Below are 56,255 nucleotides of genomic sequence, written 5' to 3'. Positions count from 1 at the left end.
ACCTCCTTCGGGTTTGCCAGATAGCCAGTGGTATCCCCGGTTGGGCGGCTATTGGCGTTAGGTTTAATCACAATATTCGGTTTGGTGAAGTGCGCACGCGGCAACGGCGCAACAGCCGCCAGATCGCCGTGTTTTTTACGCAGCTCGTCGATAGGTCCGAAATCCAGCGCCCGTAGCGGGCAAGATTCGACGCAGATCGGTTTTTTACCTTCTGCGACGCGGTCATAGCAACCATCACATTTGGTCATATGACCTTTGGTTGCGTTGTACTGCGGTGCGCCATACGGGCAGGCCATATGGCAGTAACGACAGCCAATACACACATCTTCATCGACAACGACAAAACCATCTTCACGTTTATGCATCGCACCGCTTGGGCAGACTTTGGTACAAGCCGGATCTTCGCAGTGGTTGCATGAAATCGACAAATAGTAGGCAAATACGTTTTGATGCCAGACGCCGTTATCTTCCTGCCAGTCTCCACCAGCATATTCATAAATGCGGCGGAAACTAACTTCCGGCGTCAGATCTTTGTAGTCTTTACAGGCCAGCTCGCAGGTTTTGCAACCGGTGCAACGGCTGGAATCAATAAAAAATCCATACTGGGTTGTCATCGGTTACTCCTTACACCTTTTCAACCTGAACAAGGTTCGTATGTGATGGATTCCCCTTGGCAAGAGGAGACGGACGTTGAGTGGTCAGTACGTTAATACAACCGCCCTTATCGACACGTTTCGCATCCGGGTCATACCAGGCACCTTCGCCCAATGCGACCACGCCTGGCATCATTCGTGGCGTCACTTTCGCCTCAATATGGACTTCACCACGATCGTTAAAGATCCGCACCTTATCGCCGTTGCTGATACCACGTTTTTGCGCATCAAGTGGGTTGATCCACATTTCCTGACGGCAAGCTGCTTTCAGCACGTCTACGTTACCGTAAGTCGAGTGAACACGAGATTTGTAATGGAACCCCGTAAGCTGCAGCGGATACTGTTTGTTGAGCGGATCCTGATAACTTTCAAAGCCCGGTGTATAGATCGGCAGCGGATCGATCACATCGCCTTCCGGCAATTCCCAGGTGGCGGCAATATCAGCCAGCGCCTGTGAATAGATCTCAATTTTGCCCGATGGCGTGGTCAATGGATTAGCCTGCGGATCTTCACGGAAGGCTTTGTAAGCAACGTGATGCCCTTGCGGATCGCGCTTTTTAAAGATCCCCTGTTTGCGGAACTCTTCAAAGGTTGGCAGTTCCGGAATCGCTTCGCGCGACTGGGCATACAGGTGGCGCATCCACTCTTCCTGGGTACGACCTTCTGTAAACTGTTGCTCGACGCCAAGACGTTTTGCCAGTTCGCTGGTCATCTCATAGATAGTCTTACATTCAAAGCGCGGTTTAATGACCTGGTCGTTGAAAATGACGTAAGACATATTCCCGCAGGAGGCATCCAGCGCAAAGTCCATCTGTTCGGAGGCAGTGCAGTCCGGCAGCAGGATGTCAGCATATTTTGCCGATGAGGTCATGTGGCAGTCGATAACCACAATCAGCTCACACTTCTTATCATCCTGGAGGATTTCATGGGTACGGTTGATTTCCGAATGCTGGTTAATCAGGCAGTTACCGGCATAGTTCCAGATCATCTTGATCGGAACATCCAGCTTATCTTTCCCGCGCACACCATCACGCAGTGCCGTCATTTCCGGGCCACGTTCAATGGCATCGGTCCACATAAACATGGAAATGCTGGTCTGAATCGGGTTTTCCAGAGTAGGCATCCGCACAAACGGTAAGCTGTATGAACCTTCTCGCGCACCGCTGTTACCACCGTTAATACCGACGTTCCCGGTGAGGATTGCCAGCATCGAAATGGCACGCGTGGCGATTTCGCCGTTGGCATGGCGCTGCGGCCCCCACCCCTGGCTGATAAATGCCGGTTTGGTGCTACCGATTTTACGAGCAAGTTTGATGATTTTATCTGCCGGGATACCGGTAATTTGCGAGGCCCATTCCGGTGTTTTAGCAACACCGTCTGGCCCATCACCCAGAATATACGCTTTGTAGTGACCATTTTTCGGCGCGCTGGCAGGCAACGTTTTTTCGTCGTAGCCGACACAATATTTGTCGAGGAATTCCTGATCAACCAGGTTTTCGGTGATCATGACATACGCCAGACCGTTAACCAGTGCCGCATCTGTTCCCGGACGAATCGGGATCCATTCATCTTCGCGTCCGGCGCCCGTATCGGTATAGCGCGGATCGATAATGATCATACGTGCATTTGATTTTTGCCGCGCCTGCTCCAGGTAATAGGTCACCCCGCCGCCGCTCATACGCGTCTCGCCAGGGTTGTTACCAAACAGCACCACCAGTTTACTGTTTTCGATATCTGACGGACTGTTGCCATCGGCCCAGCCGCCATAGGTATAGTTCAAACCTTCGGCTATTTGCGCCGAGGAGTAGTCACCATAATGGTTCAGATAACCGCCGCAGCAGTTCATCAAACGCGCAACCAGAGTATTTCCCGGCGGCCAGGAACGGGTCATGGTGCCGCCCAGCGTACCGGTACCATAGTTCAGATAGATGGATTCGTTACCGTACTCTTTTATCAGGCGCTGCATATTCGTGGCGATGATATCGTAGGCTTCTTCCCAACTAATACGCTCAAACTTACCTTCACCGCGAGCACCTACTCGTTTCATCGGATATTTCAGGCGGTCGGGATTGTAAACGCGGCGACGCATAGAACGCCCACGCAGGCACGCGCGCACCTGGTGCAGTCCTTCATAATTGTCATCCCCGGTATTATCCGTTTCGACATATTTGATTTCGCCGTCCACTACATGCATACGCAGCGGACAGCGGCTGCCACAGTTAACTGTACAGGCGCTCCATATCACCTTTTCGTCTGAATTTGCCGGAGCAACACTATTAGCTGCGTGCGCAATCCGGCTAAAGGGTAATGTTAACGCGCTGCTGGCCATCGCCAGGCCGCCGATCGCTGTCGTTTTTACCAAACCACGGCGACTCACCTCAGCAGCCAATACCGCATCAGGAATTTTCGTTTTCATAATGGCTCACTCAAGCTTGCTTACGATTGATTCCAGTAACAAACCGTCTTGTGTAATTATTTTCATAGCGGTGCGCTATATAGGTTTGTATACATCGAATAATTTGAAAATCAACGGGATAGGTAGATTTTCACTCGAAAGTAGTATTGCGCTTAAGTGACGAGTAATTATTGTTTGGTATCAAAGGGAGATAAAAAAAGCGCCTGCGGGCGCTTTAAGAAGAATTTTAACTGTTTGAAAATAAATGGATTTTATTTTTAAGTGTCCATATAACGTCCATCTTTGAATGTAAAAAGCCCACAGATTCTATGCTGTGGGCTTTGTTTTTGGTGTCCTCATGAGTGAGGGAGCCAAAAAGAAAACCCGCAGTTTTTACGCTGCGGGTTTCTGCTTTGGGATGTGTATAGGGTGCCTTATCGGCCTTACCCTGGCAACCGATTGACGGGGAAGTTGCCTTCCCCGTCGCGGTTTTCTTACTGTCTACATTGTAAGAACGCCGCAAACTCCGCTCCCCAGAAGCTCATCCGTATCTCGCAGAGCGAACCCTGCAACATCCAGATGATGAGGATTGCCGTCACGCATAGTGTGGTGATGGCGATTAGCGATTTTTGCGACATAGCACTTGCTCCTTTTTCGGAGAGGCGCTAACCTACGACTTGCGAAGGTTGTATGGCTAGGGCCTCGGGTTAACGTTAAAGTTGACTCGGGGCCTTTCCACATCCGGCCTTCAGGTATTCCCTCCAGCCATCAGCCGAAAGGCACCCGCGCGAATTCTAGCCTGGTTTTTTCCCTTGTTTCAATCCGTTGAGACTTATCAGCCTTCTGATGTAAAATTCCCGACCGCAGACATTATTCAGTCACGCATTTGATACATGCTTCCGCCGGCGTTCGCGCCGGTTTTTTTTCGTCCTGTTGCTGCGTAGATCGTCATGTGCGATCGAGGCGCGGTATTGATCCTTTTTTCAGTTTAATTCTGGCTCTTGATTTTGTGCAGGCCGCGCCGCGTCTGGCTTCTTTGTTTGATGGTTGTTTGATGTGATCCCTTCGCGATCGTGTCCTGTCTCACGTAAAGTATGAAAACTCTTTTAATATCAGCCTGTTTTCTTTCTCCTGCCATTTATGGGATCGTAAAAACCTCTCTGAAAACTGCAAAAAATTTCAAAGCGTGAAATTTCAGATCCTCGCTTTTCCCTCAGTCGCTGCGCGGGCTGGCGGTCATTTTTGCACGGCAGAAAACTGAAAAAGTGTTTCGACACGAAACCCGCGGGTTGGAGGGGGTAGCGCGGTTTACGTCACCTCACGCTTTACGTCACACCGTTTACGCGGTATGTGCATACAGCGCCAGAATGGTATGCAGAACGCATTAATCAGGTGGTGGATATGAAAACGCACGGTCGAAGCCGTGCGTTGTGTGGTGGGGCGTTTATGTGGCTTTTATGTCGGGTTATCAGGCGATAAGGTCGCCGTATTTTTCACGCAGACTCGTGGCCTGTTGGGCATCTGCGGCAAGTTCGCCGCTGTTCATCGGTGCGCCAGTGTTGCTGTGGGTGTGGTTTGCTGTATGTGTGGCCAGCAATTGAATCAGGTCCAGAATATCAGTCAGCAACGTCAGCAGGTTAAGCCCGGACTTTTCCCGCGAGCCGCTGCGACCAATAAACACTGTCGGGGCGGTAAACTCCAGACCGCCGTCCGCCCTGCATGTTCTGCGGCCTCCCACGTTTTCAGTCAGGTCGTGCTCAATCGTTGACGTTGCGCCTTTAAGTTTAGTCAGCAAATCCTGCGCCACCATCTGGATGTGTTCGCCGGCTGCGATCGCGTAATTGCCGGTAGTAAGGTGTTCTGTCTGGCCTGTCATCAGCTTGCTGGTACCAAGAACACTGGTTATGTCGTTTGCCTGGACTGTTGTTGTTCTGGTTGTTGTTGTGCGTTCTTCCTGGTCGCTGTTAATGGTTCGCCTGGCAGAATGCTCCCTGATTTGCTGGTCGGTTTCCCTGTGCCAGCTTCCGTCAGTCGTGACACGCTGAAACACTTCTGCGCGCTGTTGCTGCAACTGTTCGCCGGGCTTTACATCAGGCAGGTTATGTCCGGCAGGTAAGATTTGCCTGATGACAGGTTTATCCGGGCGGCCTTCAATACTGGATATTTCCACGATGGTGCCTGCCGGTGGGTAGGCAAAACATCCCGCCTCGCTACCAGCCATCGGGACAGGGAGCGGTACTGCCGGGTAAACAGGCGTATCGCTTTTGTCGTTGCCGTTCTCATCAAGCAGCTGCACGTCCACGGCGTAGCGTGGGCGGAAACTGTCGGCTACATCGCCCAGGGTGGCGGATTCCGTTGGTGCGACGACCCGCGCCAGTCTGGTGTGTAGTGTACCGCTGGCCAGTTCCGGAAACTGCGTTTCCATCTGTCTGCGCAATGGTGATTTGGAAACAGGGCTACCCGTGGCGGTGAGGCGCTCCCATGTCAGTGTCATTTTCTCGTTGTTGAGGGCTACACGGGTAATACGCCCGGCCGGAAGATTCACACCCGGCCGCACGGTTTCCATGAACATGATGTCGATGCTGTTTCCGCCGCTTTGCCCGAGTGTGTACTGTTGCGGAATATCGGGCATGGTAATGCTGGCAAACCGTGAATCAGCTGCGTTTCCCACAAATACAGAACCGTCCGGCATGGGGTGCCAGACGTAATCGCTGATACTGAATGAGCGCCCCAGCTGGCTGAGTAACTGCGTCCCGCTGCCGCTGTGGGTGATGTAGGGAGTTGGTGTGCTGACATAATCCGCATCTGGCGTGATAAAAACGATACCGCTTTGTCGCCCCAGATTATCGAGCACATCCCGCAACGTCGGGTGTTGCATGGAGCAGGGGAAATCAAAATCCAGCACAGCAGCTGCTTCACGGATAAAAAGGCGACGTGAGCCATTTTCGGCCGGTTGATCGCGTTCTATGTAGCCAGAGAAATAGCGCCAGGCCTCACCATTACGGCCGAGATCGATTTGCACCATTGCGCCGGCAAGGCTTTTTTCTGGTGACAGATTGTTAACAGAAACGAAGCCGCGACCGGCAGCATTCAGGGTGAGAGCAAGGCTGATATCGGCAATTTCCACCTGTTCGCCATTGATCATGCAGCGTTGTATCAATTTCATGTTTTCCCTTCCTCTTTCGCGCTTCCGATGCCAACAGCATCCAGACCAGAGCCAACGGCATCATTGATTTTTTTCCAGAATGAACTTTGCGTATTCATGCCTTTGTCTGGCACCTGTTCGCTGCCGTTCTGTGTTTGCTGTTTTGCAATTGTTTTCTGTGAGCCGCTACGTGCAGATGCTTTCTCTGGTACGCTTAATTTTTCTCTGAGGGTAAAGGTGACCTGCCAGTGCATCTTGCCCTGTTGTTCCGTGGCATCGATGCCGCCGGAAAAAACACCCTGTCGCATATTAATCGCCTTAGCGGTAGCGTTGGCGATGCGGTATGTTTTTTTGGCCCCGTTACCTTCAGTTGCTTCGGCAAGCTGAAAAATACGGGTCAGAATGGCCTCATCGTTAAAATCAATGACACCTGACACGCGCAGTTCTTTTGCCTTGTTTCCCTGCTGAGCGCTTGTGGTGCTGGTTGACTGCCCGGACATGTCTTTATCCGGTAGTTGCATGGTGGCACTGACGGTGATGTTGCGCAGCAGAATGGCCTCTCCGTCAAGCGCAAGAACAATTATCTGGGTCATGTAGTGCTTCCCTTAGTGATGAGAGTTCATCGCCGACAAACAGCATCACGGCGGTAAAAACCCACTCCGGGTGTGGAATGTTTTTTTGTATCAGTGCCGCAGTCTGATTAAGTGTTCCCTTGTTGCAAAAACGCCACACCGGACAGAATTGTTGTCTGAGTGCTGTCTCTCGCCCGGCAATTTCCTGCAAAATTTTATCTCTCGCTTCCCTGAACTGATGAAGTGACGATGACAATGTTTCCGGTGATGTGGCTGCTGGGGTGGCTGCCTGCGCAATGGTTGCCGCCAGTGTCATGCCACGGGTTGTCTGTGTTGACAGCGTTATCGGCTCCGGAAGTGATGTTGCCGGCCTGGCGGGGAGTTGCATTCTGCTGATGGCCAGCGAAAGCTGGCTGGAGATCATGCGGGACATTCGCCCCACCTCCGGCAACGGAAATGCACCTGAAAATTGCCTGGCGAGTGATAAAAATTCGTCAGCGGACGGGGCGCAGAGTAACAGCGCCACAACGTCCTTTTCTGTGCTTTCTGTCAGGTACGGTAAAAGTGCGGATACCGCATTGTCCGGACTGAGATAACGCCCGGATGGTGTAATGTTTCCCGTATTTTCTGACCACGGATGAAGGCAGACCACTGAACAGCTGATGTTCATGGCTGCCGGGCGCAGAATGGCCTTTTCCCATTTCATTCTGCCTTGCCCACCTGAAATGCGCGAATTTCTGCGAGATTATTCAGTTTAGTCAGTGTGTTTTTCATCTCCCGCTGGCGCAGATAAATCTCATTGTTGCGGGTAACCTGTGCCTGAACCATTGCCGTCAGCAGTTCGTCCAGTTGCTGCACGGAGAGTTTCACCTGGCGGTTGTTCGCGTCGTTCCATGTCATAACGCTTCGTGCCGTGTCAGATTTTGCCAGCATCACCACCGGAGACAATCTGTCCACTGAAACAGGGCCGGCATCCCAGATTCGCTTTTTCCATTCGAATGTGAACGACCGCGCTTCCTGTTCTGTGCGCCATGCTTCAATTTCCCGACGCTTGGCTGTTTTTGCTGCTTCCAGTATTTCCGGTGTCACAGTGAACGGAGCTATCTCCCCCCATTTACCGCTTTGCAGTTCCTGCCAGATTTTCTGGCCTGTTGGCGCCGTATCATCTGCCGTCGCTGTATACGGCAGTGCTTCGCCCATTCCCTCGAGCAGTACGTCACAGTCAATTGCACCACTTTCGATATAACGGGCGTTTTCGATTTTTTTTATTTTCATAAATCACCTATGCTGTACGTATAAACAAACCAATCATGACACCGAACGTATCAGCCGATCCCATCATGTCGCCAGACAATGCCCGGTACGTTCCCGGCAAACCTGCTCCTGAATCACGAAAATAAGCAGATACGTTGCCGTCGTATACGCCGGCCACGTTACTGGTGAAATGGCCCTTAAATTCAACCGCGCTAAGACGCGAGCCAGGGTAATAATAACCCCGCATTATCCGGCGATTCTGGTCTGAAGAGTCACTTCCTCTGTATGCGGCCAGCACCAGACTGCCTGTGCCGTACCAGGCGTCTGTGGCTCCCGGAGCAATGCCTGACAGAAGATCGATAACGTTCTGAGTGGTAAATTTCAGTGATTCCCAGCCGATGAGATAGCCATTTCCACTTGTCCAGTAGCGGTTGTGATAAATATTGCCGTTAATGCCATAGAAAGTAATGACCTTTACTGTATGACGCGGGTTCGGCACTCCATACTCTGACTCAACCCAGCGAATACGAACCATTCCTTTGAACAGCACGTCCGGTATAATTTTATTGCTGCCGTCAACAAGATATTCTCCCGGTTCTGCCTTCCTTACCCACGCAAGAAAATCATTTTCTGAGTTAAACCTGATGACCTCGTCAGGGAGAAAGATATGACCAAAGCCGAACGCGCCAGGTATAGCCAGGCGGTCTGCCGTGCGGTCATGAATGTCACCCTGCGGCTCCAGTGTGGCAGCTTTTCCAAGCTCAAGGATCGTGTGCATGTCTGCCAGTGTTTCCTGCATCAGCAGAGTGCGCGCCATTTCTGACAGTGTGGAAAGCGAAGCATTCCCTTCCGTATCAAAGCACAATAATTTGTCTGCCCGCGCTTTCAAATTGCTGATGGCGGTTAACACGTCACTGAGAGGTTGCTTGCCTGCCAGCGCGTTGGTGACTGTTGTTGCAAAGTTCGGGTCATTGCCCAGCGCCGCCGCCAGTTCGTTCAGCGTGTCCAGGGCTTCGGGAGATGAATCCACCAGTGCAGCGAGCAGTTTGCGGACAAACGCCGCATTTGCGATTTCTGTCCCCGTGGCATCATCAGGCGGTGTCGGGGTTTTCGGAGCGCCGGTAAAGACCGGACTGTACAGGGTGGCTCTGGCGTTGATTAACGTTAAGAAGTACGCCTCATTTGTCTTCAGGTTATCCCAGCCAGTCAGATAACCACCGCTGAGAGGCCAGTAACGGTTGTAATAAACATCTCCGTTAACGGTGTATAAAATAATGGCTTTTGCCATATGTTGCGGTTCTGGTGGATTGCGGTTCGCCTCCAGAAACCGGATATTAATTACACCACAGTAGCCACCGGGTAACACACCATTGGCCCCCTGTACAGAATACTCTCCGGGCGTTGCCTGCTTGACCCATGCTAGGAGGTCTTTTTCTGTATCAAACCGGATAAGCTCGCCTGGCAGAAACATGTGACCAAAACCAAATGCGCCCGGTATCGCCAGCCGGCCTTCCGTGCGGTCGTAAATATCACTCTGCGGCTCCATTGTGGCGGCATTTTTCAGTCCCAGATTATCACGGGATTCCTGTTGCGCCTCTTCACCTTCTGCCGCAATTTCTGACAGGTGGTTAGCCGTTTTCAGCATTGTTTTCAGTTCCGGATAAATATCCATCTGCCAGCTCTGTGGGGGAACCGTGATTTGTGCAGCCTGAGCCATACCACTGTAAGTGATTGCAAAATTACGAAGAAGAGTTTCCCCCACATGTTTGTGGTGAACAGGAGTTTTTATTACACCGCATAGCGTGCCACTTGCCTGGTGAACAAGACAAATCCAGTCATAACTGAATTCGGCGTCTTCAGTGACTGCACCGCTACATACAATGCTGTTTGGGGTCAGTTGTCCGTAGGTGAGTTTGTTTACGGTATAAGTAATTTTTTCCGGTGGAATAATATTATCTTCCGGGCTGGGGTCGCGATTCATTAGTGCAAATACGATGGCATCCGGCCGGGCAGGTAAATTGCCGGCAATGCATTTTGCAATCCATTTTTCAAATGCTTTCGTTAATAATGCGCTCATTATTCTTTATTCTCATTAATAGTTTGCGACAGCTCCGGCCACGCGATCGCGGCATACGCTGTTTTATCCGTAATCAGGCTAAAATCCATCACCTGCAATTCCTTTGCGTAAATACGATATGCTCTCAGCTTTTCTTTATCTTCGTCGCTGATTAACCCCAGCAACAGGTCTTTTTCCCAGTCAGCAGTTAACCGGCTTACATCCTTGAGCTTCCTCACTCGCTCATCTTCTGCCTTTTTACCGTAATCAAATATGAATTTACCATCCCGGTAAAACCAGTAACCCGATATATCAATTCGTCGGTTAGCTGTGTTATCTGTCACTTCAATCACGCTCCTGTTTCTGGGGTTAATTGACGCAACATCTTTGCCAACCCAGGTAACTTTTCCTGTATCCAGATATTCGACTTTTAATGTGTCAGGTGAAAAATCTTTCTGAATCTCATACCAGTTTTCACCAGATTCTGCATACAACCACTCGACGCCATATCTTTTAGTTAACTCATATTGTTCGGCTGTTTTCGGATTGCCCGACGTAATATTTTTTAAGTGCAACATAATTACATACTCGCTACGTTATACCAGGTTCCATTAATCAGTTTCTGAAGGGGGCGGATAAACCACCCGTCGGCAGAGTTATCCCAGTCTCCGTAGCAGTAGCCACCCACACTGACATAACCCGGGGGAGCCAGGTTTGAGCCTGTACTGCCCATCTGTTGATAACCGCCAAGACGCATATCCTGTACTCCCATTTTATTTTGCAGGTAAGATGACAGCCATCCTCCCCATGTGCTGCCGTACACGTTACCGTCAGCCGCAAGCCTTGCAGAGCCGTTGCCTGACTGTAATTCACCTGTTGCGACACTATTTCCATGCACCAGTGAACCGCCACCGGTGGTCACTTTGTGTGACATGGCAATATCACCAGTCCGCAGGTTAATTGAGAAAGGACGCAGAGGGCCAATATTGCCATTTTCACCCTGTCCTTCCGTGGTGGGGATAAGATGAAGGCTGTCTTCTGAGCGACGAAAAATCAGACCAAAGGCGCCATCGAAAATCCTCAGCGCATTAACGTCACGAATTTTCAGTTCCCCGGTCATGGTATCGCCACCTCGCTGAACGGCGCCTTCTGCCTTATCAACGGTGGGCTTTAGTCCGACGTTTTCAATAAACAGTGGTTTGTCGGGGATGTCGCTGCCGTTGCGATTTTTCGCAAGGCGGGCATTTGCGTTATCCATTGCGATTTTTACCGCTTTTGACGTGGCGGCACGGTCTTCTGCATCACTGTCAGTGGCGTTACTGTACTGAGCGAATCCTTTTTCGTTCAGTGTGGCATCCGGGTGCCTGCGGGATTTTTCGTGTTCTGCCAGTGCATTGCTTTGTTCTTCGTCGGGTGTCTCCGGACGTAAATCCTGTGAGCCGTCTGCTGTCAGTTTTGCAAGCGGTGCAACAAAATGCCGAAAGCCATTCCCGTCTGTGTAGGATGCATGTTCCGGGCGGGCGCTGAATGTGAAAACCGTATTCCATTCGCCAGTAACAAATCCCTGCCAGCTTGCATCAATCCAGATGGTGTCCCCGACCGTTGCGCGCAGGCTGTAAGGTTCGCGCAGACTGACGCGCAAACCTCCCACATAACCAATCCCCGCGGCAACAATGGCGGTGCCGTTCTGATAGCTCACCTGAAAACCGTCCTCCAGAAAAGCGGCTTCACCGTAGTGATCAAACGCCAGCAGTCTGCGGGCTTCATCCATTCCCGCCAGGCGGGCAGTGAAATCAATCTGCCAGACATCAGCACTGACATCGATATGCATCGCTGCTGCCGCACCGTCAAACTCCATGGAAAACGTGCGGATCAGATTGTTTCCCTGTACACCGTTCGCGGTTTTAATTTTTTGCTGGCAGGGGGTGTGCGCAATCATACAGAGCACGCCGCTTTCTTCGTTCAGCAGGCCAATCCAGTTGTATTCGAAGTCGCCGATTGTGGTATCCAGAATGATGGAAAATGCGGTTGCATTCGGTGACAGGAGACCGTACTGGGTGACCGGTGCGCGATACTGGATCAGGGTTTCATCAGGGAGCGTTTCGTCGCGGGGGATCTCTGCAGACTCATCCAGTCCCGGAATATATGCAAAAACAAATGTATCCGGGCGCGCAGGTTTCCCGCTGATGATCTGATTTGCGCACCAGTGTTCGTATTGTTCAGTAATAATCGTACTCATGCGTTATTTGCCTGTAATGTGTAATGCTCCACGGACAGGCCGTAATGTCCTGCCTGTAGTGAAGCGGTTAACCAGATGGTGTCCTTTCTCACCGTTGCTTCTGCTGTGTGGTACCGGTAGTGACCATCAAACGTGCCGGCTGTCAGTCGGGCGGTGGTTGCATTGATCACCTGAAAGAAATAGCGCCTGCAGGTACGGCCATACTGGCGCACGAGCTGCATCATCAGCGCGTTGCTTTCACTCAGCTGGGTGTCATTAATGCGCAGTAAAATAACGTCCCAGTCATGTTGCAGTTGTCGCTCCAGTGTTTTAACGTCTCCCACGCCAAGACGTTTAAAGATGCGCTCGAAGCCGGCGCGTTCGCCTGAGTCCTGAGCGTTGATAAATGCGTGTTTTACCCTCAGGCGAAATAACGAAACCGGCTCCCCCTTAAATCGGGTGATGTTGCGCTGGTATGCCAGCAGGTTAAGTAAAGGCTCTGCGCAGGTGTCGACATCAATCTGCTGTAGTGGCCACGTCAGCCAGCTCCAGACCTTTTCCCAGTAGCGATGCGATGAATGTGCAAGCGTCAACGGCTCACCTTTATTCATCCAGGTGGGAAGTGGAAATTCGGGTATCTCCGGAAGTTTCACGCGCCCACCTCCACAGCAAGCGATTCCAGACGGGGAACGGCCAGATCGCTGAGAATATCCGGAAGGGAAAACGTAACCGACTCCACCTGTGGAAAGACCTGGTGGATCTCTTCGCCCAGTCTGGACATGCTGAAACGGCTGTACGGCCATGTTTTCTGAACGTCATAATCGCTGTTTTCGCGAAATGCACAGCGAACCAGATTTTCCACATTGTGCAATAGTGTCTGAATCTCCTCATCGCTGAGGTTCAGCGTTGCATACAACCAGAGTGTCACGGTCAGGGTGTGGCGTGTTTCAGGCATGGAAAAACAGCGCAGATCGTCACCGTGTCCGTGATGACCTTCATCGTTAATGAATGCGTTTACTGCATCAACGAACGGTTCGGATGCGATGCCGGTATCCAGCAGAATGTAAGCATTCGCTGTGCCGGGGCCGCGTGGTGCATCATGCAGAAAATAGATGCGGTCGGCACTGATGCCGGCAACACCGGCAATTAATCCACGGTAAACAGCATCGGTGTGATAAGCGCCGGCAAGATTAAACTGATTGCGCACACGATCACGCAGCTCGTCGTCGCTTTCTTCGTTGGCCCCCGGCGAGGTCAGCCAGTTTTCATCGTTCTCAACGCCGGCAATGCCGTCAATTGCCACCGGAAGGATGCGGTAATACCCCGGTGCGAGGTTAAAGCCGGCCCCGGCCTGTTCCGCAGAAACATCGATGTTCATGCTGAGTGTTCCTGCCGGAATAACCGTATCCCTGACAACGGTCAGCGTATAAATCACGCCGTTAATACGCTCTGTCTGGATCTGTGTACCTGCCGGCACAGTAACTGTGCGATCAATATCGTCTTTTGTGAAACGAATAACGCCGGATGCGTGCGTGGCGGCCTTGCGCTGCAGGTTCACTGCCCAGGCAAAAACATCAACGAATACACCACTGGCATCGGCCAGAAACAGGTTTTTCATCACCACATTAACCAGCGCGTCTTTCAGCCACATCACGGGCTTTGAGGTGATGGCTGTAATCAGTCGCCAGAACGGCGACATGCGGGATGTGTTGGTGATAAGCCCTTCGTTTTTAACGATGGCTTCAAATTCAGCGCGTACCTGTTCTTCGGTTACCGGCATGCCGTTATCAGCCAGAATGCGCTCGTAATCTGCGGTGGGTTTACCGTTAATCATCAAGGGATACCGTAAAAGTCAGGGGTTCAAAAAAATCTTCTGTATGGGCGTTAATCAGCAGGCGACCGGAAAGAGGTGATTCCTCCGTTACACTGACGGTGCCCGGCGTGATGCGTTCATCATCCTCAATCAACAGTGTCATCTGCATCATGATGTCGGCGCGAAGTGTCTGGCTTTTTTCTGCCAGCAGACGTGTGGCCAGTCCGCTTTCAATGATGGCGTGCTGGCAGTCCTGGGCGATACTTTCCCTGTTGTTGCACAGCACTGGTTCGGCGGCGCTGTTCAGCGTGAAGTTGCGACCGGTGATGAGCAAATCGATGTAAAGAGGCTGGTCAGTAAGCATGTAGCTCCATCCATTCGTTAAGACGGGCAGGGGATGCGTCCTGCACGTTGACATTGACCACGCGGCGGGAGTTGTCGATTGTGGTCTGGTTTTCGCTGTTGTTCCGCATCTCTGCCGCAATGCCGCCCGGTCCTGCACTGATGGCTTTTCCGCCGGTTAATACGGAGCCTTCGCCGCTCCCTGCGCTTTCTGGCGTGTCGATGTTAACGCCGGGGATCATGTTGAGTTTGTCCACAATCCAGCCCCATGAATCACTGAAGGACTGTTTCACCAGCTCCCAGAGGTTGCTGAAAATCTTCAGTATGCCGCCGGCGATATTCTTCAGGGCGTCCAGTGGTGAATGCGTGGAAAAATAGTTAACCAGTGCATTCCAGCCATCCCGGATTGCGCCCCATGCCTTGTCGAAGCATGTCCCCATACTGCCAACCATTCCCGCCACCCACTGAAAGGCGGCGGTGTCCATCAGTGCGGCCTTGATTTCATCCCAGCGGGTGATCAGGAAATAAATGCCCACACCCAGCGCAGCCAGTGCCAGGATGATTAACGTAATTGGGCTGAAAAGTAGTTGAGTGGCAACAGCTGCACCGCTGGTAACGGCGGTATAAATTTTCATGGCCACCGCAGTGGCCCCCAGAGCAATGGAGTAAAGCCAGAGTCCGGCACGCTGTAGTTTCAGCAGCGCCAGCTGAATTTTTGCTTTGATGTTGTATGTTCCCATTACAAGGGTCATGGCCAGATACAGCGCCCTGACCGTTCGGGCGACGGCACAGAATGCCCACATGGTGGCAGTCAGCATGCGTTTCAGCAGAATAAGGATTTTCAGAGGCGCAGTAGCTGCCAGCCAGACCAGCCGGAGCCCGGTCCAGACAAACTTTGCTGCGCCCACCACAATGTTTGTCACGGCCCCCACGGCAGCAATGCCCAGCAGTGCACCGGTCAACAGGCCAATGGCGCGGGTGATATTGGGGTACAGGCGTAACCAGGCAACAAAGGATTTACCGCCTTCGTTGCTTTTCTGGATGAACGGGTACAGAACGGGCAACAGCTGTGTGCCGATTTCAATACGAATGCCGTTAATAATTGCGGCGGCCTGTTCCCACGGGTCGGCCATGGCCTGCGCCATTTCGACAGCCTTATCCATGCCTTTGATATTGCCCAGCGTGGCGATATTCTTTTCCAGTCCGCCAATGTCTGCATTGAGCAATTTAATCATGGCCACGGCCTCATCAGAGCCAAATGCGCTTTTCAGCAAATCGGAGTCAGCCACTTTTGACAGATCACCAAATTTGCCTCTGATAAGTTTCATGATCTCGACAACACTTTTCATCGTGCCGTCTTTATTCACGAAATTAAGCCCCAGCTTTTTCTGGGCGCTGCCTACAGCGGCCAGAAATGATTTGTACTTTGTCCCGGCCTCACTGCCGCTCATGGTAGCCTGCAACTGCCCCAGCACGGCGAACTGTTCAGCCGCATCAATACCGGCTGCTTTTGCACTGGCACCCAGCGTGGTGAACGCTGCCGACATGTTATCGCCGGTTGTTTTAAACATCTGCACGGCGGTGGCGGTTTGTCCGGCAACCTGCTCAACCCATTTGCTTTTTCCCATGGCATCAGCCTGGTCTTTAAAAATGCCGTACATGGTGCCCATGTAGGCGGTAATTGTCTGGCTGCTGGATTTGGTTGCCGCAGCCACTGTTGCTGATGCGGTGGTGAAACGGGAGAGTTCATCGTCAGTTAATCCGGCGATGGCTGACTGGATATCATAAGAAGCACGTACAAAATCCTGCGCCGCGCCGCCGTATTCCATAGTGAAATCAACGGCGGCCCGACTGAGTTTACGCAACCCGGATTCCGCGACGCCCAGTGACTTCACCTCACCGAGCGCCCGGTCCATTTCAATAGCCGGCATCAGTGCGCCTTTCACGGCGGCACCCACGCCCCAGAGTGCAGCGCCACCGGTGGCGATATTGCGGAAGGCTCCCCGGCTTGTTGCGGCGAATCCCTGAACCTGTCGGCCCGCCGCACGTAACGGTCTTGTCAGGCGGTCTGTCAGTTCAAGAAGTAATTCAAGACGCTGCTGTGACATTACGATCCTTTAAAAGCGCGAATAATGCCGTTATTGACGGCGATACCCATATTTCCCCAGTAGTGGTTATCCAGCCAGACGGCGGCAGCCAGTGACTGCGGCGAATCATCTTCGCCGGGCAGCCAGTGGCGGCGCAGGATTAGCATCCGGGTCAGGTCATTGCGATCAATGGCCCCCAGATGGCTTTTTATTTTTTTACGGTGATTTCCACTTCCGGTACGAACTCGTTATTCACGGCCGTTGCCAGGCTTGCCGGCATTCCTGGCTTTTCCAGCAACTGATTCAGCAGATCGCGGTGGTCTTTAATCACGATGCGGCGCAGGTAGTTTTTCAGTGGCGCGATTTTGTTATCCGGCATGAAGTCGTTCTGCAGGTCGTTGTAGGCTTTAACTGTCGGGATAAACGTCAGTTCATGCTCGCCCACCTGTAAAGTGATGGTGTTTTCTGCAGTGGTTTGGGTGTTTTTATCGTTCATCATCATTTCCTGTTAATGTCAAGAATAAGAGGGCTTAATAAGACCATCAGGAGGCTTATTAAGACTGTCGGTGGCCTTATCCCGTATCGGAATCAGCGCACGCCGTTGTGCTCAAGGCTGAAATGATTGCCATCCGGGCGGTTTTTAAAACGACCGCCCCATGCACCGCCAAGGGATTCCCAGTACTCGCCCAGTTCGCGGTAGGCCTCTGTGCGGGTCTGATATTCACCGTTAATAAACAGATTAAAATCCACTGCCAGCCGCTGGCAGTGCAGGCTGTTGGCAGTGCCGGATCCCTTTTGCGCATTGAGTTTTGCCTGCTCCGGCGTGCGGTACGCTTCACCGAATGTCAGGCCATAACCGCGCTGATGGGCAAACTGGATGAGTTTGCCGACCATGACGGTAAATTGTTGTTGCTTATCGGAGAGTTTCATTTTTGCTCCTTACGGGGTTGCTGAGGTTTGCGCAGCCAGTGCCACAGCACCCGGATAATTTTCCAGGCGGCAGCGGCTTTTTGTTCCCTGCGGGACAGCATCGCTGTTACTCCTCTTTGTTTTCTTTCTCGCCCAGCTTCCGGCGCATATGGCGCAGGAAAATTTCAACAATCTGGTAGCCGGCTACGCCCATTGCGGTGCCAGCGCCGGCAATAGCCAGCGGGTCAAGATTCGGATAACGAACCAGCAGGGCTGCAGCAGAAACACCCAATGCGCTACCCAGCAGGGTTCGCCCCACAAACAACCGCAATGTAATCGGCTCCGCGCCAGCCAGCACCCGGCTGGCGGCGGCAATGCCGCCAAGAATGCCCAGGGTGATGATGGTGCGTTCATGCTCCTGCATGGTTCACCCCATCAGCCCGCGCACGTCGTTCTCTGAGAGAACGGGCACGCCGTTGATACGCACAAAATCGGGGCTGGCCACCACGTACTTGATTTTGTGCGTGGTCAGGTCTGCACTCCCGGTGTCAATGCTTAACAACCCGGAGAGCATCAGCTCGCAACCGAAGGCTTCGACGCGGATTTCCTCGGTACCGGTGTTGGCGTAGAACACAAAATCCATTGGCGGCAGATCGCGCCATGATCCTGCCTGAGCGGCCACTTCCCCTAGCTGGTTAAAACTGCGGGTGCTCATTTCAATTTCACCTTCGGCACTGACGGGGCCGCGCAGTTTGCCGTCAGGGATGCCACGGGTTTTGGCAACGGCGCTTTCATCACTGATGTCCAGCGAGATGTTATTCACATGGATATCCGTTCCACCGATAAAGGTGTCAAACGCCATGCCGTTAATGCGGGTGGTCATGCACTTTCCTCCAGAGATTTATCCAGCTGAATGCCCACCTTGATGGTTTTGGGGCAAGCGTAAGGGCGAACAACAATGCTGATACTGACCGTCTTTTCGTCCTGCCAGGTGATGGCCACATCGCCTTTTTGTGGCGATTTCACTTCGCCCGGAAAGGTGACACCGTTAATCTGCTTGGATTTCGCCATGGTACGCAGCGGGCGGGCAAACAACGTTTCATGTGCGGCAATGCTGCCCGGTGTGCTGTTCAGTGAACGATCGGCAATTTTGGGGATGGCCATCAGTCGCACGCGGCGCGCCACCTTATCTGCAATGCGGACATGCTCAATGACGTTGTAGTCCCCGCCTTCCACCTCAAGTGTCACACCATCAGCCCAGTAAAGGCCGTCATAGTCGGCATACCACATGGGCACGCTGTAGCGGGCGGTAGCCAGTGCCTGCAGGGTGGCGAGATCAATTGCCTGTCCTGCGCTGTCCTTCGGACGTTCTGTGGTTTTCAGTGCAGACAGAGCCCCGGTTGCCACGCGTGCGGGACTGTCAGCAATGGTGACGGCGTTGTTACACAGGCGACCGGCAAGAACGCCCGGTTCAAATCCAAAAATCTCCGGAACCAGCATGACCTGCGGGGCTGCAATACCTTTCTGTAGCGTGGTCAGTTCGGCGACGTATTCCGCCCAGGTTTTACTGCCGTCGTTGGCGGTGATGGTCAGGATGAACCAGATGCGGCGCTGATATTTATTAATGATGGTCTGACGTAACGCCTGTATGGCGTTGATGTCATCCTTCGTGCTGACCGGTTCAGTGATCACCACGCCTTCAACTGAAATGGTTTCCTGAGCGGCCAGCACGGCGTTTTGCCATGCCTGGCAGGCCGGCGTTGCTTCTTTGCCTTTGCCTGCGTCCGGCAGAACGGCGACATAAAAAAAGGCATTCTGTCCAGCATTGGTCAGAGCGGACTGAAGGAAATTTTTCAACGGGCTCGCGTTCGTTCCCAGCAACTCATCCAGATCGCTGTTGGCGTTAACCGGCAGAACTTTGCCTTTGTTGTTTTGTGCGCTACCCACAAACAACAGTGTATTTTCCACGCCGTCCGGCGAGCTACTGAACGTGTTGTACTGTTCAATCGTGACAGATGGCCAGGTCATAATTTGTCTCCTGATTTTGTTATCTCGTGCCGCCGTAATGCAGGCTACGCAACTGCGCTTCCAGAATGCGGGTAAATTCAGCATCGCTGGCTCCCAGAAATGCGCGGGAGGGGATTTTTATTTCCCATACACGTTTTTTCTGCTCGCCTTTCAGAATGCTGATCACCAGTCCGGCCTGCGCCATACTCATGTTTTCCATAATCCATTTCAGGGAGGGCTTTCTGCGTCCCCTGCGTCCGGTTTTTTTGCTGACTGCGCCGACGGGGGCGCGAAAGCCCAGAGAAAGAAGCCGCTCCGCCTGCCGTCGTGTGGCGGGTCGGGTGCGCATGGTTTCGTTGTTCCGGCGTTTTGTGGCGCGACCTTTGATGGTTGCACCGTGCTGTTGCACCCACGCGACCGCCCCGCCATGAGAGCCGGTGTTGTAGCCCCCTTTTTTGAAGAAAAGGCGGACACTTTTCCCGTTACTGTCAACCCTGATGGCCAGCAGTTTTGGCAGTCCCAGCAGCATTTTGTTTTTATACTTACCGCTGGCTTTATCTGGTCTTTTTCGTGGTGCCCAGGCTGCCCCTTCCGGTGTTCTCTGTGCTTTCACATTGCGTCGTGCAGCTGGCATCAGGCCGTATTTCGCAATACGAACCAGCAGCTTTCTGGCCTTTACCGGCGGAAGTTCTGCCGCTCTGATGGCGCGATGAACCTGCCGGAGCTGTGATTCATTAATCGCAGGGCGCGTCATGGCATCACCTGACAGTGAAGCTGATGTGCCTGAGCCACCCAGATTTCAGGTTTTTCCAGCCGGTAACGTTTTCCGCCTCTGGGGATGGGGCCGTTTTCATCCTCAATCAGGGTGATGGGATCAACCAGCGGCAGACTGATTTCCAGCCATGCCACTTCATTTTCATCATCCACTTCGACGTCCACGGCTGGCGCATCCGGTGTCAGGCGCTGTCGCAGGTCGCCGCCGTTGTCTGCCAGCCAGGCTTCAACCAGAGAAAACACCAAATCCGGATCGAGCTGACGATAGGGCCATGCGTCCCATCGCAGAAAAGCCGTATATTTTCTGGCCTGCGTACATAACTGCCCGTGCCCCAGCGACTTTGTGAGCGGAACGAGCGTGATATCATCCATGTCACTGGTGAACGGAATGCGTGCGCGTGCCGGCAGATTGTTTTCAATGAATGCCGTCAGGCTTGCGAGTTGCGTCATACCGTTTCCTTAATCAATCAGCGCGACAGAGGCGCGCGGTCTGCCCAGCAGCGCACGCACCGCCATGGCCGCTTCAGCCAGCAACGTCCGGCGGCTCTCGCTGGCTTCTGATGATGGCTGCGCTTCGCGCCGCCCCACACTGGCAGATTCCGGCAAAAGATCGGCCTTTGCGCGCGCATACACAGCCTTGGTGTACAGTGCTGTAATGTGGTTCTGCATCCGTTCTGATTGTGCATCCGTATTGCGCGGCTCTGGTTGCAACACGGTGTAACCCGGAATATCAGCAGCCCGGATGTGGCCCTGTTCCTGCCAGTATTCACGGCGCGCAGCCAGTTCAGTGTTAATCTCTGTTACCGCGCAAAGCAGCGCCGTCAGCACCGTTTCGTGTGACGTGACGGCGGGGATGCTGCGGCTCTTTTCAAAATCGCCGGCATTAATATCCGGCCAGAATCCATCGTTCTGAATAATGGCCTGCTGATAGTGAATGCTTTTCCCGTCAAACATGCTCACTCCGAGGAAAGGCGGGCTGACCGGTTTCCGCAGTGTGCTGATGGCTTTTGCCGGCACACCTCCACCGCGCCCGCCCGGTTGTTGGGAGTCGTTTACGTTCCCTGCAATGCGCGCAGTCTTGCGGCAATGCGCTGGCGCAGGGTTTTCACCTGAATTTTTGGATGCAGCCAGGCAGCCTGCTCCAGATACTGGTCGGCCTGTTGCAGTATCCCCGGATCACTAATTGCACTGGCCAGTGGTTTGCCGTCATCGCTACGCAGCAGCTGGACGCCTGCAAAGCGCCAGTAGCGGGCAGCAAGGCGTTCATTCACACGCCATTTGTCGCGGATTTTTTCAAACACCTGCTGAAAATACGGTGCGATACTGTTCCCGCGTTCGGCTTCTGTTTCTGCCCATTCGAGAATGAAATGGGCCACAAACGTTGGCAGCTCACTTTTGAAGTTCTCCGGCGTTTTCTGCCCCTGCTCAATGGCAATGTCAGCCCACTGCAGCGCCAGCTCAAACTGCCCGGTATCAAACAGCCAGATGATGCAGTACACCAGAACGGGATTCTGATAGACGCGTTCCCCCTCCAGATAAGCCTGTGCGTGTGGCAGCCAGCGGGGCAGCAGCGTGTTCCGTTTGAATTCCAGCTTGTCAGACAGCAGCTCCATGTTGTGCAGTTGTCTGATGTCGTTATCCAGTGCCAGCAGCTTAATGTGCTGACTTTCTGTGCTGACGGTGCGCCCGTCTGTTCTGGTCATGAGCGCCGCACGGCGCTCATCCATCTGTCGGGCTCGTTGTCGCTGCATTGGCGTTGGCATACCGCGCACTCCGTTTATCAGGCGATGGTGACCGCAGACTCATCCACGGCAGCATATAAATCCGGATCGCCCAGGGCGTACCCCTCATAACGCCAGTATGAGTTTTCGAACTGTTTGCGATCGCCCACATCTTCCGCTTTACGACGGCGGGAACCCTTCAGCGTCAGGATCTGCAGATTTGGCAGCACGGTCACCACCATACGCTTGCCCGGCATAAACGGCGGAATGATGGCCTTGCGGCCCGCAATGTTCTTCGTCAGCAACTGTGCGGCCACTTTTTCGGTAGGCTTGTCCTCTTTGTTGTAGAGGCGCAGCTCCTCGGCGGCCACAAGGTCAGCGCCGACCAGCACGGTGAGGCGTGGATCGTTGTGATACTGCGCCGGGATGTAAGTGCGGATCAGGTCAGATGCCATGGCATCCAGTCCCACGTAATCGCCGCCTTCACCCAGGGTAACGGCGTCTGTCAGAATACGGGAGGTATTTCCAGGCTGTTCTCCCCACTCACGGGCGATTTCATGCCAGCCGATGTTGACGTCCTCGCCGTTCGGATGGCTTTCAGGATCGGAGTTTTCCGCTGCTGTTTTACCGTTAAAGCCAATGCGCAGCATATCCAGCGCAAAGTTGGTAACGGCGGCGGAGTTCATCAGGTTGAAAAATTCCTGCGGGCTGCCGGCATTCGCCCAGATGGCGAGTTGTTCCCAGGTGATCACGCAGCAGGAATCAGTTTCAACGAGTTTAAATTCGTTGCCTTTGATGCCTGAACCTTTGGCGAAACGACCGCTTTTCACGCGACCGGTGCGCAGCGTGGATTCGCCAACGGTGACGACCTGTCCCTGCGGGTGCGGAACGTCCATGCAGGTGATGAAACTCAGAAACTCGGTGCTTTCCAGTAGTGCTTTACGCAGGGCAATGCTGCGCGGTTCGGTCAGGGAAAAAGTGCGATCACCTGAGACAGCGCAGTCACTGAATGTTTTTTGCAGTTCGCTGAGGTACTGATTAACCAGCTTTTGTGCTTCTGGTGTCATGTTCATTGCGTTCTCTCCGGTTACACCAGGTTAAAAGTTTCGCCACCGGCCGGATTGTTACCCGGCAGCTTTGTGGCATCCTTGCTGAGTTCAGCAAATGCGGTTTCCATACTGGTGACTTTCTCCGCGATGGCGTTCACCGTGGAGAACAGCTTTTCACCCTGCTCGGTGGTCAGCGTGAAGGTTTTGTCGTCCTTGTTGTTCTGTTCTGCGTTGTCCTGCCCCTGATCGCCAGTGCTGCCTTCCGGCTTGTTATCACCGGTATTTTTCGGGGCATCCTTCGCGCTGAACTGCGCGACGTTTTCTTCCAGTTTGTCCAGGCGTTCGCCGGTTTTGTTGATGGCGTCCATCAACTGACCGAACTGCTTTTCGTTCATATCGTTTTCCTGTTTGTTGCGTCCCATGGAGAAAAGGTCGGAAAAGAAACTGCGTTTGGCCTGCTCGTCGTCAGACTGCAGCGTGAAATTCAGTTCTTCTGCATTCCCCATGTGAATGGAATCTCCCTGCGAAAATTGCAGGCGGGTGGTGTTGATGCTGGCCGGTGTGTCAGTCACAGCGATACCGGATACAAAGAATTTGCCCGTGCCCAGATAGTTTTCCCGCACCTCAATAGAGGTAAAAAGCTTCTGCCCGGCCTTATTGGCTTCAATCAGGAAGCGATTTGGGATCAGGCGTGCTTTAAGCTGCACCTTGTCACCAAATTTTTCGACTTTCAGGGCATCAACAAGGCCGTAGTTATTGGTGAAGGCACGCCATCCGGAATCAGCGTGATATGGCCAGAGCATGGCGGCTCGCTCGTCCGGGTTATAAACCTCGGCGGCATCTGTCAGCCACTTCGGATCAATTTCCCGACCGTCGATGGTGGGGCCTGATGTGGCAACCACAACCCAGTCTGTTTTCTGCTTCGTCATCTGAATTAATCCGCTGATAAAAATTAAACTGGCGTTATTTAACGGAGAAATAAAAACGTCGTCATCTGATTAATTTCCGGTACTTTCGGATATGCGCATATATCCGAAAAATACCGAAAACAGATAATCGTTAAAAAAATGCCTGCGGCAAATAATGGGATATTACGGAACGTTACGGAACGAACCGGAAAAAGATGAAAACCCATTAAAATAAATTCCACAGGTAGTTTATGGCTTATTCTGATGAAGTTATTGCCGCAGCAAAATCACTCTATCTGAAAAGGCACACCCCAAAAGAAATACAAAAGAAGCTCGGACTGAACAGTCCGCGAATTGTTTATTATTGGGCGACAAAGTTTGAGTGGTACACACAGCTTAATACTGAAGGCGTGGAGGATGTTATCGCCCGTCGTCTCGCTGTACTGGCGGAGCGTGACCATAAAACGCCGGAAGAACACGATGAACTCGATCGCCTGATTGGCCACCACGTCAAACTGATGTCGGTCAGAAACAAGCACACGGAGCGAATGGCTGAGATTGCACGAATGGGTGCGGACATTCCCCAGCCTGGTCGTTATGGAAAAGAAGAACGCGGAGAAAAAGGTGCAGGTAAGAAAGAGCGCCCCCGTAAAGCTAATGACGTTTCCGGACTGACTGCTGAAAGTTTTGAGCCGTTTACCAAAAAACTGTTCGCTTATCAGTTGCGCCTGCGTGAAAACAAATTCCGCCGTGTACGCAACCTGCTTAAATCCCGCCAGATTGGGGCGACGTATTACTTCGCGTTTGAGGCGTTTGAAGATGCGGCATTAACCGGCGACACACAGATATTTTTATCGGCATCAAAACGTCAGGCCGAAGTGTTCCGCACCTATATCGTTAAGATTGCACAAACAGAGTTTGGCATTCCCATTAAAGGCAATCCGGTTAAGTTAAGTAATCTGGCTGAACTGTATTTTCTGGCGACCAACAGTAACACAGCGCAGTCAAACAGCGGCCACCTGTATATTGATGAATACCTGTGGATCCCCGGTTTTCGCCGTCTCAATGAAGTGGCATCAGGGATGGCCACCCATAAACACTGGCGCATTACCTATTTCTCCACGCCGTCATCCAAAACACACCAGGGTTACCCGTTCTGGTCTGGCGATGAATGGCGCAAAGGCGATCCGAAACGAAAAGGGGTTGAGTTTCCGTCCTTTGATGAGCTGCGCGATGGTGGGCGTGAATGTCCGGATGGTCAGTGGCGCTATGTGGTTACGCTGGAAGATGCCATTGCCGGCGGCTTTAACCTTGCTGACATCAACGAGCTGCGCGAGCGATACAACGAAACAGCGTTCAATATGCTGTTTATGTGTGTGTTTGTGGATGACAAAGAGAGCGTCTTTAAATTCGATGATCTTGTGCGTTGTGGTGTTGATGTCAGTACGTGGGAGGATTTTCACCCGGAAGATCCCATGCCATTTGGTAACCGTGAGGTTTGGGGCGGCTTTGACCCTGCGCGCTCCGGCGATAACGCCACATTTGTTGTGCTGGCACCGCCGCTGGTTGCGGCAGAACGATTCCGCGTGCTGGAAAAACACCACTGGCGCAGCATGTCATTCCAGTTTATGGCAGAGCGTATCCGCAGCATTAAGGCACGCTATAACATGACGTTTATCGGCATTGACGTCACCGGTCTTGGCTACGGTGTCTTTGAACTGGTTCAGGGATTTGCCCGCCGTGAAACAGTGGCCATTCATTACAGCGTGGAATCCAAAAACCGTCTGGTGATGAAGATGCTGGATCTGATTTACGCCAACCGTATTGAGTGGGATGAGGAAGCCACGGATATTCCGGCATCGTTCCTGGCCATTCGTCAGGAATCCACCAACAGCGGCAATAAAGTCACTTTCACCGCCGAACGTAGCGAAGAAACCGGGCACTCTGACATCTTCTTTGCCATAGCTCATGCCGCAAGTAATGAACCCCTGAACTATAAGCACAAGCGCAAATCAACATGGATCCTGTCAGATGAGTAAAAAGAAAAAATCCCCCGTGTTACACGATGGCGTGGCAAAAAAAACAGCCAGCAAAATGACGTTTATTGAATTTGGTGACCCGGAACCGGTCGCTGCATGGGGCTGTTATTACGGCTCGCTCTGGGATGGTTATAACGGCTGGTACACGCCGCCCATTGAGCGCATGGATCTCGCCATGTTGGCCAATATCGCACCGTATCACGGCGCGGTACTGCGTGCGCGCGTCAATATGATTATGCAGGGTTTTCGTGGGGGTGGTGGTATGACACACGCCGCCATGGCGGCAGCGGTGACCAATCTGCTGATATTCGGGGATATGGGACTGCTTAAAGTGCGCAATGGTTTCGGGCGGGTGGTGCGCCTGCATACGTTGCCTTCTCTGTACCTGCGGCGTAACAACGAGGGTGGCACGGTGATTGTGCAGGCGGCACTGGAAGATCTCGTTTACCCGCCAGGCGAAGTGGTGTTCGTGGCCATTTATGACCCGCAACAGCAGGTTTACGGTGTCCCGGATTATATTCACGGGATGGAATCTGCCATGCTGAATGTGGATGCCACCCGCTTTCGCCGCAAGTATTACAAGAACGGCGCACATCTGGGTTATATCCTGTATTCCACTGACCCGGACATGGATCCCGATCTCGAGGCGGAATTCCGTAAAAAGATAGAGGCGTCAAAAGGGGCGGGCAATTTTAAATCCATGTTTATCAATATACCTGGCGGAGACAAAGAAGGCGTTAAGGTGATCCCTATCGGGGATTCAGGTACAAAAGATGAGTTCCTGAATATAAAAACCATCAGTGCCCAGGATCAGCTCGTTGCGCACCGTTTTCCACCCGGACTTGCCGGCATCATTCCCGCAAATACGGCCGGGCTTGGTGACCCACTGAAATCCCGCGAGGCATATTACAGGGATGAGGTTATCCCGATGCGCCGCCTGATTATGGAGGGGATCAACAGCGACCCGGATATCAGACGACTGGGGGAGGTGAAATTTATTCTTGATTTTGATGAACCCATGGAGTGATGTGCGGTATGAGGAAAGAGCGGGTAAAATCGGCGGCAGTAAAACGCTGTTCCGGGAGGTGGAAAATGCGCAGACAAAAAGCGCGATGTCATTGCTGTGGTGCACATGCGGTGATTGAGAAAACAGCCTGGAAAACCGATCAGTTTGCTGATGTGTATTACCGTTGCACCCGTCTCGAGTGCGGACATACCTGGGTGATGAATCTGACCTACTCGCACACACTGGTGCCCAGCGGGCTGGAGAATGGTGTGTTAAAGCTGTTGATTGAGCGGATGCGCCCGGAAGAAAAACAAATGGCTCTGGAGTTGTTGCAGGCCGGATAGCTGACGCGCTTCGCTTGTCCAACCCGGAACGGGCGCACAAAGAATTTGCGCACCCGTTCCGGGTTTTCTTATTCAATGGCAGACAACTGATAATTTGTGTCTTCCTGCAGGCTGGTTAAAGAAATATTATCCAGTGCAGCCAGAATAACGTGCTGTGTATATAATCCGGAACATTTCATTGCCCGGACAATATCACCAACACTGTAATTTTCTTTTGTCGGGATATATCCACCACCCGGGCCGCGTGTGGCTTTTACCAGGCTACTTTCCCGTAAATATCTGAATATTTGCTCCAGATATGACAGTGAAACGGTTTCTTTGCTTAATTGCCGGAGTGAGATTGGCTTTCCGGTGTACTGTTTCACAAATTTAATCATTACCATAACTGCAACTGATGCACGCTGGCTTCCGGAATTATCTTTCATCGTGATTACTTCCATTAATGGCATAAATTGATGGAGTGGGTCAGTGAATAAAGAGGCATTACATTCCATCCCTTAGAGCGCCAGCTGTCTGCAACATCTTTACTCCTTGTTATTGCTGGTATTCCGATGCCGTTATTTACATGCATCCATGCCACTGGCTCTGCTTCCAGTGATGCAAGTGCGATTAACATATTGTGATCGTCTTCATCAAGACCGAACGGGATGTCTTCGCGCCACGATTTAAACTTTGTGATTTTACGTTGTAGCCATTCTTTGGTAATGGTGGACATGGTTACTCCTGTTTTATTGGTCTGATACTGTTCAGAAGTAAGCGTCGCCGCATATTTGGCGCGCCCCAGCGGTAGCCAGTTTTTTTGTCGTAGGATTCAGAACGTCCGACAACCCAGGATGTTTTAGTTGAATGCAATTTCAAACGCTTTTCGCCATTCCTGGTGATAACAATTCCTGTATGAGTTTTTATCGCGCTCATTTCGCAACACCTTTGCGAAGTTGGGCGGCAATCAATTGGAGATATAGCGCGGATGTGCGATGATATTCCGCTGCTATCGGCGCCTCTTTCTCGCTGCGCTCCGCAAGCTGGTTTAACTCCGTGATGGCTATTTCCACACCCCGTGCCCGCACTATATTCTGGAAGGCGTCGGTGGCTGGCGTATCTGGCATGAGTGGTGATTCATCAGCAGGCGAGTACTCATCAGAAATGTCGGGCTGCTCCCCATCAAATACATAGCAACTGCCCCTGATAAACAGCTTCATTGCGGCATTCTCCGCTGCCAGCTCCGTGAAATTAGCCTCCAGCTCTGCAATGCGTTTGCTTTGGGCTTCTCGTTCATCCAACAGAGCCCGCACTACTTCAGGGTTGAAAGCTGCGATATAACGAGCGTTGTTCTCTGCGTTTTTCTGTCCGTCAAAGCCGGGCCATTTGATAACGTCTTCACATCGTTTATCACCGGGCGTATGCACCGCATACGTACCAGTACCCGTCGAAATAAATGCGACCCATTCGCCCTGTGTTGCCTGTTTTGCTAACTCACGCAGTGCCTGATAGTTGATTTCGCTCATTAAGTCGGTCTCCTTGTTTATGTTCTGAGGTGGAGATCAGGGCGAACTCGCCCTGACGTTGTGTTATTCGGGGAATAACGCCCTGATATTTCCGGCCATCTGACTGGTTATCTGTGCGGTTGGCACTGGCTGTGACACGGGGCGTTCTGTCCTGGTTTGTGTCACGGATAACGCCTCATCGTCAGCCCATGCAGCCAGTCGGTAAGCCTCTGCTGGATTCATTTTCAGAAGTGCCAGCCCGGCCAGAAAAGCCACGCGTTGGCCGCTTTTGCGGGCTTCTGGTGTAAGGCTGTCCAGCCAGGCGCATGCTTCGCTTTCGTTCTTGACGGCCGCAGGCTTCAGATAGAAACTTATCCGTCTGGTTGGTGTCGTCATTGGTTTACTCCTTGTCCATTGCGTACAGCCCATTAACCAGAGCAAACTGTGGCACCCCATCCGCGATGAAAGTCGCATTAACTCCGCAGGCTTCGCGGATAGCGGGTGCCACAATCTCCGCCCCGCCACCGACAACCATCACCCGCCCGTAACCCGAAAAACCCGCCAGCGCGCGGATCACGCGTTGTTTCAGTGTTTCCTCCTTTTCACGAATAACCGCCATCAGGCTGCCGTAATGCGCGTCATTGTGGATGTGCTGGCGCAGCCAGGCTTCATCATGGCGATGTTCGATAATGGTATTGGCGATGTGGTGACTGGTGCGCATACCGTTAGTGGCCATCACCGACAGTACGGCATCGGCCATCAGAGAAACGCCTACGTGTGGATCGCAAAACACCTGGCTGATACCTGCCAGTTGCCCCTGAACCTTTGCCACATCCAGCGTGGTTCCGCCCAAATCCACAATCAGCAGGGATTCAAACGGACTCATGTCAGCCAGTGCCTTAAAGCCAGCCGGAATGGATTCAGGCATAACCCGTACGTTACGGATAGTGAATGCTTCGCTGTTCTGGTACTCCACCGGGCGCATGACGTTCGCTTTTTTGCGGTTGATGTTGGCCATGTCCGGCTGTGCGTTTGTATCGAAATACTCGCTCAGTGGCAGGGTGACAACCACATCCACTTCCTGTGGTGGGATGCCTGATTTGACCAGCGCGTGATGAATGGCAATGACATTCACATCACTGTACTGATATTGCGTGTCGGTCGTCTGGACAAAGCGATCGCTGACCGAATCAAAACCATAGCGCACACCATCAAGCATGTAGTTCGCGGGCTGCGTGCCACCGAACGGCGCAGACCATTCCGACTTGAAGCTGTTCGGGCTGATGGCGTTGCGGCGTTCGCCGTTCTCAGTCCATGCCAGCTTGATGTTGGTGGAGCCGTCGTCGATACAAATTTTCATGTCGATTTTCCTTATGTTGATTAATTAACCGTTTACGGGATTTTTAAATCCCGCTTTCGCCTGTTTTGTGCGCGCTTCATATATCGCGGCGCGTTTTTTGCTCATTTACGGGTTTTGTGAATCCCGTTTCTGTCTGTTTTTTGTTTCCACTGGTCAGGCTACCCCGCAGCAGGTCTGCTTTGCGGCGGGCGCGTTCAGTGGTTTCACTGATTCTCTGTGCGTGCTCTGCGTCACGGATGGCGCGCAGCATGTCAGAAAGCACGGTAACAGGGGTTTTCATGGTGTTCTGGTCCTGCTGAAGTGTGGATGCCAGGCGTGCGGCGGCTTCGGGGTCTGATGCCCCCAGCTGTTCCAGATAGCTGGCGACCGGGTTATGGCGGATCTCCGTGCTGCTTACGCCGTGATTACGGCTCAGGCGCTGCCAGAGCTGCGTGATTCGGCTGTCCGGGCGGGTATCCGGTTTGCGTACAATTTCAAATCCCTGCGGTGCAATGATGCTGCCGTCAACGTACAGACTGCCGCCCCGTAACAGGTGCTGCATCTGCTGTTCACCGATATGCAGGCCGAGAGATTCAGCAGACTCCCGCCATTCTTTAGCGAGTAACTCATGGTTATCAGGCAAAGGCCACGGTGTTGGCCGTTCTTTCGGCTGTTCTGTCCCGTTGTTGTCCGTTTCCTGTACATGGGGACAGTTATTGCCACGAGTCCAAGGGGCGGCAGGGCCGCCCTGAAGGTCAAAACCATTTTCGCGGGCGCTGTCTTCCGCTTCCGGTTTACGTCTTACCAGCTTCCAGTTATCCGGGTGCGTGCACACGCGGGAAGATTCCCCGATGAGCGGCGACCAGATCCCGTAAATCTGTACACTCTGCTCGCCGTAATCGTTCAGCTCATCTGCGAGGTCGTAGGCGGTGCGAATCAGGTAGTCTTTACGTGGAACAAGTACGCCGCCCTGTTTTTCAATGTAGGAGGCAAAACACCCGGCATCGGCGGCAGCGAGTACCGCATCCATTGCGTCATCCTTCAGCCGTTGCGGGCCTTCCGGGTTGCGTGCCATCTGGCTGGCAAGGCGGCGCAGTTCACGCCATACCTGACGGGAGGGGATGCCAAAGAACTGGAACTGGCGGACCCGATGAAGGCGCGCCCAGCCGATGGCGCGCTCCACGCTCTCGGCCATTGATTTTCCGGTTTCGTGGTCAACGCGTGGTTTGCCCGTTTTCGGATCGATTCCATCCACGGCGCGGCTGTCCAGGTTTTTTCCGATGTAGGTGGCGATGTAGCTGGTTGGCGTGCCTTTGGAGCCGTCGACGTACTCCACCTTAAAGCGCGGAGTAATATCATTGCCCAGCTCGTGGCGGTCTTCCTGAATGGCAATATCGCGGGTGATGGCCACGATGCTGTCGATTTCTTCCGGATGAGCAAAGACCATCATATGCCAGTGCACGGTGCCGTCATGGTGAGGCTCCACCGTGCGGATGCCATACCAGCGCAGGCCGTCGCGGTTCAGTTTTTTGCGGACCGCCGCAAAAAACGTGTTAACCAGGTAATCGCTGGAGTCGCGCATGGTGGCCCCGTTCCATTTGGGATTCGGATGACCGTTCTCTGTTGTGGCGTGGTATTTTGACGGGCAGGTGACAGTCAGAAACACCGCTTTGTCGCCACGGGCTTCGGCCAGAAGTTCCAGTCCCTTCATGGTGGCCATCATTTCTGCCTTACGGTGAACCGGGTTACTTACTCCCGCGTAATACACTGTCTCGAGATCAATCGTGAAGCCGTCTTCGTTTTCCAGTTCGAAGCTCTTCAGGAAGTCGCGGGTTTTCTCGCGCTGTGCGCGAAACTCGCTTAACGCGTCCTGGCTCAGATAGGGTGATGTTTTTCTGGAAACCAGACAGGCGGCGCGGAGTTGTTCTTCTCTCCACTCGCAACGTAACAGCCACAGTTTGCGTTTCCACCAGTCCGCACAGGTCAGGCGGAGGATTGCGCCCGGCAGCAGTTCCGTATCCGGATCGCTCTTGTTCAGGGCTTCGTAATGTGGCGGCATGATGTGCAGGCGTAATGCGATACGAGCCAGCATCCGGTAAGCCTTCAACATTACATCCATGGTCAGCTCGCCATCTCTGGCACCAAAGCCATCGCAGAGTGTTTCGAAGGTGCTGCTGAACATCGCCGCGGTCATGGTGGCCAGCGTCTGTATCTGGTGCTTGTTGAGCTGCGGCAGGTAAAGCAAATCGTCCAGGCGTTCGCGCCCGGCAAGGGAGCGATAACCCGGTGTCAGCCAGCGTCCGTCAGTGCGATCCAGACGTTCGAATATTTTGCGCAGGGTTCCGCGTGCATAGCGTTCCGCCTGCCAGCTCTTTTTGCCTTTCTGGCGATCGGCTTCCTGTTTTTTGCGCAGGAAGGAGAGGTGGCGAATAAGCGGATCGCGCAGATAGGACGGCAGCAGGCGCAGCGAGGCCATGGCTTCATCCACCGCGCCGCGTGCCTGCTTTCTGGCGTCTCCTGCCAGTGTGATGGTTTTGTCCTGTTTTTCCTGTGCGTCCAGGCTTTTATTAATCAGGTTGCCCAGCGGCGTGGCGGAGAACGCCGCATCAGCCATTTCCTGGCGGCGCTCGTTCTCTACCCGGTAGGCATCCAGCCAGGAGGAAAGCGCGGATTCAGGAGCGGGGATCCCCGTTCCTTCACGCCCCACTGCGTGGCGCGGTTGTTGCCAGTCCCTGATGTACTCTGCCGTCATAGTGATTTACTTCGTCATGCCATTCAGGGTGTCGCGGCAGACTGTAGCCAGCCGCTGAATTTCCAGCACGGTGTCTTCTGTGTCGGCATGGCGATGTGTGATGCGGATGCTGTCGGCAATCACATCGACGATTGCAGAGGATGGGTGCTGGTAAATGCCAATAACGGACGGGGTGCCACCTTCAATGCGGTAAAGCCTGTAATTTCCCTCGTGGCTGTCAATCATGTAGCGACCATCAATAACAATCTTTCCATCAGCGAGCTGCGGTACAGGCAGGGATTTCAGGTACATGTCATAACGATCACGCACGCGAGCGGCAAGATCACGTTCTGTGTTGAGCAGGTATTCAAGAAAGTCGTTGGCGAGAATCATTGCGGCAATCCTCTTGTTACAGATGTGCGAAGGCCTCCCGCCGCAAGGTGCAGGAAAGGCCCGGAACAGTAATTAATGGAGTTTGTTTTGCTGCTGGATGAGCTGCTGAAGCTCGCGCAGATCATCCGCCAGATAGCTGAAAACAGAGGCGGAATAGCTGTTCGATAGTGCGTGACTGCGCTCATGCAGCATATTGATGTGCATGATTTGCGCGACGCGTGATGCGCGGAAAAGTCTGCGGTTGATTTCAGTCTGGATGTGACGACGCTCCGCGATAGCGCGGTGCTGTTTGCGGTTTGCCATGGTGTGGCCTCTGTAGTTGCAAGTTTTGAAAACTCACCATCCAGAGGTTGCAATTCTGGGTGGTGAGGCGTACGGGGTTGCAACCACCGGCAACTACAGAAACCGGCCCGACCGAAGTCGGCCCCATACGCCCCACCATAATTCGTGTGCGAAAAAGACGTGGCGATACGGTACGCACAAAAAAACCGCTGGCGCGGTTGTGCGCTGTAGTTGTCAGCGGGGGTTGCAATCCCGACACCCGTTTTATGAGGTGCAGCGGAAATGTAACCTGACTGATTGCGGCATGGCAAGCGGTTTTTTTGTGTGTGCATGATGATTACTCAGTTTGGTAATAGCTCGTACAGCACGGCGTCGGCGGCGGTGCGGCGACCGTAAAGAAAACGTGCTGTGCGAGTGGTGACTTTTATTTGCAGTGTGTGATTAATGTGTTTTGCTATCATGGCGAACGTCATGTGTTGCTCATCATGTAGTTCAGTCACCAGTTCCACCAGGTGATCGCTGTATCTGGTCAGGTGGTGGAGTTCTCCACATTTTCGCAGGCTGTAACCACGTTTTTTCAGGTGCACTTGTACTGTGCGACGGGTGCATCCCATCTCGGTGGCCAGTTCCTTCGCCGTTCTGGTGCGGCGGTTTTCGATGAGAAAGGCGATCTCCTTTGCACTCAGTGTCTTTTTTTTGCGACCAATCAATCCACGGCCACGTAAAAAACTAAGTCGGTGCATAACGGCGTCATGGGTTCGTTGAATTCGTTCAGTTATCTGGCGCGTGTTGTGCTCCGGATAAAGCGAGATAAGCATTTCATCTTCCCATTGTGCCCATGGCTTTACATGTGCCGGAGCCACGCCTGGTGTACCCATTGGTTTGAGTTTGAATTTGTGCATATTTCTTACCCCGTTAGTGGTGGTGCTTTACACGGCGTATAAACCGCGGCGGTGGCACCACACTTCAAACATTCGTTTCACAATTTCGCGGCAGTAGTAACCATCGGTATCTCTCGTCAGGTCGTAGCGGTTGCCGTAACGCTGACGCATCCATCGTTCAAAGGCTTTGTGCATGTTCTGGTCCCTTACTGGTTAAGGAAAAAGTCAAAAACGTTATCAATGCGCATCATGAGTTCGCGCTGCATCGCTTCTGGTGTTTCCGGTTCGCCAGGCGACCCCAGCGTTGCGCAGAAATCAGCGATCTCGTGTTGAATGAGTTCTTTCAGCGTCGGTAAGGAATTCATGTGTGTGCGGCGATGCCTGCGTGTGATTCGCCTTCTGCTCATTTGCGCTGCTCCTGTACCTGTCGGATAAGGTTTACCCGCGCCACATTAGTGGCGCAGAAGTAAGTGCCGTCAGTGAGGTAGATGTGGTGTGCATCCTTTTCCGAGCGATGTTTGTCGATAGTGGTAATCAGGCGTTCATCGACCTCGTATTCGCGCCCTCTGGAGGTAAAGCGAACGACGGGAAAATGCTTAATTGCCATTGCGCCCCCTTTTGTCCAGTAACCCTATGCGTTAAATACGGCACGTTGCGCGTCATCAATGAATACAGCTTGAGAGCGTTCTATCAGGCGGAGATTTGTCAGAAGCTCTGATTCCCTTATGGGGTGAGGAGTGATCAGGTATTTATCCTGTAATTCGGCGATAATGGTGTATCGCTGTAGCTCCGAGCCAATTGTGTAAATAAGGCGTCCGATGTTCGATAAATCCAGCCCGGCGACTGGTTGTGCTTTGAGAACCGCCAGTTCAGCACCCTGTTTTGCGATAATTTCGGCTGCTTCTGCCGTTACTCTTGCGACTATCAATGTGTGGGTTGCGACGTCCATGTGAGCATTGGCCACGGCTTTTTTCGCTACTTCGTTTTCTGTCTTTGAAATTTCTTTCAGTGCTCTGATAATACCTTCTTCTTTTGCGTGCATTTTTGTATCTCCGTTATTTACTTGTGCGAATACCTCCGCGAATGCGGATGGTTTTTACGTTTTCTTATTTAATCTGGTGTTTTGTTTGTGCTGTTACTTCCCAGTGAAAAAACGCTCAATCTTTTTCACTGAATGAATAATTCGCATAATGCCGATTGCGCAAAGCACCGAAATAATCAGGACAAGCCAGGACATAAATATACTCATGCAATATTCCCCAGTTTATACGGTTCAATATGCTCTCCGCATTCTGCGGCGCAGATAAGCTCTGAAAGCTCATTGAGCGCATCCAGATCATCAGCGTAAAAAGCCACGTCATACAGACTCCGGATTGCCCTGGTCAATGAGTCACGGGCTGCACGTTCAGCATGAGCGCCTGATGCACTTAAGCGAAAATAAAAACGCTCAAGTGCTTTGTTAATGAGAGTTTTATATTCTTTGCCCATCGCAACGCCTTTTAATCTGCTTTCTGGGTTTCTGCTTTTGAATCCATGCAGATAATTTCGATGTATGGTTCATCGCTATTAATCTGACGTGCCTTTTCAGCTTCGCTAATGACTTCGCGTACAGTCTGGTACGGAAGCTCCACGAACAGTTGTGCGCCGCTGTCCAAATAAATATGAGTGGTTGCGTTTTTTGTCTGGGCCACACCATTAATAGCTGATGCACGCAATAACAGTTCACCGCGAGAATCAATAAAGCGGATAAATACACCTTGAGTATGGTCTTTAGTCATAAAGCACCTGTTATAAATCAGCCTGTTTAATAAAACTCTGTCCACGCAGCAGACGATCAACCGTGCGAAGCGCTTCGTATAATGTGAAATCCTGCCCGAACTGATTGTCGCCGCTGCTCAGAGCAAAAATGCGGTTTCCGGTAAACGGATTGCGCGGGCATTTGTGGACCACGATTCCAGCCTTCTCAATCAGCCAGGTGTGCTCTCCGATTTGTTTTACAGCGTGGTCATCCGGTGTTGCGTGTGTTTCGCTCAGGCTGTAGCGAGAGCTGCTGCGTGATGCACTGGTGGCGAAACGGTTAGCGTGGCGTTCCGCCCCGTTGCGGAAGCGTTGCTGTGAAAAATTACGTCGTTGCTTCATACAAAAATATCCTGCTGCTGTTGTTAGTTTGTGCCGGGTTTTAGCCATGCCCGGCGCATGGTTTTGTGGTATTTTTCCACCGCCCGCAGTCTTGAAGGGGCTGTAAAGGGCGCGTGTTCAACCAACCACAAAGGAATAAAATATGTCCTATGATAAAAAGGTTATTGATGCGCTAAATGCGGCAATTTCTGTATTAGAGAAAGCGCCGGTTAATCCTCCTAATAAAGGAGAGCCATCAAATACCATTCGTAAGCTTATGCACGAAGTGCGTAAGCTCACGTTGGAAAAATATCCTCAGGCAAGTACATGGACTTTCCCTGAGTGATTATTTAACTCCCGTGCCGGAGATTTTCTCTGGCACATTTCCGACCTCAATAACCATGTTGTCACTGCTTAAAATTTGTCGATAAAGCTCAAAGATTTCTTTGGCGGGGAAACGGAGCGCAACGCCGTATATTGGTTCTAAAATCATTCCAATCGTTTCTTTGACACCATCTCGACAAAAATGACCGTATTCATCATCAGGATGCAGGGTAACATTTTTCAAATCTTCGCCATTCTGAAGCTTTGATTTAAATGCCATCAGGTCAGCGAACGTTCTGTGTAATTCGTGGTAGTCAATGCTGATTTCAACCTGTGGTTTGCCCGGAAAAACCAGCAAAAGCTTCTGGTGTGGCTTTTCGTTTTTCAGGGTTTCCAGTCGTTCCAGTAGTGCTTTGTCTTCGTAGTTTGTCATTTCAAAGCCCCAGCCACAGCAATCATGCGTCTCGCTATTCTTTCGGGCGAGCAAAGAATACTTCGACGCTCTTGATGTTGTTTATGATAAATCGCTCTCGTGATCTCTGCGTTTTTCCAGTTTTGAACTTCTACCCATATAAACCCGTTTTCCGTTAACGGTCTGGCAATCTTCTTTGTCGACTGGGGCGAACTTTCTTTTCTGGCGGTCATACGTCCAGTAACTTTTCCAGTTGTGCCATTCTGGGGGTTCGCACTCTGGTAGCTCATCAGCCAACTTGTCCCACTCTTTGGCGTTAAACCACCATACGCCGTCTGAGTTTTCATCTTCTGGATTAGTGCGTGTTTTATGTCCTGGCATTTGTCCGCGAGCGACGGCAGTGCGAAGTGCCAGTTTTGTTAGCCCGACATACGCAGCGCCTTTTTCTAGGGAGCAAAGCCCGGCGATTGGTCCGTCCAGCCGCAAAGTTGCCCCCTTTTTGTAGGTGCGGCTTTGCTTGCTTTCCTGATGTTCATCATCGTTGGCGGCATCAGCGGAATCGCTAATACCGTCGCTTTTCTGGGGGTGTTGGGTGTCAGATAACTCTTTATCGGCAATGATGTCCCGCATTTGTTATCCTCTTGCGTTGGTGCGCTTGTCGCGCCTTATGAATGTTTGTTTGGGTTTGTTAACTTCACCTTGTGGTGAAGTGAGAATAGAGGATACTCATCGTATGGTGAACATGTCAAGAGATTACGCCAAAAAACTAAAGGCAATCAGAAACGCGGAAAAACTTACACAATCTCAGTTTTCGCAAGTAACAGGGGTTTCTGTAGGGACTATAGGAAATTATGAGTCTGGATATAAACCTGCGCGAATTGAGGTTGTAGAAAAAGTAATCCAAGTCGAGCGATTCGAAAAATACACTATGTGGATACTTCACGACAAAACATTTCCCGCTGCCGGGCAGGTTGCCCCGGCTCTCTCTCTTGATGGCTCTATTCAGTCGGAGGGCGATCAGGTTTCAATCGGCATTACCCAAAAATCACCCCGATCAGGCCGCAATGTTGGCTGACTTTACACATTGAGCGGATTACATCTCGCAAGGAGTATTTAGTTAATTTATCCGTTGGATGGGCTAATCATGTCGATTAAGCAACTCAAAGACGGACGTTATCAGGTCGATGTCAGACCGCAGGGGGCGGAAGGAAAGCGGATTCGAAAAATCTTCGCCCTGAAATCAAAGGCTCAGGAGTTTGAGAAATATGTGTTGCAGAACTTCCATGACAAGCCATGGCAGGCTAAGCCAGCTGATCAGCGGCGATTATCAGAGCTGCTTGATGCGTGGTGGATGCTTGACGGGCGTAATCAGGCTTACGGGGATAGCTACAGGGTCAGGCTAGAGAAGGTTATTCGTGAAATGGGAGATCCTCGTGCCAGTCATATGACGCGAAAATTTATGCTCGAGTATCGGTCAGAGAAATTACAGGCCGGATTAATGCCGTCCAGCATTAATCGTGATTTATGCGTTCTGTCTACCATGTTCACGGTGCTGATTGAAGCTGAGGTCTTTCACAATGCGAACCCTGTACGCGGTATACGCAAACTGAAAGTTCAGAACACGGAAATGGCCTTTCTTTCTGATGATGAGATTGAACGGCTTCTTGAGCGACTGGAGGGGGATGCGCGTCGTGTTGCCATTCTGTGTCTTTCTACTGGTGCCCGGTGGAGTGAAGCATCGGAACTACGTGGAGAGCATATCGTTGGCAACCGGGTGACGTTTTTTAACACCAAAAACGGAAAATCCCGCTCAGTTCCTGTGGCGGATTCGGTTGTGCCTCTGATTAAAACCCGTCGGACGGGGTTGTTGTATCAGGTTAATTATCTGGAGTTCCGGGAGATTCTTCAGGAGGTGAAACCGGATTTGCCGAAGGGGCAGGCTACGCATGTCATGCGTCATACATTTGCCACACACTTTATGATGAATGGTGGAAATATTGTTACGTTACAACGAATCCTTGGGCACGCCACGATTCAGCAGACAATGACGTACGCTCATTTTTCGCCGGACTTCTTACAGGACGCGATCAACTTTAATCCGTTGGCTGAAAGTGTCCATAAACTGTCCATCGATTAGTTATAATTTGTGTTGATTTGTTCCCCCTGTTTGGGCTTATTCATTGAAAAATAAGTAAATCATCAGGGGGAGCAAGAAACCTTAAAGCGCCTGCGGGCGCTTTTTAGATTCAGAATAGTTGGATATTAGCCGATATATTCCAGTCCGTTCATATACGGGCGCAGAACTTCTGGTACTTCAATACGACCATCAGCCTGCTGATAGTTTTCCATTACCGCAACCAGCGTACGACCAACAGCCAGACCAGAACCATTCAGGGTATGAACCAGACGGGTTTTCTTGTCAGACTTACTGCGGCAACGTGCCTGCATACGACGCGCCTGGAAATCCCAGACGTTGGAGCAGGAAGAGATCTCGCGGTAGGTGTTCTGTGCCGGGATCCATACTTCCAGGTCATAAGTTTTGCAAGCGCCAAAGCCCATGTCGCCAGTACAAAGGATGATTTTGCGGTACGGCAGGCCCAGCAGTTGCAGGACTTTCTCCGCATGACCAGTCATCTCTTCAAGTGCCGCCATTGAATCTTCCGGACGCACGATCTGAACCATTTCAACTTTGTCGAACTGGTGCATACGAATCAGACCACGGGTATCACGACCATAAGAACCGGCTTCAGAACGGAAGCATGGGGTATGAGCGGTCATTTTGATCGGCAGATCATCTTCATCGATGATTTCACCGCGAACGAGGTTGGTCAGCGGAACTTCTGCAGTTGGAATCAGCGCGTAGTTACTGGTATCAGCTTCTTCTTCCAGCGGACGAGTATGGAACAGATCGCCAGCAAACTTCGGCAACTGACCCGTACCGTACAGCGTATCCTGGTTAACCAGGTACGGGACATAGTTTTCGCTATAGCCATGCTGCTCGGTGTGCAGGTCCAGCATAAACTGCGACAGTGCGCGGTGCATGCGAGCGATCTGCCCTTTCATCACCACAAAGCGCGAACCTGTCAGCTTAACCGCTGCCGCAAAGTCGAGGCCGGAGTGCATTTCACCCAGCGTCACGTGGTCACGAACTTCGAAGTCAAATTCACGCGGGGTACCCCAGCGGCTGACTTCAACGTTGTCATTTTCATCTTTACCAACCGGCACTTCATCTGCAGGCAGGTTAGGGATTGTCAGCGCGATATCGCGAATTTCAGCCTGTAAAGCATCCAGCTCGGCTTTTGCTGCATCCAGCTCTTCGCCCAGTTTGTTCACTTCCAGACGTAAAGGCTCGATATCTTCCCCGCGCGCTTTCGCCTGGCCGATGGATTTCGATCGAGAGTTACGCTCTGCTTGCAGGTTTTCCGTTTTGACCTGCAATACTTTACGACGCTCTTCAAGAGCGCTCAGCTTATCTACATCCAGCTTAAAGCCCCGGCGTGCCAGTTTTTCAGCGACTGCGTCTGGCTCATTACGCAGCAGATTGGGATCGAGCATGCTTATCCTGTGCTTATCGAATTAAATGGGAGATGTGGCCACAGCCTGCGACCACAGGGATACAGTAACAACATTACCGCAACGATAACATTAACGGTAGCGTTTTATGGGGCTATTTTGATCCTGTTCAGCCAGCCAGGCGAGCTTTTCGCCAATCTTGCCTTCAAGGCCTCTGTTTGTCGGGAAATAATAGCGCGTTTGTGCTATTTCCGGCGGGAAGTAAACCTCACCGGCAGCATAAGCGTTTGCTTCATCGTGGGCGTAACGATATTCCTGCCCGTAGCCCATTTCCTTCATCAGTTTGGTTGGCGCATTACGCAGGTGTACCGGCACGTCATAATCCGGACGTTCACGGGCATCAGCTAACGCGGCTTTAAACGCGGTGTAGACAGCGTTACTTTTTGGCGCACAAGCGAGATAAACAATCGCCTGGGCAATGGCGCGTTCACCTTCTGCCGGGCCAACGCGGGTAAAGCAATCCCAGGCAGCAATCGCCACCTGCATTGCCCGCGGATCGGCATTACCGATATCTTCTGAAGCAATCGCCAGGCAGCGACGTGCGACATATAATGGATCACCGCCCGCAGTAATAATCCGCGCATACCAGTAAAGCGCTGCATCGGGTGCGCTACCGCGTACCGATTTATGCAGCGCGGAAATCAGATCGTAAAAGCGATCACCTTTGTTATCAAAACGAGCGCTACGCTCACCAGCAATTTCGGTGAGTAACTCAGGCTTCAGGACACGTTTGCCGCTGTCATCGACTTCGGCCATATCCGCCATCATTTCCAGCGTATTTAACGCCCGGCGCGCGTCGCCATTCACCAGTTCAGCAATCGCGCGGCGTGTTTCATCTGGCAGAACAATATCCTGCCCACCGTAGCCACGGGTTTTGTCTTCCATCGCCTGAGTCAGTACTTGCTCTATATCCTCGGTGGTCAGGGATTTGAGCAAATAGACACGAGCACGGGAAAGCAGCGCCGAATTAAGCTCAAACGACGGGTTTTCAGTGGTTGCACCAATAAACGTGATGGTGCCATCTTCAATGTGCGGCAGAAACGCATCCTGTTGGCTTTTATTAAAGCGATGCACTTCATCGACAAACAAAATGGTACGGCGACCGGCATTGCGGTTTTGCCGCGCGCGCTCTATCGCTTCGCGAATTTCTTTCACGCCAGAAGTGACAGCAGAAATACGTTCCACATCAGCATTTGCATAGCGGGCGATCACTTCCGCAAGGGTAGTTTTACCGGTACCTGGCGGCCCCCAGAGGATCATGGAATGCAGATGTCCGGCTTCGATAGCCCGCGGCAACGGCTTCCCCGCAGCCAGCAAATGTTGCTGGCCAATATACTGTGCTAAATTTTCTGGCCGCATACGTGCGGCCAGAGGTTGAAAAGTATTATCCGAAAAATCGAGCGACAGATTGCTCACTCAAGTGCCTCTACTTACGTTGATCATCTACCGTTACGCCTTGCGGCGGGGTGAAGGTAAATTTCGCTGCATCCACAGCACCGTTTTGCTGGGATTTCAGCTGATAACTGCTGCGTTGATCATCCTGTTCCACCGCGCTGAATTGATGGATGGTGCCATCACGGCCCACGTTAATAGTGAACTGCTTCAGATTGCCATTGCTGGCTTTCGGCGTCAGGACAAAATCATCGCCGTTCTGTTTGATGTTGTACTGCTGCCAGTCGCTGGACTGGTTACGTGCGATCAGCATAAATGGCGTATTTCCGGTGGCATCTTTCAGCCAGGTTGCCGTAGCCTGTTCAACAAACGGGTTATAGAACCACAGTGTTTTACCATCAGAAACCAGAATGCTTTCATCAGGTTGAGTCATATGCCAGTTGAATAAGTTTGGACGTTTCACCCACAGATCGCCCTGACCTTCCTGCACCGCCGCGCCACTACCGTCAGTCACTTTTTGTGTGAAGCTGGCGTGGAAGCTGCTGACTTTATCCAGACGGCTTTTCAGATCGCTTGCGGCATCAGCCCAAACACTGGACGCCACTAAACTTGAGAGTAATGCACAGGTGATGGCAATTTTTTTCATCATTGTTCCTCAAATTACGTCACTCCCGATCGGGAGTTCCCTCTACTCTCTATTCCAGGCTAATAATCAGCTTGAGGAAAGAAGAAAATACTGAATTTTCAGTTGATAGAGTGCCGGATGCGACACTATCGCGTCTTATCCGGCCTACGATGCACTAATTAGTCAAACGGTGGCGGGGCCAGCACTTCACGATTACCGTTGTGTCCCTGCTCGCTGACGATCCCTTGCGCTTCCATCTGTTCAACAATGCGTGCAGCACGGTTGTAACCGATGCGGAACTGACGCTGAACACCAGAAATAGACGCTTTGCGTTTTTCAGTGACAAACGCCACCGCCTGATCGAACAGCGGATCCAGTTCTTCAGCACCGTCGAAACCACCAGCTCCGCCTTCGCTTTCGCTGTCGGAGGTGATGCCATCTACATACTGCGGACGACCACGCGCTTTCCAGTCCTGCACCACAGCATGAACTTCCTGATCGCGAACAAAAGCACCATGGACACGTACCGGCATGGTTGAGTTCGGCCCGGAGTAAAGCATATCCCCCATACCAAGCAGTGATTCCGCGCCAGCCTGATCAAGAATGGTACGTGAGTCGATCTTGCTGGATACAGTAAAGGCGATACGGGTTGGAATGTTCGCTTTAATCAGCCCCGTAATAACATCCACCGAAGGGCGCTGCGTTGCCAGCACGAGGTGAATACCTGCGGCACGGGCTTTTTGCGCCAGACGCGCAATCAACTCTTCCACTTTTTTACCTACCGTCATCATCAGGTCGGCAAATTCATCCACCAGCACTACAATGTACGGCTCTTTTTTCAGCACTGGATGCTGGGCATCCATACTGTCACCTGGCTTCCAGTACGGGTCTGGAATCGGACGCATCATTCGGTCCGCTTCAGCAATTTTTTCGTTATACCCCGCCAGATTACGCACTCCCAGTGCCGACATCAGCTTATAACGGCGTTCCATTTCATTTACGCACCAGCGCAGAGCGTTGGCAGCATCTTTCATGTCGGTAACGACTTCCGTTAACAGATGCGGGATGCCTTCATAAACCGAAAGCTCCAGCATTTTCGGGTCGATCATAATGAAACGAACATCTTCCGGCTGCGCTTTATAGAGCATGCTCAGGATCATGGCGTTTACTCCCACCGACTTACCGGAACCAGTGGTCCCCGCAACCAGCAAGTGAGGCATTTTAGCCAGATCGGCTACGACCGGATCGCCTGCGATATCTTTACCCAAAACAATCGTCAGCGGCGATGGGTTATCACGGAACTTCGCGTTATCCAGCACTTCGCGCAGATAAACGGTTTGTCGTTTTTTGTTCGGCAACTCCAGACCTACGTAAGGTTTGCCAGGAATGACTTCAACCACGCGCACCGCCACGGTCGACAATGAACGGGCAAGGTCGCGTGACAGGTTAGAAATACGTGCTGCTTTTACGCCCGGCGCCAGGTTCAACTCAAAACGGGTGATTACAGGCCCTGGTGAATAATTAACCACATCAGCTTTAATGCGGAAATCGGCCAGTCGTGCTTCTACCAGACGCGCCATTTGCTCAAGCGCAAAGGTATCTACTGGCTCAACTTCGCTTGGCGGTGGTGTCAGCAAATCCAGCGAGGGTAGTGGCGTCGTTGGTTTATGCAACGGACGGCTATCACCGTTGCGCATTAACAACGGATGAAGCAGGGTATCCTGCGGCTGTGGCGCTACCGGTTGCTGCGGCTGTTGATACTGCGGCTGCGGCGCTACTGGCTGCTGCGGCTGTTGATACTGCGGCTGCGGCGCCACCGGTTGTTGCGGCTGCTGATATTGCTGCTGCGGCGCTACCGGTTGCTGTGGCTGCTGATACTGCTGCTGCGGCGCCACCGGTTGTTGCGGCTGCTGATACTGCTGCTGCGGCGCTACCGGTTGCTGCGGTTCAACAATGGGCGTAAACAGTGGCTCGTGTGGGCCATCATCCACCAACGCTTTCATCGGTGAAAATTCAAAATCATTCAGCGAGAATGGATTTGCTCCCGCAGGTTGTTCACCGGAATAGCGTTGCTGTTGAGTCTGGGCAAACTGACGAGCCAGTTCAGCCTCTGCCGCTGCATCTTCATCTTCAGGGTTAACTGGCGCATCATGCTGATACTGTTCACCATAGCGTTGCTGCTGTGCCTGGGCAAACTGACGTGCCAACTCATCTTGCTGCATCGCATCGATTTCATCATCGTTATACTGATCGCCAGAATCGTATTGATTGCGCTGCGCTTCGCGAGCTTTCTCTTCGGCGGCTCGTTGTGAAGGTAGTTTAATGCCATACGATGCCAGTTCACGACGAGTCGGAACACGAATACGCTTTGGTCGTGGCAACTGCGGGCCTATCCCCTCTTTCACTTGTGGTCGAGGTCCACCGCTATTTGCCAGGCTAAAAACAGGTGCAGCAACCGTTGCGGCGGCCCCCGTCGCCAGAGTCGCTTTCTTCACGCCCGATGCCAGCGGCGAAACAGCAGCCGCGGCTTCTACCGGAGGGACTGCAGCAGCAGTCGGCGATGACTGAACAGATCTAGCTGACTGAACAGGTCTAACAGGCTCAGGTTCTTTAACTGGTTCAGGAATAGGCTGATACCAGGCGGCGAGCTGTTCACGTTCGCGCGCACGCTTCTCTTCAACTTCTTCAAAATAGTAAAGCGGCGGACGCGCAGGTTTTGTTTCTTCAGCAACCGGTTCAGGCTCCACAACAGGCGACTGCTCAACCGGGTGCGGCTGTTGACGCAACGTCTCCTGAACGGCTGGCTGCTGGTAATTTTGCTCAGGCTGGTATGTAGACTGCGCCGCAAAAGTGGATTGTGTCCCCTCGGCTTGCCACGCGTTATCAGCCACTGGCTGTTCAGGCACTGGTGCGTAATATGGTTGTTGAACAGGTTGTTCCGCAGTAGGCGCATAATATGGCTGCTGAACCGGCTGTTCAGGCACTGGTGCGTAATAGGGTTGTTGAACAGGTTGTTCCGCAGCTGGCGCATAATATGGCTGCTGCGACTGCACAGGTTGTTGCGGATAACCTTCCGGCGCTGGGGCAATGACCGGCTCGCCCGTTTGCGGTCCTGGCGCATGCTGCCAGGCAACAGCAGGTTGAGCAGGTGGAACATCAACCGACGCAACAGGCGGCGTCTGAGTAACAGGTTCAACCGGAGCAGCCCAGCTTTGCGTCGCCGTGGTAGCAGCAGCAGCTGCAGCAACAGATTCGGTAATTGGTGCACCGTTTAATAATGGATCGTATTCGTCATATTCTGGCTGCGTTGCACGGTTGCCCGAAAAGAGGACATCATCAGGATCAGCGGCTACGCCGCGCGCAGTGTAGGTAATGTCGTCTTCATCATCCATCCGCTTACCGGAGAACAATGCAGCGTCTGTTTGCCGCCCCATCGGATTGATGAACTTTTCCGCCAGACGTTTACGACGCGCTAACGCGCCACGAAGAATACGAGCACGGCGCGATTCATGCTGTTTGCCGTTTTTCTCGTCTTCATACTCTTCGTCGTCTTCATACTCTTCTTCATCAACCCAGGTATCATCGCGACGAGTGCGGTTACTGGCGAAAGTGAGGATGTTTAAAATCCAGCCCCCCAGTTTTTCGGCAATGGTCACCCAGGACCAGCCGGTAAACAGCGTCAGGCCAGCCGCCCAAACACAGAGCAGCGCAATGGTCCCACCACTGCTGTGCAACAGCGGCTGCAGCGTAGTGCTTAATAAACTACCGATTACACCACCGGAGGCAAAATACCAGATGTCGTCCGCGTTGATTGCCGCAAGGCCACAGGACGTAAGGATAAGCGCCAGCACGCCAATAATTCTTAGCGAAACGGCGAAATAGTCAACGTACTCATCGCTGGACTGATGACGCCAGGCAAACCAACAGCCGCCAACAATAATGACCGGGATGGTGTAAGCCATCACGCCAAAAATGAAGAACAGCGTATCTGCCAGCCACGCGCCAGGCGTCCCGCCTAAATTATGGATAGGCTCATGCCAGGCCGTTTGCGACCAGCTGGGGTCCGAAGGGTTAAAGCTTAATAAGGCTGCCATCAACCAGACGGCAAACAGGACAATAAGAATCAGCAACGCCTCCAGAAGTCGGCGCCCGCTGCTTAACTTTGTCAATGTGACTTCTTTGTCTTCAGTGTATTCCTGGCTCAAGAAAGGCTCTCCAGGTTACAGGCTTTTCCTGCCCGATGCTAAAACGGACAACAGCACCAGGTTACCCCAGTACTGTTGCTGTATGGATTAACAGGAGTGTAATCAAAATACGCTTATTTTGCACCTGTTCCGTGTTAGCGCGTCTTAATAACCAGACGATTACTCTGCTTGACTTCTTCCATAACAACATATGTCCGTGTGTCATTGACGCCAGGCAGACGCAGCAGGGTTTCCCCTAGCAGCTTACGATAAGCTGACATATCCGGCACGCGTGTTTTCAACAGGTAGTCGAAATCACCGGATACTAAATGACACTCCTGAATTTCTTCAAGTTTTTGCACAGCAGTATTGAATTGTTCAAACACATCCGGAGCGCCACGATTCAGAGTAATCTCAACGAATACCAGAAGTGATGCATCCAGATAATGCGGGTTCAACAGCGCCGTATAGCCCTGAATAAACCCTTGTCTTTCCAGCCGACGCACACGCTCAAGGCACGGCGTTGGGGAAAGTCCCACACGTTTAGAAAGCTCGACGTTAGAAATACGCCCATCCTTTTGCAACTCATTAAGAATGTTACGATCGATACGGTCGAGATCTTTGCCAGGGCGCTTCTTGCTATCTACCATTATTATTGTCTCTCTGTATTCCTTCCCTACTCCTGTCTGACCCTGAAGACATCACTGTTCAGAGTCGCTACCTGTCACGATAGACCGAAATCATTAAGATTCACGGCTCGCAATGCCTGGGTCTACGGTGAGAAGACCGTTGCCTTGAGGCAGCTATCGACATCACGAATGGCGTCTGTCCACGCCATGCGTAGATTTCACTAGCACGGTAAACATGGTATTTACATGCATGATTATGCGCACATAACAATACTGTTTTTTTCTTCCTCGAATGTTTTCGCAAAACACCAGGTGATTGTCAAAGCAAAACATCGTTTTTTAGTACAACATGCCAGTTATTCATTAACAGTGACGTTTAATCATCATTTAATCGGCTTATAAACCGGAAAAATTAAGTAGCAGACGTGATAATGACGGGAGAATGACAGGAGAATTTGACACGATTATCGCTTTTGACGATTGCACAAATCGTTAACAAAATCGTCATACTCTTTTTTTACGTCTGTAAATTCCCTACAATCCTGCCCATTGTCTGCCAACAACTATGGGGATCTCATGGGCACGACCAAACACAGTAAACTGCTTATCCTGGGCTCAGGCCCGGCGGGATATACCGCTGCTGTCTACGCGGCACGCGCCAACCTGCAACCGGTGCTGATTACCGGCATGGAAAAAGGCGGCCAGCTGACGACGACCACTGAAGTAGAAAACTGGCCAGGAGATCCAAATGATCTGACCGGCCCGTTGCTCATGGAACGCATGCATGAACATGCTACCAAGTTTGAAACTGAAATTATTTTTGACCACATCAATAAAGTGGATTTGCAGAATCGTCCGTTCCGCCTGACTGGCGATAACGGCGAATATACCTGCGATGCGCTGATTATTGCCACCGGGGCTTCTGCACGCTATCTCGGCCTGCCCTCTGAAGAGGCTTTTAAAGGCCGTGGGGTTTCTGCCTGTGCAACCTGCGATGGATTTTTCTATCGCAATCAGAAAGTGGCGGTCATCGGCGGTGGCAATACCGCAGTTGAAGAGGCGCTGTATCTGTCTAACATCGCTTCCGAAGTACATTTGATCCACCGCCGCGATGGTTTCCGTGCGGAAAAAATCCTCATTAAGCGTCTTATGGACAAAGTGGAGAACGGCAACATCATTCTGCACACCAACCGTACGCTGGAAGAAGTGATCGGCGATCAGATGGGCGTCACTGGCGTTCGTCTGCGCGATACGCAAAACAGCGATAATATCGAGTCTCTCGACGTTGCTGGTCTGTTTGTTGCTATCGGTCACAGTCCGAACACGGCTATTTTTGAAGGACAACTGGAACTGGAAAACGGCTACATCAAAGTGCAGTCGGGTATTCATGGTAATGCCACCCAGACCAGCATTCCGGGCGTCTTTGCCGCAGGTGACGTGATGGATCATATTTATCGCCAGGCCATTACTTCTGCCGGTACAGGCTGCATGGCAGCACTTGATGCGGAACGCTACCTCGACGGTTTAGCTGACGCAAAATAATTTTACAAATCAGTAACAAAAGTAAAGAAGGCGACACCATGCGACTATGGGTCGCCTTTATTTTTTCCCCGTTGTAACATTGCTCTGCAAATAATTCTGATAACTCACCTGCTAAGCGTGCAATGAATAAATCCCGTCAAAAAGAGTTAACCCGCTGGTTAAAACAGCAAAGCGTCATCTCCCAACGTTGGCTGAATATTTCTCGTCTGCTGGGCTTTGTGAGCGGCATATTAATAATTGCCCAGGCCTGGTTTATGGCGCGAATTCTGCAACATATGATCATGGAGAACATCCCCCGAGAAGCCTTGCTGCTTCCCTTTACCTTGCTGGTGATGACCTTTGTGCTGCGTGCATGGGTGGTCTGGTTACGCGAACGGGTGGGCTATCACGCCGGGCAACATATTCGTTTTGCCATCCGCCGCCAGGTTCTTGACCGTTTGCAGCAGGCGGGGCCTGCCTGGATTCAGGGCAAACCTGCGGGGAGCTGGGCGACGCTGGTGCTCGAGCAAATTGACGATATGCATGATTACTACGCTCGCTACCTACCGCAAATGGCGCTGGCAGTCTCAGTGCCACTACTGATTGTCGTCGCAATTTTCCCTTCTAACTGGGCCGCGGCACTTATTTTACTCGGCACTGCACCGTTAATTCCGTTGTTTATGGCTTTAGTTGGGATGGGTGCTGCCGATGCTAACCGACGCAACTTTCTCGCGCTTGCTCGCTTAAGCGGGCATTTTCTCGATCGTCTGCGCGGCATGGAAACCCTGCGTATTTTTGGTCGTGGCGAGGCTGAAATTGAAAGTATCCGTTCGGCTTCGGAAGATTTTCGCCAACGGACCATGGAAGTATTACGCCTGGCGTTTTTATCCTCCGGTATTCTTGAATTCTTTACCTCGCTGTCGATTGCCCTGGTCGCGGTGTACTTTGGTTTCTCTTATCTTGGTGAGCTGGATTTCGGTCACTACAGCACGGGCGTGACGTTGGCTGCGGGCTTCCTTGCGTTGATCCTCGCCCCCGAGTTTTTCCAGCCGTTACGTGATCTCGGCACGTTTTATCATGCCAAAGCCCAGGCTGTTGGCGCGGCTGACAGCCTGAAAACATTTATGGAAACACCGCTCGCCCATCCACAGCGTGGTGACGTTGAGTTAACGTCTACCGAACCAGTGACCATTGAAGCCAAAGATCTGTTTATCACATCGCCTGAAGGTAAAACACTGGCTGGCCCGCTGAACTTTACACTACCTGCAGGCAAACGTGCGGTACTGGTGGGACGAAGCGGATCCGGGAAAAGTTCACTATTAAATGCGCTTTCCGGTTTTCTCTCTTATCAAGGCTCGCTGCAGATCAACGGCATTGAATTGCGGGATTTATCCCCGGAATCATGGCGAAAACATCTCTCATGGGTTGGCCAAAATCCGCAATTACCCGCGGTAACAGTACGAGACAATGTGCTGCTGGCACGACCTGATGCCAGCGAGCAAGAGTTACAAATGGCCCTGGATAACGCCTGGGTCAGTGAGTTTCTGCCGCTCCTGCCGCAAGGCATTGATACTCCCGTGGGCGATCAGGCAGCTCGCCTTTCCGTAGGTCAGGCACAACGTGTGGCTGTAGCACGTGCATTACTTCATCCCTGCTCACTGTTATTACTGGATGAACCTGCAGCCAGCCTCGATGCACACAGCGAGCAGCGTGTGATGCAGGCGCTAAACGCTGCCTCGCAGCGCCAGACAACGCTGATGGTCACCCACCAGTTAGAAGATCTCGCCGACTGGGATGTCATTTGGGTGATGCAGGATGGCCAAATTATCGAGCAAGGTTGTTACGCTGATTTAAGCGTGGCTAACGGTCCATTCGCCACGTTGCTGGGCCACCGTCAGGAGGAGATTTAAATGCGCGCGTTACTTCCTTATCTGGCTCTATATAAGCGTCATAAGTGGATGTTAAGCCTTGGTATTGTGCTGGCAATTGTCACACTGCTCGCCAGTATCGGCTTGTTGACGCTTTCTGGTTGGTTCCTCTCCGCTTCGGCAGTGGCGGGAGTTGCAGGACTGTACAGCTTTAACTACATGCTGCCTGCCGCAGGTGTACGTGGCGCGGCAATCACCCGCACCGCCGGGCGCTATTTTGAACGTCTGGTGAGTCATGACGCGACTTTCCGCGTGTTGCAGCATTTGCGCATTTACACCTTCAGCAAGCTGTTGCCTCTCTCCCCTGCCGGGCTGGCCCGCTATCGCCAGGGCGAATTGCTCAACCGCGTCGTCGCCGATGTTGATACGCTCGATCATCTTTACTTGCGCGTTATCTCACCGCTGGTAGGGGCTTTTGTGGTAATTATGGTGGTGACTGTCGGGTTAAGTTTTCTTGATTTCACCCTCGCCTTCACGCTGGGCGGCATTATGTTGCTGACACTTTTCCTGATGCCGCCGCTGTTTTATCGAGCGGGGAAAAGCACCGGGCAAAACCTTACCCATCTTCGCGGTCAGTATCGCCAACAGTTAACCGCCTGGCTGCAAGGGCAAGCTGAACTGACCATTTTTGGTGCCAGCGATCGTTATCGTACGCAGTTAGAGAACACCGAAATTCAGTGGCTGGAAGCGCAGCGTCGTCAGTCCGAACTGACCGCGCTCTCGCAGGCAATTATGCTGTTGATTGGCGCGCTGGCGGTGATTCTGATGCTATGGATGGCCTCCGGCGGCGTTGGCGGTAATAGCCAGCCGGGTGCGTTAATTGCGCTGTTTGTCTTCTGTGCTTTGGCTGCATTCGAAGCCCTGGCTCCGGTGACAGGTGCATTTCAGCATCTGGGGCAAGTTATTGCTTCTGCCGTGCGTATCACTGACTTAACGGACCAAAAACCAGAAGTGACCTTCCCGGATACTCAGTCCGCCGTTCCTGAGCAGGTTTCCCTAACGTTACGGGATGTTGCGTTCACTTATCCGGAACAATCCCAACAAGCGCTTAAAGGGATTTCTCTTCAGGCAAACGCCGGAGAACATATTGCGATTCTCGGGAGAACCGGATGCGGCAAATCAACGTTGTTACAACTGCTAACCCGCGCATGGGACCCGCAACAGGGTGAGATTTTGCTTAACGGCAGCCCGATCTCTGACCTGAATGAATCAACATTGCGCCAGACCATCAGCGTTGTACCGCAGCGAGTGCATCTGTTTAGCGCCACACTGCGCGATAATCTGTTACTCGCCGCACCTGGCGCTACTGATGAGACTCTTGCTGAAATTCTCCGTCGCGTCGGTCTGGAGAAACTACTCGAAGATACAGGGCTCAACAGTTGGTTGGGAGAAGGCGGACGTCAGCTTTCCGGCGGCGAACTGCGTCGTCTGGCTATCGCCCGTGCGCTATTGCACGATGCGCCGTTAGTATTGCTGGATGAACCAACCGAAGGCTTAGATGCCACGACTGAAAGTCAGATCCTCGAATTACTGGCTGAAATGATGCGTGAGAAAACGCTATTGATGGTTACACATCGGCTGCGTGGACTTTCACATTTTCAGCAAATAATAGTGATGGACAACGGGCAAATTATTGAACAAGGTACCCATGCAGAACTGCTTGCCAGACAGGGGCGTTATTACCAGTTTAAGCAGGGTTTGTAAGCTATTATTGAACGATCCGACTTGCGTAGTGGAGTTTTGCAGTCATGCGCCTGGTTCAGCTTTCTCGCCATTCAATAGCCTTCCCTTCCCCGGAAGGCGCATTACGTGAGCCTAACGGTCTGCTGGCGCTGGGAGGCGATCTTAGCCCTGCTCGGCTACTCATGGCTTATCAGCGCGGTATTTTCCCGTGGTTTTCTCCTGGCGATCCTATTCTCTGGTGGTCGCCTGATCCACGTGCGGTTTTATGGCCAGAATCACTGCATATCAGCCGCAGCATGAAACGTTTTCATAAGCGCTCTCCCTATCGCGTCACGCTGAATTACGCGTTTGGTCAGGTCATTGAAGGCTGCGCCAGCGATCGCGAAGAAGGGACCTGGATTACGCGTGACGTCGTCGAAGCCTACCATCGTCTTCACGAGTTGGGCCATGCCCATTCCATAGAAGTGTGGCGTGAAGGCGAAATTGTCGGCGGCATGTACGGCGTGGCGCAGGGAACACTGTTTTGTGGCGAGTCGATGTTCAGCCGCATGGAGAATGCCTCGAAAACGGCGCTCCTGGTTTTTTGTGACGAATTTATCCGCCACGGCGGCAAGCTTATCGACTGCCAGGTATTAAATGACCATACGGCCTCGCTTGGTGCCTGCGAAATCCCTCGCCGGGATTACCTCAATTATCTCAATCAACTGCGCCCCGAACGGTTACCAAATAATTTCTGGGTACCACGGCGATTGTTTTCACCACAAGAATGAATGTTTTCGGCACATTTCTCCCCAGAGTGTTATAATTGCGGTCGCAGAGTTGGTTATGCTCATTACTCCGCTGCCGATAAGGAATTTTTCGCGTCAGGTAACGCCCACCGTTTATCTCACCGCCCCCTTATACGTTGCGCTTATAGTGCGGCTTAGCCGTGTGTTTTCGGAGTTATGTGCCAAACCTGTTTGTTGCGAATTAGCGCACAAATCTTTACTTATTTACAGAACTTCGGCATTATCTTGCCGGTTCAAATTACGGTAGTGATACCCCAGAGGATTAGATGGCCAAAGAAGACAATATTGAAATGCAAGGTACCGTTCTTGAAACGTTGCCTAATACCATGTTCCGCGTAGAGTTAGAAAACGGTCACGTGGTTACTGCACACATCTCCGGTAAAATGCGCAAAAACTACATCCGCATCCTGACGGGCGACAAAGTGACTGTTGAACTGACCCCGTACGACCTGAGCAAAGGCCGCATTGTCTTCCGTAGTCGCTGATTGTTTTACCGCCTGATGGGCGAAGAGAAAGAACGAGTAAAAGGTCGGTTTAACCGGCCTTTTTTGCGTTTGGAGTTACGGGGAATAAATACTGGAGGATGGTGTGTTAAGTTTGAAAACTGCCTGTACGGCAGAGTACGCCGGAAGCCCGAAGGGGCGAGACAGCTTGCTTCTCTAAGCTGCCTGCACGGCAGTGAACACACCAACGGCAAAATTACCGACTCAATGCCATCTCTAAGCTGCCTGTACGGCAGTGAACCGTATCATCATGGCCTCGGACCATCTGCCGAATTTCTAAGCTGCCTGTACGGCAGTGAACAGCATTCAGGAGGCAGCAAAGCAGAACCTTGTTTTCTAAGCTGCCTGTACGGCAGTGAACTAATCACCCTAGATTCCAGCGGTATACGCTATTTTCTAAGCTGCCTGTACGGCAGTGAACGCGAGGACTGGAGGAAGTCGCGACCGGCAATCTTTCTAAGCTGCCTGTACGGCAGTGAACCAGTCATACCGGAAGCACTGACCACCGCAGACTTTCTAAGCTGCCTGTACGGCAGTGAACAGCATTCAGGAGGCAGCAAAGCAGAACCTTGTTTTCTAAGCTGCCTGTACGGCAGTGAACTTTACACTGCCCGCAATGAGTTCGCTGTGCCAGTTTCTAAGCTGCCTGTACGGCAGTGAACGAATAACTGATAACGCGGCTTTCAGTGTTTCTTTTCTAAGCTGCCTGTACGGCAGTGAACCAAACCTACAAGGCCATCGTGTCGCGTCATTTTTTCTAAGCTGCCTGTACGGCAGTTAACGTGCTCGTATGTGGGATCATCAACGATGTTTATTTCTAAGCTGCCTGTACGGCAGTTAACTCTTCAGCCTGTTCTACCCGGTTGCTCATAAATTTCTAAGCTGCCTGTACGGCAGTTAACCGCCAGATAAAACACGTGGTTCTGTCCGTAAATTTCTAAGCTGCCTGTACGGCAGTGAACAATTTTGATTCTGAGGCGTATGAAGCGAATCTTTTCTAAGCTGCCTGTACGGCAGTGAACCGTCTACTCGTTCTTTTATGTCAGCCAATGCATTTCTAAGCTGCCTGTACGGCAGTGAACTTCAGATATGGCATCAAGGCGGGATACCAGTGTTTCTAAGCTGCCTGTACGGCAGTGAACGGGATAACGTCGGAAAAATGGCTGGCCTCAACTTTCTAAGCTGCCTGTACGGCAGTGAACAATGAGGTAACGATCGAGTAGCTGTGTGGGCTTTTCTAAGCTGCCTGTACGGCAGTGAACGGTTGTTGAAATTGTAGATATAAGCCAGGAGGTTTCTAAGCTGCCTGTACGGCAGTGAACGAGGTAGTGAAGCGGAGGAATAGGCATAACCTTTTCTAAGCTGCCTGTACGGCAGTGAACAAAATGAATGCTTTCTGATGGCCTTGATGGCCGTTTCTAAGCTGCCTGTACGGCAGTGAACTATCACTCAGGTTATTTGCCACCAGTCGTAACTTTCTAAGCTGCCTGTACGGCAGTGAACATTCAGGAACTGGTAACGGCGGCGCGAAATGATTTCTAAGCTGCCTGTACGGCAGTGAACAGACCAAGCGATCTGGACGCGCCGTTTGTCGTTTTCTAAGCTGCCTGTACGGCAGTGAACTGGAATAATAGCAGACTATCCGATTGATTTACTGTTAAAACTTACAAAGTCGCAGATTCAACCCCTTTTTCCAGACTTCAAAATAGCAAGAAAAAAATCAATGAGTTACATTTCAACCTAAAAAAAGGGTCAATTTGGTACTTCTTCAATCTCATATTTTATGCATAGCTTTTGATAAACAATTGAACAGAACAAATACGCTCATAATCTCCGTCACGCAAACGGCGTGTTCATTGCGTAACCAAACGAATCAATCTCTATAAATTCTTCTTGACCGTTTTACTCCAACTCCCTATAGTAGCGCCCCGTTGCCACCCATGAGGTCAGGCAGCAAAACAATTTGGTGAGGTGTCCGAGTGGCTGAAGGAGCACGCCTGGAAAGTGTGTATACGGCAACGTATCCGGGGTTCGAATCCCCGCCTCACCGCCATATTTTAAGAAGAGCTCGTACGAAAGTACGGGCTTTTTTTTCGCATGTTGCACAGCCTGGCGGGGATGAGAAGCCCGGACCCGGGTTCGACAACTGGCGACAGCCAGTTGGACAGACCGG

Annotated in this window: 60 protein-coding genes, 1 tRNA gene, 3 pseudogenes and 1 CRISPR repeat array (1 of these 65 running past the window's edge); of the genes and pseudogenes, 12 read left to right on the top strand and 52 right to left on the bottom strand. The window is 52.0% G+C overall.

The window, feature by feature from the left end:
* From dmsB to FEK47_RS07625, 27 genes and pseudogenes are all read right to left on the bottom strand, one after another.
* Positions 1–614, bottom strand: partial view of a dimethylsulfoxide reductase iron-sulfur subunit DmsB gene (gene dmsB, locus FEK47_RS07745; protein WP_000213094.1) — the 5' portion only. 4 nt of this gene lie to the left of the window's left edge; 614 of the gene's 618 nt are visible here — the first part of the coding sequence; the start codon lies at positions 612–614; its stop codon lies off the left edge, out of view.
* A gap of 10 nt (positions 615–624) precedes the next feature.
* Positions 625–3,069 (bottom strand): dimethylsulfoxide reductase subunit A, encoded by a 2,445-nt coding sequence (gene dmsA / locus FEK47_RS07740; RefSeq protein ID WP_135486377.1) that lies wholly within the window; start codon positions 3,067–3,069, stop codon positions 625–627.
* 473 nt (positions 3,070–3,542) lie between these two features.
* Complete coding sequence (locus FEK47_RS07735) at positions 3,543–3,686, bottom strand: Hok/Gef family protein (RefSeq protein WP_000078905.1); 144 nt, start codon at positions 3,684–3,686, stop codon at positions 3,543–3,545.
* A gap of 830 nt (positions 3,687–4,516) precedes the next feature.
* Positions 4,517–6,214, bottom strand: coding sequence for a hypothetical protein (locus tag FEK47_RS07730; RefSeq protein WP_135486378.1), 1,698 nt, complete (start codon positions 6,212–6,214; stop codon positions 4,517–4,519).
* Positions 6,211–6,786, bottom strand: a complete 576-nt coding sequence (locus FEK47_RS07725) for a hypothetical protein (RefSeq protein WP_135486379.1) — start codon at positions 6,784–6,786, stop codon at positions 6,211–6,213. Before FEK47_RS07725 ends, FEK47_RS07730 begins: the two co-directional genes overlap by 4 nt.
* Complete coding sequence (locus tag FEK47_RS07720) at positions 6,758–7,471, bottom strand: hypothetical protein (RefSeq protein ID WP_135486380.1); 714 nt, start codon at positions 7,469–7,471, stop codon at positions 6,758–6,760. The genes FEK47_RS07725 and FEK47_RS07720 overlap by 29 nt, the downstream gene beginning before the upstream one ends.
* Positions 7,468–8,040, bottom strand: a complete 573-nt coding sequence (locus tag FEK47_RS07715) for a DUF4376 domain-containing protein (protein WP_135486381.1) — start codon at positions 8,038–8,040, stop codon at positions 7,468–7,470. Before FEK47_RS07715 ends, FEK47_RS07720 begins: the two co-directional genes overlap by 4 nt.
* Before the next feature lie 1,177 nt (positions 8,041–9,217).
* Positions 9,218–9,661: pseudogene (locus FEK47_RS25400) on the bottom strand (shikimate transporter); the annotation flags it as partial.
* A 36-nt stretch (positions 9,662–9,697) separates the two neighbouring features.
* Positions 9,698–10,096: pseudogene (locus tag FEK47_RS07710) on the bottom strand (phage tail protein); the annotation flags it as partial.
* Complete coding sequence (locus FEK47_RS07705) at positions 10,096–10,653, bottom strand: tail fiber assembly protein (protein WP_135486382.1); 558 nt, start codon at positions 10,651–10,653, stop codon at positions 10,096–10,098. The gene FEK47_RS07705 and the pseudogene FEK47_RS07710, both read right to left, overlap by 1 nt.
* 2 nt (positions 10,654–10,655) lie before the next feature.
* Positions 10,656–12,314, bottom strand: a complete 1,659-nt coding sequence (locus FEK47_RS07700; RefSeq protein WP_135486383.1) for a phage tail protein — start codon at positions 12,312–12,314, stop codon at positions 10,656–10,658.
* Positions 12,311–12,946: a phage tail protein gene (locus FEK47_RS07695; protein WP_135486384.1), complete on the bottom strand. Its 636-nt coding sequence runs from the start codon at positions 12,944–12,946 to the stop codon at positions 12,311–12,313. Before FEK47_RS07695 ends, FEK47_RS07700 begins: the two co-directional genes overlap by 4 nt.
* Positions 12,943–14,127: a baseplate J/gp47 family protein gene (locus FEK47_RS07690; RefSeq protein ID WP_135486385.1), complete on the bottom strand. Its 1,185-nt coding sequence runs from the start codon at positions 14,125–14,127 to the stop codon at positions 12,943–12,945. Before FEK47_RS07690 ends, FEK47_RS07695 begins: the two co-directional genes overlap by 4 nt.
* Positions 14,120–14,470 (bottom strand): DUF2590 family protein, encoded by a 351-nt coding sequence (locus FEK47_RS07685; RefSeq protein ID WP_135486386.1) that lies wholly within the window; start codon positions 14,468–14,470, stop codon positions 14,120–14,122. Before FEK47_RS07685 ends, FEK47_RS07690 begins: the two co-directional genes overlap by 8 nt.
* Complete coding sequence (locus FEK47_RS07680; RefSeq protein WP_135486387.1) at positions 14,460–16,556, bottom strand: phage tail tape measure protein; 2,097 nt, start codon at positions 16,554–16,556, stop codon at positions 14,460–14,462. The genes FEK47_RS07685 and FEK47_RS07680 overlap by 11 nt, the downstream gene beginning before the upstream one ends.
* Complete coding sequence (locus FEK47_RS25100; RefSeq protein WP_167854641.1) at positions 16,556–16,702, bottom strand: hypothetical protein; 147 nt, start codon at positions 16,700–16,702, stop codon at positions 16,556–16,558. Before FEK47_RS25100 ends, FEK47_RS07680 begins: the two co-directional genes overlap by 1 nt.
* A gap of 41 nt (positions 16,703–16,743) precedes the next feature.
* Positions 16,744–17,031 (bottom strand): putative phage tail assembly chaperone, encoded by a 288-nt coding sequence (locus tag FEK47_RS07675; RefSeq protein WP_135486417.1) that lies wholly within the window; start codon positions 17,029–17,031, stop codon positions 16,744–16,746.
* Positions 17,032–17,123: 92 nt separating this feature from the next.
* The gene (locus FEK47_RS07670; RefSeq protein ID WP_135486388.1) at positions 17,124–17,465 is read right to left on the bottom strand and encodes a M15 family metallopeptidase; all 342 of its coding nucleotides are present in this window, start codon (positions 17,463–17,465) and stop codon (positions 17,124–17,126) included.
* 106 nt (positions 17,466–17,571) lie between these two features.
* Positions 17,572–17,868: a phage holin family protein gene (locus FEK47_RS07665; RefSeq protein ID WP_001155241.1), complete on the bottom strand. Its 297-nt coding sequence runs from the start codon at positions 17,866–17,868 to the stop codon at positions 17,572–17,574.
* A gap of 3 nt (positions 17,869–17,871) precedes the next feature.
* Complete coding sequence (locus FEK47_RS07660; protein WP_135486389.1) at positions 17,872–18,327, bottom strand: phage protein; 456 nt, start codon at positions 18,325–18,327, stop codon at positions 17,872–17,874.
* On the bottom strand, positions 18,324–19,472 hold the full coding sequence (locus tag FEK47_RS07655) for a DUF2586 domain-containing protein (protein ID WP_135486390.1): 1,149 nt from the start codon (positions 19,470–19,472) through the stop codon (positions 18,324–18,326). Before FEK47_RS07655 ends, FEK47_RS07660 begins: the two co-directional genes overlap by 4 nt.
* A 19-nt stretch (positions 19,473–19,491) precedes the next feature.
* Entirely contained in the window at positions 19,492–20,205 is a 714-nt protein-coding gene (locus tag FEK47_RS07650; RefSeq protein WP_135486391.1) for a phage virion morphogenesis protein, read from the bottom strand.
* Positions 20,202–20,675: a phage tail protein gene (locus FEK47_RS07645; protein ID WP_135486392.1), complete on the bottom strand. Its 474-nt coding sequence runs from the start codon at positions 20,673–20,675 to the stop codon at positions 20,202–20,204. Before FEK47_RS07645 ends, FEK47_RS07650 begins: the two co-directional genes overlap by 4 nt.
* Before the next feature lie 9 nt (positions 20,676–20,684).
* A complete protein-coding gene (locus FEK47_RS07640) occupies positions 20,685–21,179 on the bottom strand; it encodes a head completion/stabilization protein (RefSeq protein WP_135486393.1) in 495 nt (164 codons plus the stop codon).
* A 98-nt stretch (positions 21,180–21,277) separates the two neighbouring features.
* The gene (gpM, locus tag FEK47_RS07635; protein ID WP_135486394.1) at positions 21,278–21,988 is read right to left on the bottom strand and encodes a phage terminase small subunit; all 711 of its coding nucleotides are present in this window, start codon (positions 21,986–21,988) and stop codon (positions 21,278–21,280) included.
* Between the two features lie 17 nt (positions 21,989–22,005).
* Positions 22,006–23,019 carry a phage major capsid protein, P2 family gene (locus FEK47_RS07630; RefSeq protein ID WP_135486395.1) on the bottom strand — a complete coding sequence of 338 codons (1,014 nt, stop codon included), beginning with the start codon at positions 23,017–23,019 and terminating at the stop codon, positions 22,006–22,008.
* A gap of 14 nt (positions 23,020–23,033) precedes the next feature.
* Positions 23,034–23,924, bottom strand: coding sequence for a GPO family capsid scaffolding protein (locus FEK47_RS07625; RefSeq protein WP_135486396.1), 891 nt, complete (start codon positions 23,922–23,924; stop codon positions 23,034–23,036).
* Between the two features lie 230 nt (positions 23,925–24,154).
* On the opposite strand from FEK47_RS07625, the gene FEK47_RS07620 reads away from it, so the two are divergent.
* The 3 genes from FEK47_RS07620 (at position 24,155) to FEK47_RS07610 (ending at position 27,292) form a co-directional block, all read left to right on the top strand.
* Positions 24,155–25,942 carry a terminase family protein gene (locus tag FEK47_RS07620; protein WP_135486397.1) on the top strand — a complete coding sequence of 596 codons (1,788 nt, stop codon included), beginning with the start codon at positions 24,155–24,157 and terminating at the stop codon, positions 25,940–25,942.
* Positions 25,935–26,969: a phage portal protein gene (locus tag FEK47_RS07615; protein ID WP_135486398.1), complete on the top strand. Its 1,035-nt coding sequence runs from the start codon at positions 25,935–25,937 to the stop codon at positions 26,967–26,969. The genes FEK47_RS07620 and FEK47_RS07615 overlap by 8 nt, the downstream gene beginning before the upstream one ends.
* A 65-nt stretch (positions 26,970–27,034) precedes the next feature.
* Positions 27,035–27,292, top strand: a complete 258-nt coding sequence (locus FEK47_RS07610) for an ogr/Delta-like zinc finger family protein (protein ID WP_001254198.1) — start codon at positions 27,035–27,037, stop codon at positions 27,290–27,292.
* Between the two features lie 68 nt (positions 27,293–27,360).
* Here FEK47_RS07610 and FEK47_RS07605 read toward each other — a convergent pair whose 3' ends face one another.
* The 18 genes and pseudogenes from FEK47_RS07605 to FEK47_RS07520 all read right to left on the bottom strand — a co-directional run bounded on the left by FEK47_RS07605 (position 27,361) and on the right by FEK47_RS07520 (position 36,541).
* Entirely contained in the window at positions 27,361–27,786 is a 426-nt protein-coding gene (locus tag FEK47_RS07605) for an Rrf2 family transcriptional regulator (RefSeq protein WP_240730971.1), read from the bottom strand.
* Positions 27,765–28,007, bottom strand: a pseudogene (locus FEK47_RS07600) (hypothetical protein); the annotation flags it as partial. The gene FEK47_RS07605 and the pseudogene FEK47_RS07600, both read right to left, overlap by 22 nt.
* 2 nt (positions 28,008–28,009) lie before the next feature.
* On the bottom strand, positions 28,010–28,207 hold the full coding sequence (locus tag FEK47_RS07595; protein ID WP_135486401.1) for a hypothetical protein: 198 nt from the start codon (positions 28,205–28,207) through the stop codon (positions 28,010–28,012).
* The gene (locus tag FEK47_RS25395; protein ID WP_240727696.1) at positions 28,204–28,797 is read right to left on the bottom strand and encodes an ead/Ea22-like family protein; all 594 of its coding nucleotides are present in this window, start codon (positions 28,795–28,797) and stop codon (positions 28,204–28,206) included. The genes FEK47_RS07595 and FEK47_RS25395 overlap by 4 nt, the downstream gene beginning before the upstream one ends.
* Before the next feature lie 63 nt (positions 28,798–28,860).
* Entirely contained in the window at positions 28,861–29,172 is a 312-nt protein-coding gene (locus tag FEK47_RS07585; RefSeq protein ID WP_000211276.1) for a plasmid partitioning/stability family protein, read from the bottom strand.
* A gap of 4 nt (positions 29,173–29,176) precedes the next feature.
* The gene (locus tag FEK47_RS07580) at positions 29,177–30,136 is read right to left on the bottom strand and encodes a plasmid segregation protein ParM (RefSeq protein WP_135486402.1); all 960 of its coding nucleotides are present in this window, start codon (positions 30,134–30,136) and stop codon (positions 29,177–29,179) included.
* A gap of 76 nt (positions 30,137–30,212) precedes the next feature.
* Complete coding sequence (locus FEK47_RS07575) at positions 30,213–32,867, bottom strand: replication endonuclease (RefSeq protein WP_138183155.1); 2,655 nt, start codon at positions 32,865–32,867, stop codon at positions 30,213–30,215.
* 6 nt (positions 32,868–32,873) lie between these two features.
* Entirely contained in the window at positions 32,874–33,239 is a 366-nt protein-coding gene (locus FEK47_RS07570; RefSeq protein ID WP_000599375.1) for a hypothetical protein, read from the bottom strand.
* 72 nt (positions 33,240–33,311) lie between these two features.
* Complete coding sequence (locus FEK47_RS25390) at positions 33,312–33,542, bottom strand: derepression protein (RefSeq protein WP_089618353.1); 231 nt, start codon at positions 33,540–33,542, stop codon at positions 33,312–33,314.
* 320 nt (positions 33,543–33,862) lie between these two features.
* Positions 33,863–34,423, bottom strand: coding sequence for an HTH domain-containing protein (locus FEK47_RS07560; RefSeq protein WP_240727698.1), 561 nt, complete (start codon positions 34,421–34,423; stop codon positions 33,863–33,865).
* Positions 34,424–34,450: 27 nt separating this feature from the next.
* Complete coding sequence (locus tag FEK47_RS07555; RefSeq protein ID WP_053897048.1) at positions 34,451–34,597, bottom strand: hypothetical protein; 147 nt, start codon at positions 34,595–34,597, stop codon at positions 34,451–34,453.
* An 11-nt stretch (positions 34,598–34,608) separates the two neighbouring features.
* Positions 34,609–34,809 carry a hypothetical protein gene (locus FEK47_RS07550; RefSeq protein ID WP_135486403.1) on the bottom strand — a complete coding sequence of 67 codons (201 nt, stop codon included), beginning with the start codon at positions 34,807–34,809 and terminating at the stop codon, positions 34,609–34,611.
* Entirely contained in the window at positions 34,806–35,009 is a 204-nt protein-coding gene (locus tag FEK47_RS07545) for a hypothetical protein (protein ID WP_000985158.1), read from the bottom strand. The genes FEK47_RS07550 and FEK47_RS07545 overlap by 4 nt, the downstream gene beginning before the upstream one ends.
* A gap of 24 nt (positions 35,010–35,033) precedes the next feature.
* The gene (locus tag FEK47_RS07540; protein ID WP_135486404.1) at positions 35,034–35,444 is read right to left on the bottom strand and encodes a hypothetical protein; all 411 of its coding nucleotides are present in this window, start codon (positions 35,442–35,444) and stop codon (positions 35,034–35,036) included.
* Positions 35,445–35,537: 93 nt separating this feature from the next.
* On the bottom strand, positions 35,538–35,651 hold the full coding sequence (locus FEK47_RS07535; protein WP_135486405.1) for a hypothetical protein: 114 nt from the start codon (positions 35,649–35,651) through the stop codon (positions 35,538–35,540).
* Positions 35,648–35,890, bottom strand: a complete 243-nt coding sequence (locus FEK47_RS07530) for a DUF4754 family protein (RefSeq protein WP_000514277.1) — start codon at positions 35,888–35,890, stop codon at positions 35,648–35,650. The genes FEK47_RS07535 and FEK47_RS07530 overlap by 4 nt, the downstream gene beginning before the upstream one ends.
* Before the next feature lie 11 nt (positions 35,891–35,901).
* A complete protein-coding gene (locus FEK47_RS07525) occupies positions 35,902–36,180 on the bottom strand; it encodes a hypothetical protein (protein WP_135486406.1) in 279 nt (92 codons plus the stop codon).
* 10 nt (positions 36,181–36,190) lie between these two features.
* Positions 36,191–36,541 carry a DUF4761 family protein gene (locus FEK47_RS07520; RefSeq protein WP_135486407.1) on the bottom strand — a complete coding sequence of 117 codons (351 nt, stop codon included), beginning with the start codon at positions 36,539–36,541 and terminating at the stop codon, positions 36,191–36,193.
* A gap of 142 nt (positions 36,542–36,683) precedes the next feature.
* Here FEK47_RS07520 and FEK47_RS07515 point away from each other — a divergent pair, with 142 nt between their 5' ends.
* Positions 36,684–36,866, top strand: coding sequence for a hypothetical protein (locus tag FEK47_RS07515; protein WP_057698146.1), 183 nt, complete (start codon positions 36,684–36,686; stop codon positions 36,864–36,866).
* Here FEK47_RS07515 and FEK47_RS07510 read toward each other — a convergent pair whose 3' ends face one another.
* Positions 36,867–37,277, bottom strand: coding sequence for a hypothetical protein (locus FEK47_RS07510; RefSeq protein WP_240727701.1), 411 nt, complete (start codon positions 37,275–37,277; stop codon positions 36,867–36,869). It abuts the gene before it with no gap.
* Positions 37,278–37,358: 81 nt separating this feature from the next.
* Positions 37,359–37,886: a transcriptional regulator gene (locus FEK47_RS07505; protein WP_135486408.1), complete on the bottom strand. Its 528-nt coding sequence runs from the start codon at positions 37,884–37,886 to the stop codon at positions 37,359–37,361.
* Positions 37,887–37,989: 103 nt separating this feature from the next.
* Between FEK47_RS07505 and FEK47_RS07500 the strand changes: the two genes are divergently transcribed.
* Both FEK47_RS07500 and FEK47_RS07495 read left to right on the top strand, forming a co-directional pair.
* Complete coding sequence (locus tag FEK47_RS07500) at positions 37,990–38,331, top strand: helix-turn-helix transcriptional regulator (protein WP_000247830.1); 342 nt, start codon at positions 37,990–37,992, stop codon at positions 38,329–38,331.
* Between the two features lie 69 nt (positions 38,332–38,400).
* A complete protein-coding gene (locus FEK47_RS07495; protein WP_134317094.1) occupies positions 38,401–39,393 on the top strand; it encodes a tyrosine-type recombinase/integrase in 993 nt (330 codons plus the stop codon).
* A 125-nt stretch (positions 39,394–39,518) separates the two neighbouring features.
* Here the strand turns inward: FEK47_RS07495 and serS are convergent, their stop codons facing one another.
* The 5 genes from serS to lrp form a co-directional block, all read right to left on the bottom strand.
* Positions 39,519–40,811 (bottom strand): serine--tRNA ligase, encoded by a 1,293-nt coding sequence (gene serS, locus FEK47_RS07490; protein WP_135486409.1) that lies wholly within the window; start codon positions 40,809–40,811, stop codon positions 39,519–39,521.
* 90 nt (positions 40,812–40,901) lie between these two features.
* Positions 40,902–42,245, bottom strand: a complete 1,344-nt coding sequence (rarA, locus tag FEK47_RS07485) for a replication-associated recombination protein RarA (RefSeq protein WP_130205287.1) — start codon at positions 42,243–42,245, stop codon at positions 40,902–40,904.
* Between the two features lie 10 nt (positions 42,246–42,255).
* Positions 42,256–42,867 carry an outer membrane lipoprotein chaperone LolA gene (gene lolA, locus FEK47_RS07480; protein WP_001295343.1) on the bottom strand — a complete coding sequence of 204 codons (612 nt, stop codon included), beginning with the start codon at positions 42,865–42,867 and terminating at the stop codon, positions 42,256–42,258.
* A gap of 158 nt (positions 42,868–43,025) precedes the next feature.
* Positions 43,026–47,051 (bottom strand): DNA translocase FtsK, encoded by a 4,026-nt coding sequence (gene ftsK / locus FEK47_RS07475; protein WP_138183154.1) that lies wholly within the window; start codon positions 47,049–47,051, stop codon positions 43,026–43,028.
* A gap of 134 nt (positions 47,052–47,185) precedes the next feature.
* Positions 47,186–47,680 carry a leucine-responsive transcriptional regulator Lrp gene (lrp, locus tag FEK47_RS07470; protein ID WP_000228473.1) on the bottom strand — a complete coding sequence of 165 codons (495 nt, stop codon included), beginning with the start codon at positions 47,678–47,680 and terminating at the stop codon, positions 47,186–47,188.
* 555 nt (positions 47,681–48,235) lie between these two features.
* On the opposite strand from lrp, the gene trxB reads away from it, so the two are divergent.
* From trxB to FEK47_RS07440, 6 genes are all read left to right on the top strand, one after another.
* Entirely contained in the window at positions 48,236–49,201 is a 966-nt protein-coding gene (gene trxB / locus FEK47_RS07465; protein ID WP_130205283.1) for a thioredoxin-disulfide reductase, read from the top strand.
* Positions 49,202–49,323: 122 nt separating this feature from the next.
* Entirely contained in the window at positions 49,324–51,090 is a 1,767-nt protein-coding gene (gene cydD / locus FEK47_RS07460; RefSeq protein ID WP_138183153.1) for a cysteine/glutathione ABC transporter permease/ATP-binding protein CydD, read from the top strand.
* The gene (gene cydC / locus FEK47_RS07455) at positions 51,091–52,812 is read left to right on the top strand and encodes a cysteine/glutathione ABC transporter ATP-binding protein/permease CydC (protein WP_135486411.1); all 1,722 of its coding nucleotides are present in this window, start codon (positions 51,091–51,093) and stop codon (positions 52,810–52,812) included.
* A gap of 44 nt (positions 52,813–52,856) precedes the next feature.
* Positions 52,857–53,561 carry a leucyl/phenylalanyl-tRNA--protein transferase gene (gene aat / locus FEK47_RS07450; RefSeq protein ID WP_130205277.1) on the top strand — a complete coding sequence of 235 codons (705 nt, stop codon included), beginning with the start codon at positions 52,857–52,859 and terminating at the stop codon, positions 53,559–53,561.
* A 284-nt stretch (positions 53,562–53,845) separates the two neighbouring features.
* On the top strand, positions 53,846–54,064 hold the full coding sequence (gene infA / locus FEK47_RS07445; protein ID WP_001040187.1) for a translation initiation factor IF-1: 219 nt from the start codon (positions 53,846–53,848) through the stop codon (positions 54,062–54,064).
* Positions 54,065–54,175: 111 nt separating this feature from the next.
* Positions 54,176–55,705: a CRISPR direct-repeat array (repeat unit 28 nt; unit sequence TTTCTAAGCTGCCTGTACGGCAGTGAAC).
* 342 nt (positions 55,706–56,047) lie between these two features.
* Positions 56,048–56,135, top strand: a tRNA-Ser gene (locus tag FEK47_RS07440).
* The last annotated feature ends 120 nt before the right edge of the window (positions 56,136–56,255 follow it).

This window comes from Escherichia sp. E3659 (assembly GCF_005781135.1).
In the GTDB taxonomy this organism is placed as follows: Bacteria; Pseudomonadota; Gammaproteobacteria; order Enterobacterales; family Enterobacteriaceae; genus Escherichia.
Note: the sequence above shows the minus strand (reverse complement) of the source record. Positions and strands in the feature narration are given on the sequence as shown.

Coding starts and splice junctions, on each gene's coding strand:
- FEK47_RS07640 (WP_135486393.1), bottom strand. CDS start 21,179: ATGTTTGACGGGAAAAGCATTCACTATCAGCAGGCCATTATTCAGAAC.
- FEK47_RS07550 (WP_135486403.1), bottom strand. CDS start 34,809: ATGAGCAGAAGGCGAATCACACGCAGGCATCGCCGCACACACATGAAT.
- FEK47_RS07735 (WP_000078905.1), bottom strand. CDS start 3,686: ATGTCGCAAAAATCGCTAATCGCCATCACCACACTATGCGTGACGGCA.
- FEK47_RS07620 (WP_135486397.1), top strand. CDS start 24,155: ATGGCTTATTCTGATGAAGTTATTGCCGCAGCAAAATCACTCTATCTG.
- FEK47_RS07615 (WP_135486398.1), top strand. CDS start 25,935: ATGAGTAAAAAGAAAAAATCCCCCGTGTTACACGATGGCGTGGCAAAA.
- FEK47_RS07605 (WP_240730971.1), bottom strand. CDS start 27,786: ATGGAATGTAATGCCTCTTTATTCACTGACCCACTCCATCAATTTATG.
- FEK47_RS07715 (WP_135486381.1), bottom strand. CDS start 8,040: ATGAAAATAAAAAAAATCGAAAACGCCCGTTATATCGAAAGTGGTGCA.
- FEK47_RS07725 (WP_135486379.1), bottom strand. CDS start 6,786: ATGACCCAGATAATTGTTCTTGCGCTTGACGGAGAGGCCATTCTGCTG.
- FEK47_RS07570 (WP_000599375.1), bottom strand. CDS start 33,239: ATGATTCTCGCCAACGACTTTCTTGAATACCTGCTCAACACAGAACGT.
- FEK47_RS07670 (WP_135486388.1), bottom strand. CDS start 17,465: ATGAAACTCTCCGATAAGCAACAACAATTTACCGTCATGGTCGGCAAA.
- FEK47_RS07530 (WP_000514277.1), bottom strand. CDS start 35,890: ATGGGCAAAGAATATAAAACTCTCATTAACAAAGCACTTGAGCGTTTT.
- FEK47_RS07495 (WP_134317094.1), top strand. CDS start 38,401: ATGTCGATTAAGCAACTCAAAGACGGACGTTATCAGGTCGATGTCAGA.
- FEK47_RS07520 (WP_135486407.1), bottom strand. CDS start 36,541: ATGAAGCAACGACGTAATTTTTCACAGCAACGCTTCCGCAACGGGGCG.
- FEK47_RS25395 (WP_240727696.1), bottom strand. CDS start 28,797: ATGAGCGAAATCAACTATCAGGCACTGCGTGAGTTAGCAAAACAGGCA.
- FEK47_RS07690 (WP_135486385.1), bottom strand. CDS start 14,127: ATGATTAACGGTAAACCCACCGCAGATTACGAGCGCATTCTGGCTGAT.
- FEK47_RS07515 (WP_057698146.1), top strand. CDS start 36,684: ATGTCCTATGATAAAAAGGTTATTGATGCGCTAAATGCGGCAATTTCT.
- FEK47_RS07525 (WP_135486406.1), bottom strand. CDS start 36,180: ATGACTAAAGACCATACTCAAGGTGTATTTATCCGCTTTATTGATTCT.
- FEK47_RS07625 (WP_135486396.1), bottom strand. CDS start 23,924: ATGACGAAGCAGAAAACAGACTGGGTTGTGGTTGCCACATCAGGCCCC.
- FEK47_RS07535 (WP_135486405.1), bottom strand. CDS start 35,651: ATGAGTATATTTATGTCCTGGCTTGTCCTGATTATTTCGGTGCTTTGC.
- dmsA (WP_135486377.1), bottom strand. CDS start 3,069: ATGAAAACGAAAATTCCTGATGCGGTATTGGCTGCTGAGGTGAGTCGC.
- FEK47_RS07655 (WP_135486390.1), bottom strand. CDS start 19,472: ATGACCTGGCCATCTGTCACGATTGAACAGTACAACACGTTCAGTAGC.
- FEK47_RS07650 (WP_135486391.1), bottom strand. CDS start 20,205: ATGACGCGCCCTGCGATTAATGAATCACAGCTCCGGCAGGTTCATCGC.
- FEK47_RS07560 (WP_240727698.1), bottom strand. CDS start 34,423: ATGCACAAATTCAAACTCAAACCAATGGGTACACCAGGCGTGGCTCCG.
- FEK47_RS07675 (WP_135486417.1), bottom strand. CDS start 17,031: ATGAACGATAAAAACACCCAAACCACTGCAGAAAACACCATCACTTTA.
- FEK47_RS07700 (WP_135486383.1), bottom strand. CDS start 12,314: ATGAGTACGATTATTACTGAACAATACGAACACTGGTGCGCAAATCAG.
- FEK47_RS07720 (WP_135486380.1), bottom strand. CDS start 7,471: ATGAAATGGGAAAAGGCCATTCTGCGCCCGGCAGCCATGAACATCAGC.
- lolA (WP_001295343.1), bottom strand. CDS start 42,867: ATGAAAAAAATTGCCATCACCTGTGCATTACTCTCAAGTTTAGTGGCG.
- FEK47_RS07510 (WP_240727701.1), bottom strand. CDS start 37,277: ATGACAAACTACGAAGACAAAGCACTACTGGAACGACTGGAAACCCTG.
- infA (WP_001040187.1), top strand. CDS start 53,846: ATGGCCAAAGAAGACAATATTGAAATGCAAGGTACCGTTCTTGAAACG.
- FEK47_RS07665 (WP_001155241.1), bottom strand. CDS start 17,868: ATGCAGGAGCATGAACGCACCATCATCACCCTGGGCATTCTTGGCGGC.
- FEK47_RS07680 (WP_135486387.1), bottom strand. CDS start 16,556: ATGTCACAGCAGCGTCTTGAATTACTTCTTGAACTGACAGACCGCCTG.
- FEK47_RS07575 (WP_138183155.1), bottom strand. CDS start 32,867: ATGACGGCAGAGTACATCAGGGACTGGCAACAACCGCGCCACGCAGTG.
- gpM (WP_135486394.1), bottom strand. CDS start 21,988: ATGCCAACGCCAATGCAGCGACAACGAGCCCGACAGATGGATGAGCGC.
- FEK47_RS07545 (WP_000985158.1), bottom strand. CDS start 35,009: ATGGCAATTAAGCATTTTCCCGTCGTTCGCTTTACCTCCAGAGGGCGC.
- FEK47_RS07500 (WP_000247830.1), top strand. CDS start 37,990: ATGGTGAACATGTCAAGAGATTACGCCAAAAAACTAAAGGCAATCAGA.
- FEK47_RS07730 (WP_135486378.1), bottom strand. CDS start 6,214: ATGAAATTGATACAACGCTGCATGATCAATGGCGAACAGGTGGAAATT.
- FEK47_RS07630 (WP_135486395.1), bottom strand. CDS start 23,019: ATGAACATGACACCAGAAGCACAAAAGCTGGTTAATCAGTACCTCAGC.
- FEK47_RS07705 (WP_135486382.1), bottom strand. CDS start 10,653: ATGTTGCACTTAAAAAATATTACGTCGGGCAATCCGAAAACAGCCGAA.
- FEK47_RS25100 (WP_167854641.1), bottom strand. CDS start 16,702: ATGCTAATCCTGCGCCGCCACTGGCTGCCCGGCGAAGATGATTCGCCG.
- cydC (WP_135486411.1), top strand. CDS start 51,091: ATGCGCGCGTTACTTCCTTATCTGGCTCTATATAAGCGTCATAAGTGG.
- FEK47_RS07660 (WP_135486389.1), bottom strand. CDS start 18,327: ATGACCACCCGCATTAACGGCATGGCGTTTGACACCTTTATCGGTGGA.
- FEK47_RS07555 (WP_053897048.1), bottom strand. CDS start 34,597: ATGCACAAAGCCTTTGAACGATGGATGCGTCAGCGTTACGGCAACCGC.
- FEK47_RS07580 (WP_135486402.1), bottom strand. CDS start 30,136: ATGAAAATTTGTATCGACGACGGCTCCACCAACATCAAGCTGGCATGG.
- FEK47_RS07540 (WP_135486404.1), bottom strand. CDS start 35,444: ATGCACGCAAAAGAAGAAGGTATTATCAGAGCACTGAAAGAAATTTCA.
- aat (WP_130205277.1), top strand. CDS start 52,857: ATGCGCCTGGTTCAGCTTTCTCGCCATTCAATAGCCTTCCCTTCCCCG.
- FEK47_RS07595 (WP_135486401.1), bottom strand. CDS start 28,207: ATGAGCGCGATAAAAACTCATACAGGAATTGTTATCACCAGGAATGGC.
- FEK47_RS07645 (WP_135486392.1), bottom strand. CDS start 20,675: ATGACGCAACTCGCAAGCCTGACGGCATTCATTGAAAACAATCTGCCG.
- FEK47_RS07585 (WP_000211276.1), bottom strand. CDS start 29,172: ATGACGACACCAACCAGACGGATAAGTTTCTATCTGAAGCCTGCGGCC.
- FEK47_RS25390 (WP_089618353.1), bottom strand. CDS start 33,542: ATGGCAAACCGCAAACAGCACCGCGCTATCGCGGAGCGTCGTCACATC.
- cydD (WP_138183153.1), top strand. CDS start 49,324: ATGAATAAATCCCGTCAAAAAGAGTTAACCCGCTGGTTAAAACAGCAA.
- FEK47_RS07685 (WP_135486386.1), bottom strand. CDS start 14,470: ATGCTTACTGACCAGCCTCTTTACATCGATTTGCTCATCACCGGTCGC.
- FEK47_RS07610 (WP_001254198.1), top strand. CDS start 27,035: ATGCGCAGACAAAAAGCGCGATGTCATTGCTGTGGTGCACATGCGGTG.
- serS (WP_135486409.1), bottom strand. CDS start 40,811: ATGCTCGATCCCAATCTGCTGCGTAATGAGCCAGACGCAGTCGCTGAA.
- lrp (WP_000228473.1), bottom strand. CDS start 47,680: ATGGTAGATAGCAAGAAGCGCCCTGGCAAAGATCTCGACCGTATCGAT.
- trxB (WP_130205283.1), top strand. CDS start 48,236: ATGGGCACGACCAAACACAGTAAACTGCTTATCCTGGGCTCAGGCCCG.
- FEK47_RS07505 (WP_135486408.1), bottom strand. CDS start 37,886: ATGCGGGACATCATTGCCGATAAAGAGTTATCTGACACCCAACACCCC.